A 56852-nucleotide genomic window follows, 5' to 3' on the forward strand; every position below is an offset into this window, starting at 1 on the left:
TCAGCGAATTCCCCGCCATCAGCCCGTGCTCCGCGCCTTCGGCGTGGCGCGCGAAAATCTCGGCATAGACCGGGGGCTTCTTGTCCGAGACGATCTCGACCGCGTCGAACAGATCGCCGAGGCCCGACTGCGCCAGCTTTCGCTCCTGATCAATCAGGTCGCCCTTCGTCACCAGCAGGATGCGGTAGTCGTCCGACAGCGCCTCGATCGTCTCGCGCGCGTGCGGCAGCAACTCGATCGGATGCGAGAGCATCTCGCGCCCGGCGGCGAGGATCTCCGACAGGATCGTGGCGGGCACGCGACCCTCGCTCACCTCGATGGCGGTTTCGATCATCGACAGGGTGAAGCCTTTGACGCCAAAGCCATAATGCGTGATGTTGCGACGTTCCGCCGCGATCAGCCGCTCGGCCAGATGATCGGGTTCGGCGTGCTCGCGCAGCAATTCGGTGAAGCGCCCCTGCGTGAGTTTGAAGAAACGCTCGTTGTGCCAAAGCGTGTCATCCGCATCGAAGCCAATCGCCGTCAGCTGCATCGTCCCGCCTTTCTCGCTGGAGGTGTTGAGGGACTTTTCATATGTCACGAAGACCCTATATTCCGCCAGAGCCCCTCAACGAATCCTGATGCCGGAGCGCCCTTGACCGAGCCTCTTTACATGATGTCCGACGACGACCAGGACGACAGCGATAACGATGCGTCCCTCGCGACCAAGACGCGGCCGAAGACGCAGCGCCCGCCGATGTACAAGGTGATGCTGCTCAACGACGATTACACGCCGATGGAATTCGTCGTGCATATCCTCGAGCGGTTCTTTGGGCTGAACCACGCACAGGCGTTCGAGATCATGCTGACCGTGCACAAGAAGGGTCTCGCTGTGGTCGGCGTGTTCTCTTTCGAGGTGGCCGAGACGAAGGTGGCGCAGGTGATGGATTTCGCGCGCCGCCACCAGCACCCGCTGCAATGCACGATGGAGAAGGAATAAACGCCGCCAAAGCGGTTCCTTGCAAATTCAGTCGCGCCCGCCTATCTGGCGGGCTCGTTTCTTTCAGAGGGTTCCCTGCATGAGCCATCCGCGACTTTCGCTCGCTCTCGAGATGCCCGAGGCGCTTCCGCCCGAGGGAGACATTGCGCTGTTTTCGCCCGTGGGCACGCTGGACCTTGGCGGCCTGCCGGTTGATCGCCTCGTCGCGATCCAGCCCGAGAAACCCGATCATGACGTTCTCGCACAGCGCGGCCTCCGCGTCTCGCCGACTGCCGAGGGCAGCTATGCCGCCGCGATCATCTTCGCGCCCCGCGCCAAGGCGGAGGCCCGCGCCCTGATCGCCGATGCGTGCCAGCGTGTGGCTCCTGGCGGGCCGATCTATGTCGACGGGGTGAAGACCGAAGGGATCGACTCGCTGCTCAAGGAATTGCGGGGACGGGTGGACCTGTCCGCGCCGATCGCGAAGGCCCATGGCAAGATCGCATGGTTCGCGGCAGACCCAGATCTGCTGAGCGACTGGGCGGCGCAGGATATCCATCCTGTCGAAGGTTTCGTGACCCGTCCGGGTGTATTTTCCGCGGATGCGGTGGACGAGGGTTCAGCGCTTCTGGCCGAATGCCTGCCCGAGACGCTGCCCGCGAAGGTAGCCGATCTCGGCGCTGGCTGGGGCTGGCTCTCGGCGCAGATCCTTGCACGTAAGGGCGTCGAGCGTCTCGATCTGGTGGAATCGGATGCGGTCGCGCTGGACTGCGCGAAACGCAACATTTCCGATCCGCGCGCACAGTTCCTTTGGGCGGATGCCACGCGGCATGCGCCGGAAGAGCGCTACACTGCCGTCGTGATGAATCCGCCCTTCCACGGGGCTGCACGCGGCGCAGATCCGGCGCTGGGGCTGGCCTTCATTCAGGCTGCGCGTGGTATGCTGTCGCTTTCGGGCACGCTCTGGATGGTGGCGAACCGCCATTTGCCCTATGCCGACGCGCTCGCCACCGCGTTCCACGAGATCGAAGAGATCACGCCGCCCAGCGGCCCCTCCACCCGTTTTCGTATCATCCGCGCAGCCAAGCCGATCCCGGCCGGAAAGACCCCGGGGAAATCTGCGGGCATGCGCGCCACAGCCGAGCCGAAACGTACCCTTGCCCCTCGCAAGCGGCGCTAAGCTCGCCTAACCTGCCTCAACATCCACAAGGAGACACCCAATGTCCCTTTCTGTTTCCGGCAAGACCGTCATCGTCACGGGCGCAGCCCACGGTATCGGTCAGGCCATCGCGCGCCATTTCGTCGATCGCGGCGCGCAGGTGATGTTCGCCGATATCGATGAAGAAAAGCTTGCTACCGAACTGGGCGACACCGCCAAGACCGAAGGGCCGGTGCGCTATTTCTCGGGCGACCTGTGCGAGAAGCTGGCGGTGAAAAACCTGCTCTCGGCCACGGTGGACGCGTTCGACCGGATCGACATCCTGGTGAATTGCGCACGCACCTTCGCGCCCTGCGACCCGCTCGAACCGTCGGTGGACGTGCTCGACTCGATGCTGTCGCAGAACATGAAATCGGCTTTGCGGGTCAGCCAGATGACCGCGAAGCGGATGATCAAGCAGGCCGAGGAAGAGGGTCGCACCGAGGGTGAGATCGGCTCGATCATCAATGTCTCGACGCTGGCCTCGAACCGCACCCAGCCCGAACTGATGGCCTATTCGATCGCCTGCGCTGCGCAAGATCAGGCGATCCGCTCGCTCGCCGTGGCTCTCGCGCCGAAGCGGATTAGGGTGAACGGTGTCAGCTTCGCCTCGGTTATGAGCCGTTCGCTGCAGGATGCGCTGAAGGAAAACGACGACTGGCGCGAGGCGATCTGCGAAGGCACGCCGCTGGGCCGGATCGCACCGCCGTCGGAACTGGCCGAGACGGTGCAGTATCTGGCGTCCTCGGGGGCGAGCTTCGTCACCGGGCAGATCATCAATGTCGACGGCGGACGCAGCCTTCTGGACCGCGTGCAGGTTCCGGCCTTTTAAGGGGTCAGGACCGCGCCGCGCGCCGGTCCATCGCCCAAAGCGCGCCCGCGCCTGCAACGCCCAGAAGCGCACCTGCCGCCGCGGCCAGCTCATAACCCGCAATAGCCGTGCCGATGGCAAAGATTGCCGCGGAGAATCCATCGCCTGCCAGCTTTTGCAGCGCCATCAGCGAGGCTCCTGCGCCGGGCCGGTTCGACAGCAGGTCCTGCAGATAGGCCATCGGTTGGGTCAGAACGACCGCGCCGCCGATCGCGCCGGGCAGGGCGAGAAACCAGACATAGGGCGTTGCAGCCAGCACCGGGATCAGTCCCAGATGGGTCGCGTAAAGCGCGGCTCCCGCCCAGATCATCGTCGTCCGCTCGATCCGTCCCAGAACAAGCGGCAGCGCCAGCATGAAGGGCACTTCCAGCCCCGCCATCAGGCCAGCATAGAGCGCGGTATCGGCGGCCCCACGGCCCGGCGTCGCCTCGAACACCAAGCCCATCACCACGAGATAGAGCATCACCGCCCCGTTGATCGTGCCAAGCGCCACGACGCGGGCAAGGATCGGCAGGTTCGCCATCTCGCGTAAGGATTGCCGGAAGCTCAGCCCCGATTTCGGGTCGGGCCAGCGCGTCGCCCCGTCACGCGGCCAGAAAAGGAAGGTCAGCGCGAGGATCGTGGCCCCGAGGGTCAGCGTCACCGGGTAGATCGAGGTCAGCTCCGCCCCCTGATCGAAGATCACCGACCAGATCGGCAGCACCACGACCCAGGGCAGCGCGAAAAGTGCCCGCAGGGTCGAGAGGATTGCGGGTCGGTCCTCTGCCGGATGGGTCGAGGCCGCCAGACGGGACAGCGCGAAAAGCTGCCCGAAGATCGACGCCGAGAGCGGCAGGATCAGCGCGTTGGCGATCACGAAGACCACCCAATTGTCGCCCGCCAGAACCAGCCCCGAGCCCGCGATCAGCATCGCCGAGGTGCCAAGCGCGATGGCCCGGCGGTTCGCGCGCTGATCGGCGAGGATGCCAAGTCCGACCGAGGCCGAGACCGACAGCACCGAGGCGACCATCAGCACTCCCGAATAGGCGCGATCCGACAGGCCGAACACCTTGATCGCCAGCGCCGAGACATAGGGCCCCATCGTCGCCGCATGGGCGCCGAACAGCACGAGCAGCACGGCGGCGAGGCGCAGGGCGGGATCGGACAGGACGAGGCGGATCGGGCGCAGCATGGCGCCGCTTTGCGCTTTCGGGCGACCAAGTGCAAGAGGGAGGCGTCAAGCCTTCCTCGTGGACCTACAAAGACTTAGCGAAAAGCCCGGCGGAAAACCGCTCTCGGGAGGGAACGGCGGTGCCGCAAAGCTCGTTCAGAAGACAGGGCGGAGAGGTTGTATATGTAAAAGGAAGTGTCATGCTCTCGCGTCATATCGCACTGAAGTTCGATAATGTGATCCGCAATATCTTCGTCCGCGCGGAGGTGCCGCCATCGCAGGTGTCGACACCGCGCCTCGGGCGGCTGGAGGATGCCGAAACTGCCTTGGAACAGGATTGCGCCCGCGTCGTGCTGGCGATGCCACGGGACGAGCGCGATGTGCTCTGTCTGACCTATGGCCTTAGCGGTCACGCCCCGATCCCGCCGCACCGGGCAGCCGATGTGCTGGACTGGACTCTGATCCAGACGATGACCGTCGGCGAGGGGGCGATCCTGCGGCTCCGCAACGCCAAATCCGCCCGCATCGCTTTCGAACCGCTGCTCGAGAACCTGCATCCGCGTCTTCTGGCGGCGGCCGACGAGATCTATGAAATGCGTCTCGCCGAGGTGCCGCGCAAGCGCCGCGACAAGGTGCTGAAAAACCTCTGGTGCGATATCAGCCCGCTGGAACGCCTCGCCTTGCGCGGCTTCGGCGATGGCGAAATCCCCGAGATGGAGCGGGCGCTCGAGCGCCGCGCGGCGGGTCAGCTTCTGTGTTAACTCGGTGCCGGGGCGCTCAGCGCCAGTCGAAGAAGCCTTCGCCCGCCTGAGACAGTAGATCGCGCGCGAGGTGTTCGCCCATCGCGGCGCCCTCGTCGATATTGCCCCAGCGTTCGCCCGCGAGCGCCTCGGAGCCGTCGGGACGTAGGATCTGACCGCGCAGCCAGAGCCGGTCGCCCTCGATCAGTGCGAGCCCGGCAATCGGTGTCTCGCAGGAGCCGTCCAGCGTCGCGAGGAATGCGCGTTCCGCCAGCAGGCGCTGCTCGGTCACCAGATCATGGATCGGGGCCAGAAGGGCCTCGGCGCGAGCATCGGCCATCCGGCGCTCGATCCCGATCGCGCCCTGTGCGACAGCCGGCAGCATCTCTTCGGGGGCGATGGGCCCGCGCGCCGAGTCCTCCATCCCCAGACGCCGCAGCCCCGCATAGGCGAGGAAGCTCGCAGCCGCGACACCGTCCGCCAGCTTCTTCAGCCGGGTCTGCACATTGCCGCGAAACTCGACCAGCTTCAGATCGGGTCGCACGTGGGCAAGCTGCGCCCGGCGACGCAGGCTGGAGGTGCCGACCGTCGCCCCTTCGGGCAGGGCCATGATCGAGTCGTATTCCAAGCTGACGAAGGCATCGCGCACGTCTTCGCGCGGCAGATAGCAATCGAGCACCAGACCCTCGGGCTGCTCGGTCGGCATGTCCTTCATCGAATGCACGGCGATATCGATGCGGCCATCGACCATCGCCTCTTCGATTTCCTTCGTGAACAGGCCCTTGTTGCCGATCTCCTTGAGCGGTTTGTCCGCCGCGATCATCGCCCGGTCGTCGCCCGTGGTCTTGATCACCACGACCTCGAAAGCGTCTTCGGGCAGGCCATGCGCGGCCATCAGCCGGTCACGGGTCTCATAGGCCTGCGCCAGCGCCAGCGGCGAGCCGCGGGTGCCGATCTTGAGCGGGGATTTCGCATCGGGCATCTGTGTCATGGCCCCGGAATATCCGCGACAGATGGACCTTGCAAGAAGCCCCGCGCTTGACATGACGCCACAGGTCGCGTCGAAGGGGGCAAAGAGGAGGCGCCAGAATGACCGACAAGACGATCCTGCGAGCTTTGAAAGGCGAAGTGCTGCCGACCCCTCCGGTCTGGATGATGCGGCAGGCGGGGCGCTACCTGCCGGAATATCGCGCGACGCGGGCGAAGGCGGGCGATTTCCTGTCGCTGTGCTACACCCCCGAACTGGCCGCCGAAGTGACGTTGCAGCCGATCCGCCGCTACGGCTTCGACGCGGCGATCCTGTTCGCCGACATCCTGCTCCTGCCGCAGGCTCTGGGCGCCGATTTGTGGTTCGTCACAGGCGAGGGCCCGCGACTCTCGACGATCACCGGGGCCGACGATTTCGCCAAGCTCAAGACCAAGGATGACATCCACGAGACGCTGAATCCGGTCTATGAGACGGTCTCGATCCTCTCGGAAGAACTGCCGAAAGAGACCACTCTGATCGGTTTCGCCGGCGCACCGTGGACCGTCGCGACCTACATGATCGCGGGGCGTGGCACGAAGGATCAGGGTCCGGCGCATGCGCTGAAGGCCGAAGACCGCGAGACCTTCGTGAAAATCATCGACCTGCTGACCGTCTCGACCATCGAATACCTTTCGAAACAAGTCGAGGCCGGGGCCGAGGTCGTCAAGATCTTCGACAGCTGGGCGGGCTCGCTCAAGGGTCAGGATTTCGAGGACTTCGCCGTCGAACCGGCGCGCAAGATCATCGCCGAGATGAAAGCGCGTTTCCCGGGTCTGCCGGTCATCGCCTTCCCGCGCGAGGCGGGCGAGGGCTATATCGGCTTCCATCAGAAGACCGGCGCCGATTGCGTCGCTCTCGACAATTCGGTGACACCGGAATGGGGTGCAGAGCATGTCCAGGTGTCGGGCTGCGTACAGGGCAACCTCGCATCCTCGCATATGGTCACCGGAGGTCAGGCGCTGATCGACGAGACCCGCCACGTGGTGCAGGCCTTCAGCAAGGGGCCGCATATCTTCAATCTCGGTCACGGGATCACTCCCGATGCCGATCCGGAGAACGTGGCGCTGATGGTCGAGACGATCCGCAACGGCTGACACGCGATTTCGACCGAGAGCGCGCGCGTCCGAGTATTCGGGCGCGCAACTATTTCTTCCTCTTGGCAAAAATATCCCGGGGTGAATTCGCGTAAGCGAAGAGGGGCAGCGCCCCTCTTTTCTTTCCGTTTGCGTGCCTGCGCGCGGGTGGGGCAGCGCCCCTCCACCTCGCGCCCATGAGGCCATCAGCCCTTCAATACCACTTCGCGACGGGCGGCAGGCTCATCAGGACCGCATCCGCATTGTGGCCGGTTTCCAACCCGAATTTCGTGCCCCGATCATAGACGAGGTTATATTCGGCATAGAGCCCGCGATGACGCAGCTGGGCTTCGCGGTCCTCTTCGGACCAGTCCTGCACGCGGCGTTTCTCGATCAGCGGCTGGAAGGCGGGCAGGAAGGCCGCGCCCACCGATTGGGTGAAGGCGAAATCGTCCTCCCACTCATCGGTGTTCAGATCGTCGTAGAAGATGCCGCCGACGCCACGCGCGCGGCCGCGATGGGGGATGAAGAAATACTCGTCCGCCCAGGCTTTGAAATGGTCGTAATAGGTCTTGTCATGAGCGTCGCAGGCGGCCTGCATCTCGGCGTGGAAATGCGCGGTGTCCTCGTCATACTCAAGACACGGATTGAGGTCCGCGCCGCCGCCGAACCACCACGCGCCGGGCGTCCAGAACATCCGGGTATTCATGTGCACGGCGGGGCAATGCGGGTTCTGCATATGCGCGACCAGCGAAATGCCTGCGGCCCAGAAACGCGGGTCTTCCTCCATCCCCGGCACGCCGCGCGCGGCCATCGCCTTTTGCGCGCGGGGGGCCAGTTCGCCCCACACGGTGGAGATGTTCACGCCGACCTTTTCGAAGACGCGACCGCCGCGCATCACGCTCATCTTGCCGCCGCCGTGGTCCTCGCCCGCGGGGCCCTTGCGCTCGGTCGGGGTGACTTCGAAGCGACCCGGCGCCTGCTCGGACAGCGGACCTTCGGTATGACTGTCCTCCAGCCCCTCGAACGCCGCCACGATCCGGTCGCGCAGGTCCGAGAACCATTGGCTCGCGCGGCCCTTGCGGGCGTCGAAATCCTCAACCGTGTCTGTCATGCGTCGGGCCTCCCAAATCTCTGGCGTGATCCTTAGCAGGCGTGGGCGGGTGCGGGAAGGGCGCGATTGATCGCGGGCGGAAGCGGGCGTAGGCTGAACGCGAAGGAGACCGCCCATGCGCCACGCCCTGATGCTGATCCCGCTCGTCCTGCTCGCCGCCTGCGGCACCCCGCAGGAGCGCTGTATCCGGCAATCCACGACCGAACTGCGCCGCGTCACCGATCTGGTCAGCGAGGTGCAGGGCAATCTCGCGCGCGGCTATGCGTGGCAGAGCTACGAGACCACGTCGAGCCGGTGGGAAATCTGTGGCTACGACACGATCACCAAGGGCGACAAGGTGATCCAGAAGCCGCGCATGTGCCTCGAGGATTACACGGTCACGCGCCAGCGACCGATCCCGATAGATCCGGTAATCGAAAAGCGCAAACTTGAGGCTCTGTTGAAGCGGCAGGCGGAACTGTCGAAGGCCGCCGAGGCGCAGATCGCAGCCTGCAAGGCGGCTTATCCCGAAGAGGAGAGCTGAGAGCTCAGCTCCCTGGCTTCACCTTCGCCAGAAGCTCCAGCACCTTCGGCCCCAGCGCCGCCACCACCTTTTTCACGCCGGCAGGCGAGGGGTGGATATTGTCGGGCTGCATCAGGTTGGTCTTCGCGCGCTCCTCGATCGAAGTCTCCGTGATCGGGGCGAGCAGGTTGGGCACCAGAACCGCATCGTATTTCTTCGCCAGGTCGGGATAGATCGCGTCGAAATCCTTCTGGTATTTCGGGCCGAAATTCCCCGGTGCGGGAAGGCCTGCCAGCAGTGCCGGAATGTCCTTCGCCTGCAGTTTCGCGAGGATGCCGTCGAGGTTCGCGCGCGCCTGTTCCGGGGGCAACCCCCGCAGCAGGTCGTTGCCGCCCAGAGCCACGATCACCGCATCGGGCTGCGGCGTCAGGAGCCAGTCGATCCGCGACAGCCCGCCCGCCGTCGTATCGCCGGAGACGCCGCCATTGATGACGCTGACATCCTGCCCGTGATCGCGCAGCCAGCCCTGCAGCTGCGGGACCAGCCCGTCGGTCGGATTATCGAGCCCGTAGCCTTGGGTCAGCGAGTCCCCGAGCGCGAGGATCGACACCTCCGCCATCGCGGGCACAGCGCTCAGAGCCAGCCCTGCGGCGATAAAACCGGCCGCGATCCGCTTGCGTATCCCCATGCGCGGCCCATATCCCTTTGAAGCAAAAGAAAGACGGCGCATGAGTGAAACGATCCTTGAGTTGAAAGACGCGCGGCTCGCGCTCGACGGCAATACCGGCCCGGTCGAGATCCTCAACGGGATCGACCTCAGCTTCGCGAAAGGGGAAAGCGTCGGGCTTACGGGGCCGTCTGGATCGGGCAAATCGTCGCTCCTCATGCTGATGGGTGGGCTGGAACGCGCCACCTCGGGGTCCGTCACCGCTTTGGGTCACGATCTCTCGAAGCTGTCCGAGGATGCGCTGGCGCGGTTTCGTCGGGGTAATATGGGGGTGGTTTTCCAAAGCTTCCACCTCATCCCGACGATGACGGCGCTGGAAAACGTCGCGATGCCGCTGGAAATCGCAGGCGTGGAGCGCCCGTTCGAGCGCGCCGCGGCAGAGCTGGAGGCCGTCGGGCTGGCGCATAGGCTCGACCATTATCCCAGCCAGATGTCGGGCGGCGAGCAGCAGCGCGTGGCGCTGGCCCGCGCGGTCGCGCCGCGACCTGCGATCCTGCTGGCGGATGAACCCACCGGCAATCTCGACAGCGCCACGGGCGAGACGATCATCGAGCTGCTTTTCGGCCTGCAGGAGAAACACGGCGCGACGTTGGTGCTGGTGACCCACGCGCCTGAACTGGCCTCGCGCTGCGACCGGATCGTGGAGCTGCGTGATGGAGAAGTCGTGGGCGATCACATTGCAACGGGCACCCCCGCATGAGCCTCGCGCTCTCCATCGCCCGGCGCGAGCTGCGCGGCGGCATTCGCGGCTTCTGGGTGATGTTGCTCTGCCTCATGCTGGGCGTTGCGGCGATCGCCTCGGTCGGTCTGGTGCGCTCCGCGATCGAGCGTGCGCTGTCGGATCAGGGCGCGGTGCTCTTGGGGGGCGACGCGCAATACGAATTCACCTATCGCCGCGCCAAGCCCGAGGAGCTGCAATGGATCACCGACCGCGCCACGGCGGTCTCGGAGGTGATCGACTTCCGCTCGATGCTGTCGACCGGCACCGATCCCGCCGACCGCGCTTTGACGCAGGTGAAAGCGGTGGACGGGGCCTATCCGCTGACCGGCAAGCTGCAGCTTGATCCGTCCGTTACGCCGGACGCGTTGACAGGGCAGGGCGGCGTGCCGGGGATTTTCCTCGATCCGATCCTCGCCGACCGTCTGGGCCTGAGCCCCGGTGACCGGGTGCAGCTTGGTGGGCAGGATTTCGTGATGATGGCGCGGATCGTGCGCGAGCCGGATTCGACCGGGACGGGGATGGGCCTCGGTCCGCATTCCATCGTCTCCCTGTCGGCCATCGAGAACACGCCGCTGCTGTCGCCCGGCTCGCTCTTCGAGACGGAATACCGCGCGACGCTACCGCCAGACACCGACCTCGCCACGCTGAAACAGCAGGCCGAGACCCGGTTCGACGGTGCAGGTATGCGCTGGTCCGACCGCCGCCGGGCCGCGCCGGGGGCGGAGCGTTTCGTGCAGCGGCTGGGTTCTTTCCTCGTGCTGGTCGGGCTTGCCGGGCTGGCCGTAGGCGGGGTCGGCATCTCCGCCACGGTCGCTGCGTGGATCGAACGCAAGGCGCCCACCATCGCGACCCTGCGCGCGCTCGGCGCGACCGGAGGCACGATCCGCGCGGCGTTTCTGCTGCAGCTCGCAGCCCTCGGCCTCGCGGGCATTCTCGCCGGGCTCGTCCTTGGCGCCGGTCTCGTACTCGGCGCATCCGGGCTGATCGAACGCTCGCTGCCGCTGCCGGTCGAGATCGGCCTCGATCCCGGCCCGCTGGGCGAGGCCGCGCTCTACGGCGCATTGGTCGCGATGCTGTTTGCGCTCTGGCCGCTCTCGCGCATGTCGAAGATGCGCGCGGCGACGCTTTACCGCGACACCGGCGCAGGCCGCCGCCTGCCGGGCTGGCCCACGCTTCTGCTGACGGGAGCGCTTCTGACGATCATCGTCACCGTCTCGGCGTGGTTCTCGGGCCTTTGGACCTTGACGCTGGCTAGCCTCGGCGGCATCGCCGTGGCGCTTCTGATCCTCACGCTCTCCGCCAGCCTGATCCGCTGGCTCGCGCGTCGCGCCCAGCACCGTGCCCGGGGCCGCCCCGTGCTGCGCGCAGCCCTTGCCGCTATCGGCGGGCCGCGCTCCGAAGCGCGCTCGGTCATCCTGTCGCTCGGCCTCGGCCTCTCGGTTCTGGCCGCCGTGGGACAAGTCGACAGCGGCTTGCGCGGTGCGATCGACCGCGATCTGCCGAAGGTCGCGCCGGCCTATTTCGTGATCGATATCCAGCCCGACCAGATCCAGCCCTTCACCGACCTGCTGGCTGACATGCCTGCAGTCACGAAGGTCGAGAGCGTGCCGATGTTGCGCGGCGTGATCACCAAGATCAACGGCGAGGATGCGCGCAAGACGCATGGCGAGCATTGGGTGCTGCGCGGCGATCGCGGCGTGACCTATGCCGAGACCCCGCGCGAGAAGATCACCGCGGGCGAGTGGTGGCCGAAGGACTATAACGGCCCGCCGCTGGCCAGCTTCTCGGCCAAGGAGGCGCAGGAGATCGGCCTGAAGCTCGGCGATACGATCACGGTGAACATCCTCGGGCGCGACATCACCGCGAAGGTGACCTCGTTCCGCGATGTGGATTTCTCGACCGGCGGGATCGGTTTCGTCCTCACGCTCGATCCCGCGGCGCTGCGCGGTGCGCCCCATACATGGCTCGCCACGATCTACGCGCCGCCAAGCGCTGAGGCGCAGGTGATGCGCGATCTGGCGGAACGCTTCCCCAATATCACCGCGATCCGCGTGCGCGATGCCTTGCAGCGCGTGACTGATGCGCTCTCGGCCATCGCGCGGGCGACCTCGCTGGCGGCGGGCGTGACGCTGCTTACCGGCTTCGTCGTGCTGATCGGCGCGGCGGCGGCAGGCGAGCGCGAGCGCGCCTGGGAGGCGGCGATGCTCAAGACGCTCGGCGCCACGCGCGGCGCGATCCTAGCGAGCTTCGCGCTGCGCTCTGCGCTGATGGGCGCGGCGGCGGGGCTGGTCGCGATCCTGTTCGGTGGGCTCGCGGGCTGGGCCGTGGTTCATCTGGTGATGGGCGCGGAGTTCCATTTCGCCCCGATGCCAGCGCTTCTGATCGTGGCGGGCGGTGTGATCGCGACGCTGCTCGCGGGTCTGGTCTTCGCTTTGCGCCCGCTTGCGGCCCGGCCTGCCGGGGTGTTGCGCGCGCCTGAGTGAGGGCAGCTTTGCGTGGAAAGGCCGGATGCCTCCGGCGGGGATATTTCGGCCAAGCCGAAGAGAGAGCGTTTTGCTTCGCCTTGGCGCAAATATCCCCCGCGGAGCGTCCCTCAGTTCGAGGACGCGCAGGTCGCGGGTCAGCGCAGACCGGTTTCCCGGAGCAGGCCGCGCCGCTTGGCCTCGTAATAATAGCCGCGCGAATACCATTTGACCGCGCGATCTTCAGAGCCGTCCGAGACCAGCCATGCGCCGCGCAGGTATTTCACGGCGTATTTCAGGTTCGTCGAAGGGTCGAGCAGGTCATGCGGCTTGCCGCGAAAGCCCATGCCGCGTGCGGTTTGCGGCAGGATCTGCATCAGCCCGTAATAGGGGCCGTTGCGGGCATCGGCGCGGTAACGGCTCTCGCGCTGGATGACTCGGTGGGTCAGGGTGCGCGGAACGCCGTAGTGGTCCGAGTAGCGGTTGATCAGGGCGCGGATTTCCGGTGTCTCGTTGCGATGGAGCGGTAGCGCATAGGCCGGTTTCGGCCTCGGCCGCGGCGAGCCGCCGCACGCTGCGAGGGCGCTCAGCGAGAGAAGGAAGAGGCGACGAGTCAGCATGCGGGCGCTCCAATCGAGGTCTTCCGCAGCTAAGCGCCCTCCTTGCCGCTTGGGAAGGGTGGAGTTCCGGCCTCGGCGCGCTCTTGCCGATCCACGCCCGGATCACCGCAGGGCGCGGCGCAGGCGCAGCGCGTTGGTGACCACGAAGACCGAGGAGAAGGCCATCGCGCCCGCCGCCAGCATCGGGGACAGGCCGGGTCCGCCGAAGGGCACGAGGATGCCCATCGCGACCGGGATCAGCGCGACGTTATAGGCGAATGCCCAGAACAGGTTCTGCCGGATATTGCGCATCACCGCGCGCGACAGTTCCAGCGCCATCGCGACGCCGTTCGGATCGCCGCGCATCAGCACGACCTCGGCTGCCTCGATGGCGACATCGGTGCCGGTGCCGATCGCGAGGCCCACATCGGCGGCCGCCAGCGCAGGGGCGTCATTGATGCCGTCGCCCACGAAGGCGACCGGTCCGATCTGGCGCAGGCTCTCGACCGCATCGCGCTTGCCGTCGGGCAGCACCTCGGCCTCGATCCGGTCTATGCCAAGATCGTGGCCCACGGCTTCCGCGGTGACGCGCGTGTCGCCGGTGACCATTGCCACCTGTTTGCCCGCCTTGTGCAGAGCGTCGATCGCTTCGCGCGCCTCTGTCTTGATCGGGTCCGACAGCGCCATCAGCGCGACTGGCCGGTCGTCGAGCGACATCCACACCGGGGTGCGGCCTTTCGCGGCCAGTGCCTTCGCACGTTCGGCATAGGGCGTGATATCGGCTCCGGCCTCTGCCATCGCGCCGGCATTGCCGATCCAGAGCTTCGCGCCTTCGGCCTGCGCGCGCAGCCCCTTGCCGGCCAGCGCCTTGACGCGTTTGACCGGGGCATGGGTAATGCCGCGCGCTTCGGCCTCGGCGAGGATCGCCCGGGCCAGCGGATGTTCCGAGCGCGCCTCGGCGCCTGCAGCGAGCGCGAGAATCTCCGCCTCGGGCAGGTCGGCGAGCGGCTCGAGATCGGTCAGGGCGGGGTGGCCTTCGGTCAGCGTCCCGGTCTTGTCGAAGCCCACGACCGCGACTTCCGAGAGGCGTTGCAGCGCGTCGCCACGGCGGAACAGCAGGCCCAGCTCGGCGCCGCGCCCGGTGCCCACGAGGATCGAGACCGGTGTCGCCAGCCCCATCGCGCAGGGGCAGGCGATGATCATCACCGAGATTGCGGCGACGAAGGCGTGCGAGAAACCCATCCCGGCGATCATCCAGATCGCGAAGGTCAGGAGCGACAGTGCCATCACCACGGGCACGAAGACGCGGGTGACTTTGTCGACCAGTGCTTGCACTGGCAGTTTCGCGCCCTGCGCAGCTTCGACCATCGCGATGATCCGCGACAGGACGGTGTCGCCGCCGGTTGCGGTGACGCGGTAGCTCAGCGCGGATTCGCCATTCACCGTTCCGCCGGTGATCGGATCGCCTTCGGATTTCGCGACGGGCACGGGCTCGCCCGTCAGCATGCTCTCGTCGATATGCCCCGCGCCTTCGGCGATTACCCCGTCGAGCGCGACTCGTTCGCCGGGGGCGAGCAGCAGAATGTCGCCGGGCACGAGTTCCTCGATCGGCCGTTCCTCCACCCCGTTTTCGGTCTGCACACGCGCGGTCTTGGGTTGCAAACCGATCAGCCGCGAGATCGCCTCGCCGGCCCGGCCCTTGGCGCGCGCCTCAAGCCAGCGACCCAGCAGGATCAGCGTGACGATGGTCGCCGCCGCCTCGAAATAGACGCCGCGCGCGGCCTCCGGCAGAACGCCGGGGGCAAGCGTGACGAGGGCGGAATAGACAAACGCGGCGAGCGAGCCCATCGCGACGAGCGAATTCATCTCGGGCGCGCCGCGCAGCAGGGCGGGGACGCCGATGCGCAGGAAGACGCGGCCTGGGAAGGCCAGCACCAGCGCGGTAAGGATCATCTGCACCCACCAGCTTGCTTCGATCCCGATCGTGCTGGCGATCAGGTGATGCATGCCGGGGATCATATGCGCGCCCATCGCGAGCACGAAGACCGGGGCGGTCAGCGCGAGCGCGGTCAGGAACTGCCGCCGGAGCTGGCGCGCCTCTTGTAACTGGCGTTCGGCGGCGCTGGGGCCACTGGCCATCTCCTCTTTCAGACGGCCCGGATAGCCGGCCTGATCGAGCGCAGTTTTGAGGCTCTCGAGGTCGGCGGGCCCGTCGAATTCGACATGGGCGCTGCGCGCCATCAGGTTGGCCGAGGCGTTTTGAACGCCGGGTTGTGCCATCAGCGCGCGTTCGACCCGACCGGTGCAGGCCCCGCAATGCATGGCGTCGATTATGAAAGTGGCTTCGCTCATGGGACGTTATCTGATCCCGCGCGGGGCTGCGGTCAAGCGTCGCTAGACATATGCAAGCAATTGAATTTGTCTTGAGGAGATGCTATATTCTGTCTCAACGTAACCTTTTCGTGGAGTACCCTCGAATGAACCTCGACCGTGCGATTTTTGCCTTTGCTGGCGTGATGATCCTGATCTCGCTGCTGCTGGCCGTTTATGTCTCGATGTATTGGCTCTGGTTTACTGCCTTCATCGGCGCGAACCTGCTGCAATCGGCCTTCACCGGTTTCTGCCCGGCTGCAATGATCTTCGGCAAGTTCGGTGTCAAATCGGGCTGCGCTTTCGGTAAGTAATCGACAAAGCGGCAACGATTGGCGCTGGTCTTTTCCGGACCCGAGACCAAATCTTGAGAGGATGGGGCGGCTTTGCTAGCCTCGCCCTTGGCTTTTCTTGAATGAAGCCACGGGATTTGCAGGAGTTTGAGATGGATCGCCGCGCCTTTCTTCTTTCGTTGGCCGCCTTGCCCTTCGCAAGCCTGCCCGCCTTTGCCGCAACCGAACCCGCGCAAAGCGTCGAGACCGGACCGGCCAAGCGCTGGCCGATCGGCTCGCAATATTACCCGACGAAAGTGGCGGTGAAGCCGGATCTGCCGGTGGGCTCGATCATCATCGTTTCCGACAAGTTCTTCCTCTATCACATCATCGCGCCGGGCGTTGCGATGCGATACGGCGTGGCGGTCGGCAAGGCGGAACTGACATTCCGCGGCAAGGCGACGGTAGCGCGCAAGGTCAAATGGCCGAGCTGGACCCCGACGCCAGAGATGATCGAGCGTAACCCGGCCTACAAGAAATACGCCGACGGCATGAAAGGTGGGCCGGAGAACCCGCTCGGCGCGCGGGCGATGTATCTCTATCAGAATGGGCATGACACGGCGATCCGCATCCACGGCACGACCGAGCCGCGGTCGATCGGGCATGCGGTCTCGAACGGCTGCATCCGGATGGTGAACGATCACGTCATCGAGCTGTTCAACAGCGTTCCCGTCGGCACGCAGGTTACTGTCTACTGATGAAACTTACCTCGATTGCCGAGGTCGCCGCGCTCGATTTCGACACGATCATCGATGTGCGCTCGCCTTCGGAATTCGCCGAGGATCATATCCCCGGCGCCATCAACCTGCCCGTGCTCGACGATGAGGAGCGCGCCCGCGTCGGCACGATCTACAAACAGGTCGCGCCCTTCGACGCGCGCAAGATCGGTGCGGCGCTGGTGGCACAGAACGCAGCCAAACATTTGCAGGGTCCGCTGGCCGACAAGGAAGGCGGCTGGCGTCCGCTGGTCTATTGCTGGCGCGGCGGACAGCGCTCGGGCTCTTTCGCGACGATCCTGAAGCAGGTCGGCTGGCGCGTGGAGCTGGTCGAGGGCGGCTACAAGGCGTTCCGGTCGCTGGTGGTGGAGGCTGGACAGGCGGCGATGCCCTGTCCGGTGGTCGTACTCGACGGCAATACCGGAACCGCGAAGACCGACATTCTGAAAGCGGCACGGGCACAGGGCGCGCAGGTGATCGATCTGGAGGGGCTGGCCAATCATCGCGGTTCTCTCTTCGGGGCGATGGAGGGCGGGCAGTCGAGCCAGAAGGATTTCGAGACCCGGCTGATCATGGAGATCGCGGCGCTCGACCCGGCGCGACCGGTGCTGCTGGAGGCGGAAAGCTCAAAGATTGGCGATCTCCAGCTGCCGAGCGGGATCTGGGCTGCGATCAAGGACGCGCCGCGTGTGCGGGTCAGGGCGCCGCTGGCGGAGCGCGCGGAGTATCTGGCGCGGGCCTATGCGGATATCACGGCGGATCCGGATCGGCTGCTTGGGGTGCTCGATCAGTTGCGGCCCTTCCAGCCCGCCGAGCGGGTCGCGGCATGGCAGGCACAGGCGCAGGCCGGTGAATATGCGGCGCTGGCGGGCGAATTGATGCGCGACCATTACGATCCGCGCTACGAGAAACACCGCGCGCGTCATGTGGAGCAGGAGCGGGTGATCGAGGCTGAGAGTCTCGCTCCGGAGGCGATCGAGGGGATAGCTGCGCAGGTGGTAAGAGAGGCGCAGGAGATGGCGGAGCGCTAAGGGGCGTGAGCCCTTGGCACGGGCGACCAGCCTGGGCCGCGCCCGACCCTCCCCCCGGGAGGGCACATTGGCAATGTCATCGCGAGTAGGCATGTCTTCCGGGCTTGCGAGATAAAGCGCCAAGCCATCTGCCGGTCAAAGCGCCCCCCAAGGGTCGGGCGCGTCCCGTCTCTCACCGCACCCGCAGGAACGCCGGGCCGTCCGCAATCGACCCGATCCGCGCGGCGCGGTAGCCTGCCGCTTCCAGCTTTGCCAACAACTCCGCCGTCTGCGCCTCCGGCACGCTCGCCAGCAAGCCACCCGAGGTCTGCGGATCGTGCAACAACTCCGTACGCGGCCCCGGCGGCGCGGTCATCCGGCCCGCGCAATTGGCGATGTTTTGCGGCAGGAGCGTCGAGTGTTCGCCCGCTTCCGCCAAAGCTTCGGCGCCCTCCAGCAGCGGGATCGCGTCAAGGTCCAGCTCGGCCGAGACAGCCGACGCCTCGCATAGTCCCAGCAGATGCCCTGCGAGACCAAACCCCGTTACATCCGTCATCGCAGAGGCCACGGGCGCGAGGATCGCGGAGGCGTCGGCGGAACTGCGGGCCATGCTCTCCAGCGCGCCTGCCACCACGTCGCCGGGAGCGTGCTTCGCCATCTCGGCGGCGAGGATCACGCCCGTTCCAAGCGCCTTGGTCAGGATCAGTGCCTCACCCGGACGCGCTCGGTCTTGGCCCAGCGGCCGCTCTGCCAGCCCGGTCACGGTGAAGCCGAGTGTCAGCTCCGCGCCCATCGAGGTATGCCCGCCGACGAGATCGCAGCCCGCTTGGCGGAACGCCTCCGACGCGGCACCCAGCATCTCGCGCAGGGCCCGCGCGCCCAGTTCCTCGGACTGGCGAGGCAGTGTGACCTGCGCCAAGGCCGCCTGCGGTGCCGCGCCCATCGCCCAGGCGTCGCTCATCGCATGCAGCGCGACGATCCGGCCCAGAAGCCACGGATCTTCGGTGAAGGCGCGGACGTGATCGGTGGTGAAGACCTGTGCTTGCGAGCCGCAGGACAGAACGGCGGCATCGTCGCCCGGACCGCTCAGCACATCCGCGCGTGCAGGTGCGGGCAAGTCAGATAGCGCCTCGCGCAGCGCCTGACCGCCCAGCTTCGCGCCGCAGCCGCCGCACATCGGTTTGCTGCCCAGCACCTCCGCGATTCCCTGCGCGTGCTCGCGTGGCAGGGGGGGTGTCGGCATCGCGGGCAGGTCATGGACCTTCGCCATGAACTTGCGGTCAATCCGGTTCTTCCAGTGCCAGAGCCACGCGCCGTTCAACGGCAGCCCCCATTTATCGGCCACCGCCAGCTTGCCGCCTGCGGAGATCAGTTTCAGATAATCGCGCTGCGGCTGGTAGGTCTTCATCTCTCCGCCCGAAGCGGCAGCGCGCAGGTTTGCGAACAGCGGCTTGGCCTCGCGCACCGCATAGACCCCTGCCTTGGGACGCGGCGCGTGGCTGAGATGGGCGATGTCGCCTGCGGCGAAGATCGCGGGGTCCGAGCTTTGCAGCGTCGGGCCGACCGTGACGAAACCGTCGGTCAGATCGAGTCCGGTTTCGGGTAGCCAGTCGGCGGGTTTCGTGGACCCCGTGCCGATGATGAAATCGGCCTCGGCTGTGCGGTCGCCTTCCAGAAGGAGCCGTCCTTTTTCCGCCCCGATCAGCGCCGCGTCGGTCTCGATCTTCACGCCGAGCCGTGCGCAGTGTTTCAGCATCGCATTCCGGGCGCCGGTGCCGAGCGCGCGCAACGCCTCGGGGGCGGCCTCATAGACCGTTACCTGGGCCTGTGGCAGACGGTGTGCACAGGCCATTGCAAGCTCCACCCCCGCCACGCCGCCGCCGACCACGGCGATCTTTGGCGACTCGGGCGGATTGGCGGCGAAGGCGTCCCAGGCATCGGCGAAAGCGTCGAGCGGTTTCGCGGGCACGACATGCTCGCGAAATCCCGGCAGCTGCGGCATCTCGGCCGTGATCCCGATGTCGATCGAAGCCACGTCGTAGGCGATGGGTGAACGCCCCGGCACCTCGATCAGTCGCCGGGCCCGATCGATTCCCGTCGCGCGCCCCAGAACCAGCCGCGCGCCAGCATGTCTTGCGAGCTTCACCAGATCGAGCTGCAACTCGTCGCGGGTATAATGCCCCGCCACATGGCCCGGCAGCATCCCCGAATAGGCGGCGGAAGGCGCGGGGTTGATCACTGTCAGCCGCACGCCCGGAAGCGGCTTCATCCCCCACATCCGCAGCACCAGCGCGTGGGTATGACCGCCCCCGATCAGAACGATATCGCGTGTCAGGGGCAGGGCAGGGGCGGCGTGCATGGTCTCTCCTTTTCTCCTCCTGCCTAGCCTTTGCGCACGGCTTCGCCAATTCCCAATATGCCGCAGCGAAATGGGGGCAATTTTCCCGCAAAACGTCCTTGACTGGACGATCCGCTTTGCCTAGTTAGCCCCCCAGTGGCTAGGTAGCTCAGCTGGTTAGAGCACACGACTCATAATCGTGGGGTCGGGGGTTCAAGTCCCCCCCTCGCCACCACTACTCCCCTCTTTCGGGAGAGATGCGAAAAGGGCGCCCCGCGGGGCGCCCTTTGCTTTTGTCTCTGGTTCAACCTTAGTTCGAGGCGGTGCGCAGAAGATCGGTGATCCGGCGCACGACGGCACGGCGGTTGGCTTCCGAGGGGCCTTCGGTCTGCACTTTCAGGTCCTGTTCGCCATAGCCCTGCACCACGAGGTTCTCGGCGGGCACGTCGAAATACTCGCTCAGTGCCAGCGCGACCGATTCCGCGCGACGGTCCGAGAGCGCAAGGTTGTAGGCGGCGCTGCCGACGGCGTCGGTATGGCCTTCCACGAGGAACAGCTCACGCGGGTTCTCGTCGATGCGCTGTTGGATCGCTTGTCCCAGAGCCGAGAGGGCCTGCGCTTGATCCGGCTGGATCGCTGCCGAACCAGTCTCGAAGTTGATGTTCTCGACCGTAATTGCGGGCGCGAGTTCGCGGACCGGGGTGATGTTGCGCACCTGCGAAAGCGTGAAAGTACGGTCGACGCCACTCTGGCGGGTCAGCGCTTCGCGCAGTGCCTGTTCGTTGCTGGAAGAGACCGTCGCGACGGGCTTGGGCTTGGGGAGCGCCGAGACATCTACAGGGTCTGCGCCCTGCGCGTCATTGACCAGCAGGTATTGCGTCCCGTCGGGCTGGACCAGCGTCCGCTTGAGGATTCGGCGCTGCGCGTCATAGACGGTGACGATCTGGCTGCCGTCCGGCTTGGTCACGATCGTGCGCGACGAGCCGTCCGCGTAGTCCTGCGTGCGAATCTTCGACCCGGGCTGACGCAGAAGCGCGTTATCGTCCTTCACCAACTGATAGGATCCGTCGGGCTGCTGCACCACGACGCGGTCGCCCGAATTCACGGCTACTTTCGAACCGTTGTTCAGGATCGCTCCCACGGCGAGCGCACCGAGACCGGAGAGCGCCGCGGTTTCGAGCGTGCTCAGGCCGTCCTTTTTCTTCTTCGTCGAATTGGTCTGGGCCGTGGCCTGCGCCTGTGCGTCGGGCTTGGCGTCGACCGTGGTCGAGAAGTCTTCCGAGGCGCTGCGCGCAGTGTCCTCGGTCACCGTTTCTTCGGTGGCATTGGTGGTGTCGGTGCTGTCGGCCGGTGCGTTGAGCGCCTCGTTCTGCACAGCCTCGCCCTGGATCGCGGCCTTGGTGTCTGTCAGCGCGTTCTCGAGCAGCTTCGTCGCCTCGGCGGTCGAGCTGTCCTGCGTGTTCGCCTGTTGATCCGTTTGCGCCTCGGCACTCGCGTCAGCACTCGCCGCATCGGTGGTATTCGCGTCGGCGTTCGTCGAATCGGCGGTCGTCGCCTCTTTCGGCTGGACCACCTTCGGCTCGACGTCGGAACCCGATCCGCCATTGCCCTCCTGCACGACCTGAGTGTCGGAGGTGGTATCGGTCGAGGTCTCGCCAGCGGGTTTCGCCTCGGGTTCAGCCGTCGCGGTGCTATCCGGCTGAGCCGCCGAGTTCTGCATGGCGTTTTCGGTGGTGTCGGTCACCGGGGCAGGGGCGTCCTGCGAGGTGGTGTCGGGGCTCATGGTGTCCGTCGTCTCGGCATTCGTCTGGCCGTCTGCAGTAGTCGAACCGTCAGCCGTGGCGTCGGTCGTACCGTCAGCCGTCGCGCCGGTCGAGCCATCGGTCGCGGCGGTCGCGGACCCGTCGGTCTTCGCGGTCGTATCGGCTGAAGTCGTGCCCTCGCCGTTCGCGGTCGCGGCACTGTCGGTCTCGGCGGGCGCCGCGGCCTCGGGCTGCGCATCGGTCGACGCGGTGGCGTCGGGCTCGGCAGACGTATCTGCATTCGTGGCCGTATCGGTATCGGTCGTCGCGGCAGCGGCCGCGTCGGCGTTGGCATCGGTGCCCGTGGTCCCGGATTGAGTGGTCACATCCGCGCCGCCTTCGACTGCGGCTTTCGCGCTGGCGTCGGGGGTGTCACTGCTCGCGGCCGGGTCCTGTTCGGAGGGCGGGGCGGCGCCTTCGATCGCCGCTTTCGCAGCCTGATCGGCTTCGCTGTCGGACATCGGCGCATCTGCATTCGCCGGATCGGTGCCTGCGGCGGCTTCGGCGGAGCCGTCGGCATTCGCCGCATTGGCCTCGCAATCGGCTTTCGCCTGCTCCATCGGGGTGCCGTCTGCGACTGCTTTCGCAACGCATTCCGCAGCGGCGGTGTTACTGTCCTGGGCAAGCGCACTGAACGGCAGGATCGCCGGGCTCAGCGCGGCAAGGCCGGCAACGAGCGCAGTGGTCGTCTTCAACGTCTTCATGTCGTCTCCCTTTCATACGGCATCTGGCCGTGTATCGGGGGACCAAACGTTTCACGGAGGCGTGTGTTCCGGCGCGTCACCACCATCGGCGTGAATCAGCGCGGGGCGAGCCCGCAGGCCCGCCCCGTGAATTGAAAACAGAAATGGTTGCCGACCCGGCTCAGTGAGTCTTCTTCACCGCCTTCAACTTGTCGATGCCGAGCATCTTCATCGCGGTCTTCTCGTAGAACGGCTCCGAGGTGCCCTTGCGCAGCTTGCGCAGGAAATATTTCTCGAACCCGATCTTGGCGAGATGGACCCATTTGCCCTGGCTCGACCAGTTGACGTTTCGCGGCGGAAGCTGAGGCTGGGCCACGAAGGCGATGCCACTGTCGCCGAAATCGGCCAGACAGATCGCGTTCCAGGTGCCGGTCTCGTCGGGTTCTTTGCCGCGCACGATATTGCCTAAGTTATGCGCGGTGGCGGTGACCATCGACTCGATCATGAAGCCGGTTTTCGGCACGCCGCAGGGTACCGGGGTCGGCCCCATGGGCGGGATCGCGATGCCGACGCCGATGCCGAAGACGTTCGGATATTTCGGGTTGCGCTGGTGCTTGTCGACGATGACGAAGCCGCGCGGATTGACGAGACCGTCCAGCCCCATGACCGCCGGGATGCCACGGAAGGGTGGCAGCATCATCGCGTATTTGAACGGCAATTCGTGGGCGGCCTTGATCGAGCCGTCATCGGCGATTTCCTCGACATGCATCACGCCGTCCTCGACCTTCTTCACACGGCTCGAGACCATCCACTTCATGTGCTTGTTGCGCATTTCGGATTCGAGAAGGCCCTTGGTGTCGCCCACGCCATCAAGACCGAGATGGCCGACATAGGGCTCGGAGGTGACGAAGGTGATCGGCACCTGATCGCGGATCTTCGCGCGCCGCAGCGCAGTGTCGAGGATGAAGGCGAATTCATAGGCCGGGCCGAAGCACGAGGCACCCTGCACCGCGCCCACGATGATCGGGCCGGGATTTTCGCAGAAGCGTTTGAAGGCGGTGCCGGCCTCCTCGGCGTGATCGATGTGACAGACCGAATGCGTGAAGCCGTCAGGGCCGAGCCCCTCGATCTCGTCGAAGGCCAGTTCCGGGCCGGTGGCGAGGACGATGTAATCGTAGGAAACCTCGCGGCCATCCTCCAGTTCGACCTTGTTGTCATCGGGATGCAGGCGCTTGGCCGCGACCGGGATGAACTTGATGTTCTTTTTCTTCATCGTCGGTTCGAGATCGACGGTGATGTCCTTGCGGTCGCGCCAACCGACGGCGACCCAAGGGTTCGAGGGCACGAAGTGATACTTCGGGTCCTTGGTGATGACGGTGATCTCGTCTTCCTTGCGGACCTGGTCACGCAATTCATAAGCCATGATGGCGCCGCCAAGACCCGCGCCAAGTACCACGATATGTGCCATTGCCTTCCTCCCACTCCCTAACGTCAACCGCTCTATCTACCGATAGATGCAAATTATTGAATGTGTCAAGTTGCTCGACACTTCGAATTTTGCGCCTGAATCCTGGGGGCGGCAACGATGACGGTCAATGAGAAGGGGGGTAGAGGCGGCGCGAGCATGAAAAAAAGGGCCGGCGCCTGGCCGACCCTTTCGTCTTTTCGTTCGTGCAATCGCTTACTTCGGCGGTTCCGCGGTAATGCCCTCGACATAGAAGGTCATCGAATGAAGCTGGTCGTCGGTCGCGACATCGCCTGCCTTGAGGAATTCGCTGCCGTCCTGCTTGTTGAGCGGACCCGCGAAGGGATGGACCTTGCCCGAGGCGATGTCGTCCTTGAGCTGCAGCGCCTCTTTCTTGACGTCGTCCGGCACCGCCGAGGAGATCTCGCCGATCTTCACCATGCCGCTGTCGATGCCGCCCCAGGTGGCTTCCGATTTCCAGGTGCCGTCCATGACGGCGCCAACGCGTTCGATGTAATAGGGCGCCCAGTTGTCGATGGTCGAGGAGACGCGCGGCATCGGCGCGAAGGACGACATGTCCGAGGCCTGACCGAAGGTGATGACGTTGCCCGCTTCCTGAGCTTTCGCCTGCGGCGCGGTCGAGTCGGTGTGCTGCAGCAGCACGTCCACCCCATCGGCGATCAGGGCTGCGGCCGCGTCGGCCTCTTTCGCCGGGTCGAACCACGAATAGGCCCAGACGACTTTCATTTCGACGTCCGGGTTCACCTTCTTCGCCGCGAGGTAGGCGGCGTTGATGCCCTGATAGACCTCCGGGATCGGGAAGGAGCCGATATAGCCGATCTTGTTGGTCTTGGTCATGCGACCGCCGATCGTGCCCTGAATGGCGCGACCTTGGTAGAACTTCGCGTCATAGGTCGCGAGGTTGTCGGCGAGTTTGTAGCCGGTGGCGTGCTCGAATTTCACGTCGGGGAATTTCTTGGCGACGTTCACGACCGCGTCCATGAAGCCGAAGGAGGTCGCGAAGATCAGCTTGTTGCCGTCCAGCGCAAGCTGGGTCAGCGCGCGCTCGGCATCGGGACCTTCCGGCACGTTCTCGATGAACGAGGTTTTCACCTTGTCGCCGTATTTCTCTTCGATCGCCTGACGACCCTGGTCGTGCTGGTAGGACCACCCCATGTCGCCGACGGGGCCGACATAGATGAAGCCGACTTTCAGCGGCTCGTCAGCGGCGAAAGCCGGGACGCCTGCGCCCGCGACAACGGCCGTGGCGGCGGTGGTTTTCAAAAAGGATCTGCGGTTCATCGCGTTACTCCAAGTTGGGTGGCGGGCCTCTTGATGGGGCCCTTCGAGATATGCCTCAGCTCGAGGCGTGGAAAGACTTGCCGAGGCTGGCAGGGGCGGCCTGCACGCCGTGGCGGTGGATGGCGGAGAGGATGACCAGCACCACGATGGTGATGACGTAGGGGGCCATCGACAGGATATGCACCGGGATCGCGTAGCCCGCGGCCTGCAGCTGCAATTGCAGCGCGGTGATGCCGCCGAATAGGTAAGCGCCGAGCAGCACGCGCCACGGCCGCCAGCTTGCGAAGACCACGATGGCGAGCGCGATCCAGCCCGCGCCGGCGGTCATGCCTTCGGTCCATTGCGGCACGCGCACGAGGCTGAGATAGGCACCGCCCAGACCGGCCAGCGCCCCGCCGAAGGCCAACGCGGCAAAGCGGACGGCGACGACGCGGTATCCCAACGCATGTGCTGCGTCATGACTTTCGCCCACCGCGCGCAGGATCAGCCCCATGCGGGTTGAGCGCAGCACGTACCAGACCACGGCGACGAGGATCAGCGAGAGATAAACGATCCAGTCATGCGAGAACAGGATGCGGCCCAGCACCGGAATATCCGAGAGCGGCCCGAAATCGATCTTCGGCGTCGCGGGCGGCCGCACGCCCTCATAGCCCTTTCCGATCAGCGCGCTCAGGCCAAGTCCGAACAGCGTCAGTGCAAGGCCGGTCGCGACCTGGTTCGACAGCAGCTTCTGCGTCAGAAAGGCGAAGAGCGTCGCCAGCAAAGCGCCGGCAATCGCCCCCATCAGGAAGCCCAGAACCGGGCTTCCGGTGGCGACGGCGGCAGCAAAGCCCGCGACCGCGCCCATGATCATCATCCCCTCGACGCCGAGGTTCAGCACGCCCGATTTCTCGGCCACCAATTCTCCGGTGGCCGCTAGCAAAACCGGGGTCGACGCGCCCATCAGAGTCGCCGTCAGGGTGATGATGTCGATGCCGCCCACGATCATAGCGTGCCTCCATGTCCCCAGAACAGAACCGGCCCCCAGGCCAGATAGCCCCCGACGAGGCCGATGACGAGCCCGGCCATCGAGGCGTAACGCTCGCGTCCGTGCAGGGTGGGGCGGCGGGGCTCTTCGCTGTCGGGGCGCGCGCCGATGCGGTAGATCACCGCCCGCGACGCGCCAACCGCCAGTTCGAAAACCACCATCATAACCACGCCGATCACGACGAAGGCCCAGAATGCCTGCGCCACGGCGAGCAGATAGTACAGGCCTAGCCCCATCACGACGCCGCCGAGAAAGATGACCGCCAGGCGCAGCGAGGGGAGTTTGCCCGTCATGCCGCGACCCTCCCGAAACGGATGCGGAAGTTGGTCAGCACATCGAAGGCCAGCAGGAAGAACAGCAGCATCCCTTGAAACACCTGGATCGCCGCCGAGGGCAGGCCGAGCATCAACTGCGCCATGTCGCCGCCGATATAGGTCAGCGCCATCAGCAGACCCGCCAGCAGGATGCCGATCGGGTGCAGGCGACCCAAGAAGGCCACGATGATTGCGGTGAAGCCATAGCCCACGTTGAAGCTGTCGGTGATCTGACCCGAGGGACCGGAGACTTCGAACATGCCCGCGAGGCCCGCGAAGGCGCCGCCCATGCCAAGCCCGAGGATCACCAGCCGCGCCGGCATCACGCCTGCGAAGCGGGCGGCGCGCGGGGCCTCGCCTGCGACGCGGATGCGGAAACCGGTGATGTGACGATGCATCAGCCCATAGGTAAAGATCACCGCGATCAGCGCCGCGACGACGCCCCAATGCATGCCTGTGCCCGCGATCAGCTCGTGGTTGAAGGCAGAGGGGTAGTCCTGCAGGTTGCGCGATCCGGGAAAGCCGAAGCCTTCGGGGTTCTTGAGCGGCCCGAAGGCCATGTAGGCCAGCAGGTTCTCGGCCACGTAGACCAGCATCAGCGAGACGAGAATTTCAGAGGTGCCGAACAACACTTTCAGCACCGCGGGGATCATTGCCCAGAGGAAGCCGCCAAGCGCGCCGAGCACGATCATCACCGGGAACAGCCAGTGGCTTTCGGCCGGGTACATCTTCAGCGCCAGCCACGCCGAGAACAGCGCGCCCATGATGTATTGCCCCTCCGCGCCAATGTTCCAGATGCCCGCGCGAAAGCCCACGGCGAGCCCGCAGGCGATCAGGATCAGCGGCCCGGCCTTGACCAGCAACTGGCCACGGAAATAGGCCGCGTTGCCGCCGAAAAGCGGGTCCCAGAAGATTACGCGGATCGCCTCGACCGGGTGCTTGCCGAGCATCGCGAACAGGATGCCGCCCGCGATCATGGTGGCGATCACGGCGAGGATCGGTGTGGCGTAGGACCAGAAGCGAGACGGGGTGGGGCGCCGGACGAGAGTGATCATACCGCAGCCTCCTGCATCCCGTGCGCGCCACCGAGCATCATGCCGATCTCTTCGATCGTCAGCCCCTGCGTCGGGCGCGAGGCGCTCAGGCGGCCTTCGTTCAGTGCCGAGAAGCGGTCGGAGATTTCCATAAGCTCATCGAGGTCCTGGCTGATCGCGATCACCGCAGCCCCTTTCGCGGCCAGATCGAGCAGCGCTTGCCGAATCGACGCTGCGGCGGCGGCGTCGACACCCCATGTCGGCTGGTTCACGACCAACACGGCGGGGTTTTGCAGCACTTCGCGGCCGATCACGTATTTCTGCAGGTTTCCGCCCGACAGCGCCCGGGCGGCCACATGCGCGCCGGGGGTGCGCACGTCGAAGGCTTGAATGATCTCGTCGGCGAAGGTCTTCGCCGCACCCTGATCTACGAAGCCGTTGCGGGTCAGCGGCTTGCGCATTGTCCCGGTGAGAATCGCATTCTCCGTCAGGCTCATCGCGGGAACGGCGGCATGGCCGAGCCTTTCCTCGGGGGCCGCCAGCATCCCCTTCGCGCGGCGTGGATTCGGCCCGAGGCCGGAGATATCTTCGCCCATCAGGCTGACGGTGCCGGGGGCGGAGGGCCGCTCTCCCGACAGGGTCGCCAGCAATTCTTCCTGACCGTTGCCTGCGACGCCGCCGATGCCAAGCACCTCGCCCGCGCGCAGCTCGAAGCTGAGATCCTTCAGCGACGGACCGAATTGCGACATCGGCGCCAGCGACAGCCCATCGACCTTCAGCACCACATCGCCCAGTTTGCGCTCGGCTCGGTCGGTCACTTTCAACTCCGCACCGACCATCAGCTCGGCCAGTTCGCGCGCGGTCTTTTCACTCGGGTTGCAGCTTGCCACCACCTTGCCGCCGCGCAGGATGGTCGCACCTTCGCAAAGCGTGCGGATTTCCTCGAGCTTGTGGCTGATATAGAGGATCGCGGTGCCCTCGGCGGAGAGCTTGCGCAGCGTGTGGAACAGGATTTCCACCTCCTGCGGCGTCAGAACCGAGGTCGGCTCGTCCATGATCAGAAGCTTCGGGTCCTGCAGCAGGCAGCGCACGATCTCGACGCGCTGACGCTCGCCCGCGGAGAGGTCTCCGACCAGACGGGCAGGGTCCAGCGGCAGGCCATAGGCGGTGGAAATCTCGCGGATACGCTTGGCGAGTTGGCGCATCGGCGGCGGGTTTTCCATGCCGAGCGCCACGTTCTCGGCGACGTTCAGCGCCTCGAAGAGCGAGAAATGCTGGAACACCATCGCGACGCCTGCGGCCCGCGCCGCGCGTGGATCGGCTGGCGCGAAGGGTTGGCCGGCGAAATGCATCGTGCCGGAATCGGGCTTCACGAGCCCGTAGATCATTTTCACCAGCGTCGATTTGCCGGCGCCGTTCTCGCCCAGCAGGGCGTGCACTTCGCCCGGACGCACCGAGAAGCCGACGCCATCGTTGGCCACGACCCCAGGATAGGCTTTTGTCAGCCCGTCGATCTTGAGCAGCTCCGTCACCCGGCGCGTTTCCCTTTCCCCGTCGCCACCTTCGCGGCGTTCAGCTCCTTCACTAGCCCGGTCGCGACCCCAAGAGCAATGGCTTGAGGATGCTTCCCCAAGGTCGGATCGCCTATCGGGCAGGCAATGCGTGAAATTTGTGCATCCGAATGACCGAGGGCGGCAAGACGTTTGCGGAAGCGGACCCATTTGCTGTCCGATCCGATCAGGCCGAGCCCGCCGACCCCGTGAGCGAGCAGCCGGTGGCAGAGTTCGAGGTCGAGCGCATGTGAATAGGTCAGCACGAAATGGCGCGCCTCGATCGGGGCTAGAGAGACAAGATCAGCCGGGTTCTCTGCGATCAGTGGCGTGACGCCCTCGGGGAGTGTCTCGGGAAACCTCTCGGACCCGCTATCGGCCCAGAAAAGTGCGAGGCCGGGCAGGGGGGCGAGCGCACCGATCAGCGCGCGCCCGACATGGCCCGCGCCCCAGATCCAGACCGGGGTGGCGGGTGGTGCGACCCGCTCGATGAGCCAGGTCTCCACCAGCAGCGGCGGTGCCTCGCCGCGATCCCGGGCGCGCGCCAGCGCGCGAGTGACGGCCAGCGGCTCGGGCGCGCCCGGCGTCAGCGGGCGCGCGTGCCAATCGCCTGTAATCTGCGCGACGGTGTTCCGGTCCATCCGCTCGTAGCCCAGCACCACGGCCCCGCCGCAACACTGGTTCATGGCCGGGCCGAGCGGGATTTTCTCGACCCCCGTCAGCCCGCCCCGCGCCTTTGCGATGGCGGAGAATTCCAGCGCGCCGCCGCCGATCGTGCCTTCGACGTGATCCGCCCAGACCAGCATCTCCGCCCCGTCTTCGCGCGGGGTGGAGCCTTGGGCGCGCGCGACCACCACGCGGGTGAACGGTCCGCGTTCCGCCGCGCGGGCGAGGGCTGCGGGATCCAGGCTCATGCGTCGCCCCTTGCCCGGTGCACGGCAGCGAGAACCGCCTCGGGCGTCGCGGGCGCCTGCAGATCGGGCCAGTGCGGGCCGCAGGATTTGCAGGCGTCCTGCAGCGCGAGGAAGGCCGAGATCGCCAGCATGAAGGGCGGCTCGCCGACCGCCTTGGAGCGATAGATCGTGTCCTCGCGGTTCGGTGCGTCCCAGAGCGCCACGTTGAACACACGCGGGCGGTCCGAGCAGGCGGGGATCTTGTAGGTCGAAGGCGCATGGGTGCGCAGTCGGCCTTTATCGTCCCAGACCAGTTCCTCGGTCGTCAGCCAGCCCGCGCCCTGAACGTAGCCGCCTTCGATTTGGCCGATGTCGATAGCCGGGTTCAGCGAGGCGCCCGCATCATGCAGGATGTCGGTGCGCAAGATGCGGTTCTCGCCGGTCAGCGTGTCGATCACGACCTCGGTCACCGCCGCGCCATAGGCGAAGTAGAAGAACGGGCGGCCCTGCCCCTTGATCCGGTCCCAGCTGATCTTCGGCGTGGCATAGAAGCCGGTCGAGGAGAGCGACACCCGCGCCTCATGGGCCAGCTTCACCAGCTTCGCGAAGGGCAGGGCATGCTCGCCCGCGCGCACCTCGCCATTGGCGAAGCTCACGTCTTCGATGGCTGCGCCGGAGCTTTCGGCCATGAACGCGGCGAGCCGCGCCTTGATCGTCTCGCAGGCGGCCTTCACCGCCATGCCGTTCAGGTCGGCCCCCGAAGAGGCCGCCGTAGCGGAGGTATTGGGCACCTTGTCGGTGGCGGTCGCGGTGATGCGCACCTCCTCGTCCGTCACGCCAAAGACCGAGGCCGCGACCTGACAGACCTTGCGGTGCAGGCCCTGACCCATCTCGGTGCCGCCGTGGTTCAACTGTATCGAGCCGTCGGCATAGACATGCACCAGCGCGCCCGCCTGGTTCAGCTGGGTCAGCGTGAAGGAGATGCCGAACTTCACCGGCGTCAGCGAGATGCCGCGTTTCAGCGTCGTGTTGGCGGCGTTCCATTCGGCCACGCGGGCTTTGCGGGCCGCGAACTCGGCGGATTGCTCCAAGCGCTCGGTGATTTCGGGCAGGATGAAATCCTCGACCGGCTGTCCGTAATGCGTGCTCTGCCCGCCCGCTGGGTCGTAGTAGTTGCGCTTGCGCAGATCGAGCGGGTCGATCCCCATCACATGCGCGAGGTGATCGAGCGCGGCTTCCGTTCCGATCATGCCCTGCGGGCCGCCGAAGCCCCGGAAGGCCGTCGCGCTTTGGGTGTTGGTGCGCAGCCGGTGGCTCTCGATCTTCACATTCGGCAGGTAATAGGAACTGTCCGTGTGCAGCATCGCGCGATCGCAGACCGGCAGGCTCAGGTCGGGCGACCAGCCGCAGCGGGCGAGATGGGTGAACTCGGCCGCGACGATCTTGCCCTCGGCATCCGCGCCGAGCCGATACTTGATCCGGAAATCATGGCGCTTACCGGTGATGACCATGTCGTCATCGCGGTCGTAGCGCATCTTGCAGGGCCGCCCGGTGGCCCGCGCGACGACGGCGCAGGCGATGGCGAGCGCGTTGCCCTGGCTCTCCTTGCCGCCGAAACCGCCGCCCATCCGGCGCATCTCCACGCGGACGTCATGCATCGCGCAGCCAAGCGCGTCGGCCACCTTGTGCTGGATTTCCGACGGGTGCTGCGAGGAACAGCGGATCACCATCCCCTGATCGTCGGGCAGCGCGAGGGCGGCCTGACCTTCAAGGTAGAAATGCTCCTGCCCGCCCATGTCGAAGCTGCCTTCGACGATATGTTCTGCCTGCGCGAAGCCCGCGCCGGTATCGCCGCGCGCCCAGGTGACCGGGCCGCCTTCGAAATGGCTGTTGGCCTCGAGCGCCTGTTCGACGGTCAGGATCGCCGGGCGCGGCTTGTAGTCGACATTCGCGAGCCGCGCCGCTTTGCGCGCGGCATGGTGGCTGGTCGCGGCGACCACGAAGACCGGCTGACCGACATAATGCACGACACCTTCGGCCAGAACCGGTTCGGGTTCGGGCGCGGGCGAGGCGTTATTGGCGAACGGCATGTCTTCGGCGGTGAGCACTGCGACGACGCCCGGAGCGCTGCGCACCGCGCTCAGATCGAGCGAGGCGATCTCGGCATGGGCCTCGGTCGAGAGGCCGAAGGCGAGGTGCAGCGTGTTGCCGGGGCAGGGGATGTCATCGACGTAGCGCGCCGCTCCGGTGACGTGCAACTGGGCGGAATCGTGGGGTTTCTTGGTGCCGACGCTCATGGTTGCACCTCCAGAATGGAGAGGGCGCCTTGGGCGTTGCGCACATAGCGGATCAACATCGCCTTGGCGGCCTCCATCCGGTAGGCATCCGAGGCGCGCATGTCGGTGAGCGGCGTGAAGTCCTGCTCCAGCGCGGGCAGGGCGGCCGTGACCGCCTCCTCGGTGAAGGGCTGGCCCTCAAGCGCCGCTTCCAATTCCGTTGCGCGTTTCGGGATACCCGCCATGCCGCCAAAGGCGATGCGCGCGGACCGGATCGTGTCGCCCTCGCGCGAGATATTCAGCGCGCCGCAGACGGCGGAGATGTCCTGATCGAACCGCTTCGAGAGTTTGTAGCAGGCGAGATCGGGCGCGGATTTCGGGAAGCTGACGCTTTCGACGAATTCGCCGGGCGCGCGGTCCTGTTTGCCATAGTCGAGGAAAAAACTCTCCAGCGGGATCGTGCGGCGCGTGTCACCCTTGCGCAGCGTCAGCTCCGCGCCCATCGCGATCAGGACGGGCGGGCTGTCACCGATGGGCGAGCCGTTCGCGATATTGCCACCGATCGTCGCCGCCTGACGCACCTGTTCGGAGGCGAAACGGCGGAGCAATTCGGCAAAGCTCGGGAGCGTGTCGCGGATCGTCTCGCGCAACGTCGAGAGCGTGATGCCCGCGCCGACGACATAGCGGTCGTGGGTTTCCTCGATGTTCCGGAGGTCTTTGCAGTTGTTCAGGAAAGCGACTTCTTTCAGGTCTCGCAGCTGTTTGGTGACCCAGAGACCCACATCAGTCGCGCCCGCGATCAGCGTGGCGTCCGGATGAGCGAGATACCACTCCGCCAGCGCATCCGCGCTTGCGGGAAGGAAGACATGATCGGCCATAAGCGCGACGTCTGTCAGATCGGGCGGCGTGTCGTGCATCCACGCGGGCACGGGCGCGTCCTGAGCCGCCTCGGCGGCGCGGATGATCGGTGCGTAGCCGGTGCAGCGGCAAAGGTTGCCCGCCAGCAGATCGTCGTGATCGCGGCGTCCATTGAGATGACCCGCCGCCATCGAGGCGATGAAGCCCGGCGTGCAGAAACCGCATTGCGAGCCGTGATGGTCGACCATTGCCTGCTGAACTGGGTGCAATTCGCCCTTCGGCCCCGCGACGCCTTCGACGGTGCGCAGCGCGCGCCCGTGCAGATGGGGCATCATCATCAGGCAGGCATTGAGCGGTTTGGCCCCGTTGGCGTCGGTCACGATGACCGAACAGGCCCCGCAATCGCCCTCGTTGCAACCCTCCTTGGTGCCGGTCAGGCCTTCGGCGCGCAGCCAGTCGAGCACAGATTGCGTCGGATCGGTAATCGCCACCGTCCGGGTTTCTCCATTGAGAAGAAACGTGATCTCCATAAGAAAAATCCGCCGCCTTACCAGTCGTCCCTGCGGTCCCCCTCGATGCGGCGTAGAACGGGACCTGCCCAGCAAAGCCGATGCGGACGGGCTTTGGCAAGGGATTCTCGATCATGCGCTGCTCGAATCTTGATCCGACGATCAAGATTTGGGCGTCGAGCGACGCCGAACGGTCGAACGCGAAGCGTCTGGAGGACGCGGCGAGAGGCTGGCGCGGGGCGACACGACCGGCTAAATCTGGTGGCATGACCAGCCCCCGATTCATTCATCTGCGCGTCCATACCGAGTATTCCCTGCTCGAAGGCGCCGTGCCCGCAAAGAAACTCGTGAAGATGTGCGAGACGGCGGGGATGCCCGCCGTCGCCGTGACCGACACGAACAACATGTTCGCGGCGCTCGAGTTTTCCGTGACCGCGACGGGGGCGGGGCTGCAGCCGATCGTCGGTTGTCAGGTATCGCTCGAATTCGATCCCGCCAAGCCGGGCGAGCGTCCGCGCCTGCCTGCACCGATCGTTCTGCTGGCCCAGACCGAGCGCGGCTACGAGAACCTGATGAAGCTGAACTCGTGCCTCTATCTCGACAAGCACGGGGCGCAGATTCAGGTCACTCTGGAGGAGCTGGAGCGCCATTCCGAGGGGCTGATCTGTCTCTCTGGCGGTCCCGACGGTCCGGTTGGACGGCTGATCCGGAACGGCGCGAAGGACCGCGCCAAGGCGCTTCTGCAACAGCTCGCCGGCATCTACCCGAACCGCCTCTATGTCGAATTACAGCGCCACCCGGGCGAGGGCGGCACGCTGACCGAGGCCGAAGTGGCGACCGAGCGGCCGTTCGTCGAATGGGCCTACGAGCTGGGTCTGCCGCTGGTCGCGACCAACGACGTCTATTTCCCGAAGCCCGAGATTTACGAGGCCCATGACGCGATGATCTGTATCGCGGAGGGCGCCTATGTCGATCAGATCGAGCCGCGCCGCCGTCTGACCCCGCAGCATTATTTCAAGTCCGAAGGCGAGATGGTCGCGCTCTTCGCCGATCTGCCCGAAGCGGTGGAGAACACAGTCGAGATCGCGAAACGCTGCGCCTTCTCGACCTACAAGCGGGCACCGATCCTGCCGAAATTCGCCGATGACGAGGTCGAGGAACTGCGGCGTCAGGCGTGGGACGGGTTGCGCAACCGCCTCGACGTGATCCCGCATGCAGCGCCGGTCGAGGATTACGAGGCGCGGCTGAAATTCGAACTCGACATCATCGAGCAGATGGGCTTCCCGGGCTACTTCCTGATCGTTGCCGACTTCATCAAATGGGCCAAGGATCACGACATTCCGGTCGGGCCGGGGCGCGGCTCGGGTGCAGGTTCGCTGGTCGCCTACGCTCTTACCATCACCGACCTTGATCCGCTGCGCTATTCGCTGCTGTTCGAACGCTTCCTCAACCCGGAACGCGTTTCGATGCCGGACTTCGATATCGACTTCTGCATGGATCGCCGCGAGGAGGTGATCCAATACGTGCAGAAGAAATACGGGCGCGAGAAGGTGGGCCAGATCATCACCTTCGGTGCGCTGCTGTCGAAGGCCGCCGTGCGCGACGTGGGGCGCGTGTTGCAGATGTCCTACGGCCAGGTCGACAAGCTGTCGAAGCTGATCCCGGTCGAAGGCGTGAAGCCCGTCAGTATCGAGAAGGCGCTGGCCGACGAGCCGCGTCTGCGCGAGGCGGCCCGCAACGAAGAGGTCGTGGCGCGGCTTCTCGATTACGCGAAGGCGATCGAAGGCCTGCTGCGCAACGCCTCGACCCACGCGGCGGGCGTCGTGATCGGCGACCGTCCGATCGACGAGCTGGTGCCGCTCTATCAGGATCCGCGCTCGGACATGCCCGCGACCCAGTTCAACATGAAATGGGTCGAGCAGGCGGGTCTGGTGAAGTTCGACTTCCTCGGCCTGAAGACACTGACGGTGATCCGCTCGGCGATGGAACTGATTTTCAAATCCGGCCGGCCGCTGCATGTCGATGCCGCCGGCAACCAGCTTTACGAGCCCGCCGAGGGCGCGGAAAACCACATCAACGCGATCCCGCTGGATGATCCGAAGACCTACAAGCTTTACGCGGACGCGAAGACGGTCGCGGTGTTCCAGGTGGAATCGGAGGGCATGAAATCGGCGCTGCGCCAGATGAAGCCTACCTGTATCGAGGACATCGTGGCGCTGGTGGCGCTCTATCGCCCTGGTCCGATGGAGAACATCCCGGTCTATTGCGAGGTGAAGAACGGTCTGCGGGAGATCACTTCGGTGCATCCGACCATCGACCATATCCTCGAAGAGACGCAGGGCATCATCGTCTATCAGGAGCAGGTGATGCAGATCGCGCAGGTCATGGCGGGTTACTCGCTTGGCGGCGCGGACCTTCTCCGTCGCGCGATGGGTAAGAAGATCAAGGAGGCGATGGACGCCGAGCGTCCGAAATTCGAGGCAGGCGCGGCCAAGAACGGGGTCGACAAGAAGAAGGCCTCCGAGGTGTTCGACCTTCTGGAGAAATTCGCCAACTACGGCTTCAACAAATCCCACGCAGCGGCTTATGCGGTGGTGTCCTATTACACCGGCTGGCTGAAGGCGAACCACGCGGTCGAGTTCATGGGCGGCGTGATGAACTGCGATATTCATCTGACCGACAAGCTCGCGATCTATGCCGACGAGGTGCAGAAGAAGCTGGGGATCGAGATCATTCCGCCTTGCGTGAACCGTTCGCTCTCGACCTTCGACGTGGTCGATCAGAAGCTGGTCTACGCGCTGGGCGCGCTGAAGAATGTGGGCGTGGACGCGATGCAGATGATCGTGACCGCGCGCGGCGACGAGCCGTTCAAGGATCTGTTCGATTTCGCGCGGCGTGTCGACATGAAGCGCGTCGGTAAACGCCCGCTCGAGATGCTGGCGCGGGCCGGGGCTTTCGATCTGCTCGATCCGAACCGCAAGCGCGTCTTCGAGTCGCTGGAATCGCTGATGGCGTGGTCGGGCGCGGTGATCGAGGCGCGCGAGTCGGCGCAGGTGTCGCTGTTCGGCGAGGCGGGCGACGATCTGCCGCCGCCGCGTCTGGCCGATACCGACGACTGGCTGCCGGGCGAGCGTCTGGCCGAGGAACACAAAGCCATCGGCTTCTACCTCTCGGGCCACCCGATCGAGGATTACCTGCCCGCGCTCAAGCGCAAGAAGGTGCTGAGCTGGGAAGAGGTGCAGCAAAAGGCCGTGGGCGGTCCCTTCGTCACCAAGATCGCGGGCGAGGTCGCCTCGGTGCGCGAGAAGAAATCCGCCAAGGGCAACCGTTTCGCCTTCGTCGCGCTGTCGGATGCCTCGGGCCCCTACGAGGTGGCTTTCTGGTCGGAGGCGCTGGAAGCCTGCCGCGACGTGCTGGAAACCGGTAACCTTCTGGTGCTGACCGTGAAGGTCGAGGTGGATGGCGAGTCGGTGCGCATGGTCGCCAACGCGGCGCAGACCGTGGACAAGGCGACGGCGGATGCGGGCTCCTCCGGGCTGCTGGTGCATATCGACGACAATGATGCGGTCGCCTCGGTGGCGAGCCTCGTCGAGCGGGTCGCCCGCGAAGGGAAGGTCCATTCGCGCGGGCCAATCAGCTTCATGGTCTATGACAACGAGCGCGGCTGCCGCTACCAGATCACCGCGATGCCCGAGGCGCCGGTCAATGCGCAGGTGAAAGGAGCGCTGCGCAGCCTGCGCGGGGTCAGCGAGGTCGAAGAGGTCTGAGCCTCACAGGCTGCGCGCCACCCATGCCAGCCGCAGCGTGATCGCGGCGGCCAGGGCGGTGGCGAACTCGCCCCAGCGCAACAGTGCCACGCCGCGCAGCAGATCGGGCTCGTTGATCCCGTCGCGCACCGCACCGGAGATCATGCCCATCTCCAGCCACGCGGCCGCACCCAGCAGCCCTGTTGCGAGGAAACTCAACGAAACCAGAAACATCGTCTGCCGATGGGCGCGCGTCTGCCAGATCAGCGCGCTCATCAGCGGCACGGCGAAGAAGACCTGCATCGCGAGGATGCCGCTTCCCTGCCACAGCTCGAACCGATCGATCGTCGAACGGAGGTCGATGCCCGGGGGCCAGACCAGCAAAGCGGTGTAGATGAGCGCCTGCGCGCTCACGAAAACACCGTTTAGCCCCCAGAGCGCCGCGTCCATTACCAGTGCGGTGGTTTCTGATCGGCCAGAGGGATAGAGCCGCCGCTGTCATATTCGCGCTCGGCCTCGCGCTCCATCAGCAGGCCCAGATGCCGCTCAAGCCGTTCGATCTGACGGGCCTGCGCGACGATGACATCGGACAACTCGTCCACCGTTTGCGTCAGATAGGCGATCTGTTCTTCCGCCCGTTCGAGCCGTTCCTGCATCTGCCGTTCCTATTGCTTGCCGGGGCCTGCCCCTTGGGCTACACCCTCGCGCGAGATAAGATCAGGTGCAAGCCGATGGCGAAACAGAAAAAGCAGCCCCGTCCCAAGGCCGAGACCCCGAAGGGCTTCCGCGACTATTTCGGCACGGAGGTGACCGAGCGCGCCGATATGCTGGCGAAAATCGCAGAGGTCTATCGCACGCATGGCTTCGAGGCGCTGGAAACCTCGGCCATCGAGACGGTCGAGGCACTGGGCAAATACCTCCCCGATGTGGACCGCCCGAATGCGGGGGTCTTCGCGTGGCAGGAGGAAGACGACGGCAAGTGGCTGGCGCTGCGCTACGATATGACGGCGCCGCTGGCCCGCGTCGCCGCGCAATACCGCAACGATCTGCCGACACCCTATCGTCGCTTCACGATGGGCCCCGTCTGGCGCAACGAAAAGCCCGGCCCGGGCCGGTTCCGCCAGTTCTATCAATGCGATGCCGATACCGTGGGTGCGCCGTCCGTGGCCGCCGATGCAGAGATTTGCGGGATGCTTTCGGATGCGCTGGAAGCCGTCGGCATTCCGCGCGGCGATTACGTCGTGCGGGTGAACAACCGCAAGGTTCTGAACGGCGTGATGGAAGTCGCGGGCGTTCTGGACCCGGCCGATCCGACCAAGTTCGAAGAAGAGCGCGGCATCGTTCTGCGGGCCATCGACAAGTTCGACAAGTTCGGCGAGGAGGGCGTGCGCCTTCTGATGGGCGAGGGGCGTCTGGACGACTCCGGCGACTTCACCAAGGGCGCGGGGCTGTCCGAAGCACAGGCCGATACGGTCATGGGCTTCATGGAGGCCAAGCGCGAAGACAACGCCACCACCGTCGCGCGGCTGCGCGAGCTGGTCGAAGGCTCTGCGCTGGGTGCGGAAGGCGTGGATGAACTGGAGCAGATCGCGTCGCTTCTCGACGCGCAGGGCTACGGCCCCGACCGCATCGTGATCGATCCGTCGGTCGTGCGGGGGCTGGGCTATTATACCGGCCCGGTTTTCGAAGCCGAACTGACCTTCGAGATCACCGACGAAAAGGGCCGACCGCGGCAATTCGGCTCGGTCGCAGGTGGCGGGCGCTATGACGACCTCGTCAAGCGCTTCACCGGTCAGGTCGTTCCTGCCACCGGCGTCTCGATCGGCGTCGACCGCCTTCTGGCCGCGCTCCGCGCCAAGGGCCGCATCGGCGGCTCTGCTCAGGGCCCGGTCGTCGTGACCGTGATGGATCGCGACCGGATGGCAGAATACATGGCGCTGGCGTCGACGCTGCGCGGGGCAGGGCTGCGCGCCGAGGTCTATCTGGGCAACCCGAAGAACTTCGGCAACCAGTTGAAATATGCCGATAAACGCGAAAGCCCGGTGGCGATCATCCAAGGCTCGGACGAGGCCGAACGCGGCGTCGTCCAGATCAAGGATCTGATCCTCGGCGCGAAGATCGCGCAGGACGCGACGGTTGAAGAATGGAAATCCCAACCGGCGCAATTCGAGGTTCCGACCGGAGAAATGGTCGCAAAAGTGCAAGAAATCCTTGCGCGCTACGAGGCCGAGTGATGGCGGACAAGGCGCAAGCACGGGCACAGGCAGGCCGTCTGCTGGAGCAATTCGTCAAAGCGGGTGCGGTCGAGGTCACGCCCGATATCCTGCAGCCCGCCGAGGCGCTTCTCGACCTTTATGGCGAGGATATCCGCGCCCGCGCCTATGTCACCGCCGACCCGCTGCGCGGCGAGATGATGCTGCGCCCGGATTTCACCGTGCCGGTCGTGCAGGAGCACATGGCCAATGGCGCCGAGCCTGCGCGCTACGCCTATGCGGGCGAGGTGTTCCGCCGTCAGGATCATCGCGGCGCCGCGCGCGCCAATGAGTATTTTCAGGCCGGGTTCGAAATCTTCGACCGCGCCGACCCCGATGCCGCAGATGCAGAAGTCTTCGCGCTGTTCTCGGATATGCTCGCGAAGCTGAACCTGTCCGCCACGATCGGGGATATGGGCCTGCTACGCGCCGCCGTCGACGGGCTGGACACGATGCCCGAGCGCAAGGCCGCGCTCGCCCGCCATATCTGGCGCCCCAAGCGGTTCCAGCATCTGCTCGCGCGTTATTCGGGTCAGGTCGAGGTGCCCAAAGCCCGCGCCGATCTGCTGAGCGGCCAACGCTCCGGCGCGCCTTGGATCGGGCTGCGCTCGCGCGAAGAGATGGAGGCGCGGATCGCCACGCTCGCCGCCGATGCCGCTGCTGCGCCGATTCCGACCGACGCGGTCGCCGCGATGGGCAAGCTCGCCGAGCTGCGCTGCGCCGCCGATCAGGCGCCTGCCGCGCTGCGCGCTCTCGGCATCCAAGCGATCGAACCCGCCATCGCGCGGCTCGAAAAACGGCTCGACGCGCTTGCCACCCGCGGCATCGACCTCGCTGCGATCAATTTCGACGCGAGCCACGGTCGCTCGACCATGGAATACTACGACGGCTTCGTCTTTACCTTCACCGCCGCCGATCCGGCACTGCCGCCGGTCGCCTCCGGAGGACGCTACGACGCGCTGACCCGGCAATTGGGGCAGGGGCGCGAAATCCCCGCCGTGGGCGGCGTGATCCGTGCAGGGTTGATGGCCGATCTGGAGGCGCAAGCATGATCAAACTCGGCGTGCCCTCCAAAGGGCGTCTGATGGAGAAGACCTTCGACTGGTTCGCGGAGCGCGGCATCACGCTAAAGCGCACCGGGTCCGAGCGTGAATATGCCGGCGCGGTCGAAGGGGCGGACGGCGTGCAACTCGTGCTCCTGTCGGCCGGAGAGATTCCGCGCGAACTGGCGGCGGGGCGTATCCATCTGGGCGTCACCGGCTCCGATCTCGTGCGCGAGAAGCTCGCCGATTGGGAAAGCCAGGTCGCCGATCTCGCGCCGATGGGCTTCGGCCATGCCGATCTGATCATTGCGGTGCCGGACTGCTGGTCGGACGTGGACAGCCTCGAAGACCTCGACGCCGCCGCCCACCGCTTCCGCGCCACCCACGGCTTCCGCCTGCGGATCGCCACCAAATATCACCGGCTGGTGCGTGAATTCCTGACCCGCGAAGGCGTAGCCGACTGGCAGCTTGTCGACAGCCAAGGCGCGACCGAGGGGACCATCGCGAACCTCACTGCCGAGGCCGTGGCCGACATCACCTCCAGCGGGGAGACGCTGCGCGCGAACCACCTGAAGATCCTCTCAGACGGGTTGATCCACCAGTCTCAGGCGACGCTGTTCGCATCGCGCGCCGCCGACTGGTCTGGCAAGGAAACCCGCCTCGCGGATCTCGCGAAGCAGATTGGTCTCGACGCTCCCACGCTCTGATCTTCTTCTTGGCGTAAATATACCGGGGGATGAGGCGGGATCAGCAAGGACGCCCTGTCGAACGTCCGAAGCGCACGCGAAGGGCACGAGAGCGGTGCAGCGCCCCCTGCGCTCAATAGCCGCGCGAGCGATCCACGAGATAGAGGAACGGCTCGCCCGCCTCGCCCCTCCGGATATTTTCGGCAATCACCTCGGAGGCGGTCTCGGCCCGGCTCTCGGCGGCGATATGGGGCGTCACCGTCACCTGCGGATGCGCCCAATAGGGGTGCTCGGGGGGCAGAGGCTCGACGCGGAACACATCGAGCGTCGCGTGGCCGATCTGGCCGCGATCCAGCGCCGCTAGCAGCGCGTCATCGTCGATCAGCGTCCCGCGGCCCGGATTGACGAGCCGCGCGCCTTTCGGCATCTGCGCCAGCGTGTCCGCGTTCAGAAGGTTGCTGGTTTCGGGCGTGTCGGGCAGGATCGAGACGAGAATCTCGGCGCGCGACAGCGCCTCCGCTAGCCCATCGTCGCCGCTCAGGCAGGTTATCCCGGGGATGTCCTTCCGCGTCCGGCTCCAGCCCGTGACGGCAAAGCCCAGCCCCGCCAGCGCTTCGGCGCAGGCTTTGCCCAACGCTCCCAAACCCAGCATCACCACCGAGCGGTCGCGCGCCAAGGGCGGCACGCCGTCGTCATGACGCCAGACGCCGTCCTGCTGGGCCAGTGTCGCGTCAATTCCGAGGTGATAGCGCAGCACATGGCCGGTCACGTACTCGACCATGCCGCGCTCCAGCCCCGCATCCACCATCCGACACAGCGGCTGGGTCAGGGTGTCGTTGCCCACGACACGCTCCACCCCGGCCCAGAGATTCAGTACGGCTTTCGCGCCGGTATAGGCGGTGAAATCCTGCACCGGGCCTTGCGGTGAATAGACGACATAGTCGATCTGAGCCGGGTCGCTCTCGCCGGGCTGCACGATCTGCGCCTCGACGCCGGTCGCGGCGATCGCCTCGGTCAGCGGGGTTTCGTAACGGCCCCAGTTCTCGGGCTTGTCGGCGAAAAGGACGCGGATCATCTTTGCCTCGGTCTATGGATATGGGCGCTTTGCACCAACCCGAAGGCGGCAAGCAGGATCATCATCGCGGTGCCGCCGTAACTCACCAGTGGCAGGGGCACACCCACGACGGGCATCAGCCCCATCACCATCGCCATGTTGATCGCGAAGAAGAAGAAAAACGTTCCCGCGACCCCGAAACTGAGGAGTGAGGCGAAGCGGTCCTTCGTTGCCATCGCGGTATAGAGGGCGAAGCCGATGATCCCGGTGTAAAGCATCAGCAAGCCGAAGGCGCCGACGAAGCCGAACTCCTCGGCGAGCGTGGTGAAGATGAAGTCGGTGTGCTTCTCCGGCAGGAAGTTCAGCCGCGATTGCGTGCCCTGCATGAAGCCGCGCCCCGACCAGCCACCCGAGCCGAGCGCGATCTGCGCCTGCATGATGTTGTAGCCCGCGCCAAGCGGGTCCGAGCCAGGATCGAGGAAGGTGTCGATGCGCTTGTATTGGTAGTCGTGCAGCAGCTGGTATTCCGTGCCCCGGCTTTCCATCACGCCGAAGACCAGCCCGACGACCAGCGCGATCACGGTGCCGAAATACCAAAACGACACCCCGGCCGCGAACATCACGAAAGCGCCGCCAAGCACCAGCATGACGGCGGTGCCGAGGTCGGGCTGGGCCAGCACGAGGAAGGTGGGCGCGAGAATGATCACCGCCGGGATGAAGACCCAGAGCGGGCGCGAGACCTTCTCGACAGGCAGCCAATCGTAATAGGCGGCGAGGAGCATCACGAGGGTGATCTTCATCAACTCGGAAGGCTGGATGCGCAGCGGGCCGATCTCCAGCCAGCGCTGTGCGCCCATACCGATTGCGCCGAAGAATTCCACCGCAACCAGCAGCAGAAGCGCCACGAAATAGGCCAAGGCCGAGACGTTGCGCCAGAACCATACTGGAACGAAGGCCACGGTGAACATCGCGATCATGCCGAGCGCGAAACGCTTCATCTGCGGTTCGGCCCAGGTGTGGATATTGCCACCCGCAACTGAGTAGAGCATCAGGAAGCCGGCGCAGGCGACCGCCGTCAGCAGGATCACCAGCGGCCAGTTCAGGTAGAAGATCTTGCGCCAGCCGACCGGGACGGTCTTGAGGTTGCTCTCGAGATAACTCATGCGCGCGATCGCTCCTGCGGCTTCTGCACGGTGTCGGGATCGACGAGATCGAGCGTTTCGTTCAGCTCCTTGGCCTTCGCGCGGGCGAAGGACGGATAGGCATCGTCCGGGGGCAGGCCGCCCGCCAGCGCGAACAGCAACACGTCGCGCGCGATCGGGGCTGCTGCCGTCGAACCGCCCGAGCCGTGTTCCACCACGACCGAGACGGCGTAGCGCGGATTGTCGACGGGGGCGAAGGCCACGAAGAGTGCGTGGTCGCGACGGTTCCACGGCAATTGGTCGTTGCGGATCACGCCACGGGCGCGCTCGGCCTTGGTGATGTTGCGGACCTGAGAGGTGCCGGTCTTGCCCGCCATCTTCCATTCCTTCATCGCGATGCGCGACCCGCGCGCGGTGCCGTGCGAGGAGTTCACCACTGCGGTCATGCCTTTGCGCACGCTGTCGAGATAGGCTTTTTCCACGCCGAGATCGTCGGTGACGCGGATCGGTTGCTCCACCCCGTCACGGGCGCGGATCAGGCGCGGCTCTACCTTCCGACCCGAGGCGATGCGCGCCGCCATGATCGCGAGATGCATCGGCGAGGCCAGAACATAGCCCTGACCGATCGCCGCGTTCGCGGTGTCGCCGATCAGCCAGTCCTTGCCGTAGCGCTCCTGCTTCCATTCCTTGGTCGGGGCCACGCCCTCTTTCACCGCGGACATCGGCAGGTCGGGCCGGACGCCCACGCCCAGGCGCTTGGCCATGTCGCTCATCTTGTCGATGCCGACGCGCTGCGAAAGCTCGTAGTAATAGACGTCGCAGGACTGCTCCATGCTCTTGGTCATGTTCACATGGCCGTGGCCGGCGCCCTTCCAGCAGTGGAAGCGGCGGCCCGCGATCTCGACATAGCCGGGGCACCAGATGGTTTCCTCCGGCGTCACCAGCCCTGCCTCGAGCGCGGCAAGTGCGGTGACCATCTTGTAGGTCGAGCCCGGAGGGTAGAGACCCTGGACGGTCTTGTCGGCGAGCGGCCGATGGTCGTCCTGCGTGAGGCGCTGGTAATCTGCGACGGAGATGCCGCGCACGAAGAGGTTGGGATCGAAGCTGGGCGCGGAGGCGCAGGCCAGCACGTCGCCATTGGTCACATCCATCACCACGGTCGCGGCGGATTCGTTCTCCAACCGCTGCAGCGCGTAGTTCTGCAGTCGATAGTCGAGCGTCAGTTGCAGATTCTCGCCCGGCTTGCCGGGCTCGCGCGAGAGTTCGCGCATCTCGCGCCCGGCGGAGTTCACCTCGACCCGGCGCTGGCCCGCCTGACCGCGCAGAACGCTTTCCTCTTTCGACTCGATGCCGGTCTTGCCGAGCTGGAATTTCGGGATCAGCAGCAGCGGATCGGGGTCTTCCATCTTGCTCAGATCGTAATCCGAGACCGGGCCGACATAGCCGATCACATGGCCAAAATCCTCGCGGCGCGGATAGAGGCGCGACAGGCCGACATCGGGGCTCACACCGGGCAGCGAGGGGCCGTTCACCGCGACGCGCGAGAACTCGTCCCATGTCAGGCGGTCGGCCACCGTGACCGGCGTCGTCGGCGGGCGGCGGCGGATATCGTGCAGGATGTCTTTCGTATCGCCATCGGTAATCGGGATCAGACGGCGCAGCGCAGCGAGCGTCGCATCGACGTCGTCTGTATCCTCGCGCGTGATCGTGACGCGGTAATTCTGCTCATTACCGGCCAGAAGCACACCGTTGCGGTCGAAGATCAGCCCGCGCGCGGGCGGGATCAGCCGGATTTTCACCGAGTTGCCCTCGGCCAGCAGCCGGTATTGCTTGGCGTCTTCGAGCTGCATCTTGCGCATCCGCGCCGCCAGCACGGCCACGACCGCCGCCTGCGCGCCGCCCAAGAGCAAGCCGCGTCGCGTGATGCGGCGGGTGCTGACTTCGGTCTCTTTCGGGGATCGTCTCATTCTGGGCCCCCTCACATTCGATGTCCGTAGGCGTCGACTTCGCCCGGCGCCGCGCGGCGCAGGCCGAAGGCCACGCGCGACACCAGCACAACCACCGGATAGGCGGCCAGCGTCACCAGCATCTGGAACAGCTCCAGCCCGAGGCTTGGCTGATCGACCATCGTGACAAGCAGGACGATGCGCTTCACCGACACCATAGCGAGCAGCACGCCCGCGACCAACGCCCATTCCAGCGCGAAGGGCAGATCGCGCAGGCTTTGTTCGCGGCGGCGCAGGAATTCGGTCGCGCCGAGGACGATCAGCGTCCAAAGTCCGATGGGCCGCCAGAACATGATGTCTTCAAGCAGAAAAACCAGAACGATCAGCAGGGCCGGGGCGTATTCGGGACGCCGCAGCACCCAGGCCAGCGTCAGCGCCAAGGTCAGGTCGGGGCCCGGCAGGCCGCCCGGCGAATGGTCGACCGGCATCAGGCGCACGAAGATCAGTACGAGGCCGATCACGACGAAAAGCGTGCGGTAGCTGACGCGGCGGCGGGTGATGGGGTCGATCATTGGCTGCCCCCGTTTCCGCCCTCCGACCCACCATCGGGTTCGAGTGCGCCCGCGGCGGCCTCGGCGCGCGCCTTCTCGGCCGCTTCCTGTTCGATGACTTTCGGGTCGGGCGCGATCAGCCCGCCCGCGTTCTCGATCCGCTCGGCCGGGTGCGAGCGCAACACGCGCAGGAAATCGAGCCGTTCGTAATCGGCGGCGAGGCGCACGCGCAGCCGCTTGTCGCGGCCCTGGAAGACCTGACCGACCAGCAGCCCCGCCGGGAAGACCCCGCCATCGCCCGAGGAGATCACGCGGTCGCCCGGGCGCACGCGGTCGGGATGTTCGAGGAAATCCACGAACGGGTAAGGGGAGTTGTCGCCCGCAAGGATCGCGTTCTGCCCCGAGGCCGGGATCGTAACCGGGATGCGGCTCGAGGCGTCGGTCAGCAGCAGCACCCGCGAGGTCGAGGAGCCCACGCCCGAGATTCGCCCCACGAGGCCCAGCCCATCCATCGTGGCCCAGCCATCAACAATGCCGTCGCGCTTGCCGACATTCAGCAGCACCGATTTCCGGAACGGCGAGCCGCTATCGGCCAGCACACGCCCCGACACAGAGGTGAGTTTCGGGTCGAGCCGCACCTTGTTCTGGGCAAGCAGCTTGGCGTTCTGCTGCTCCAGCTGAACGGCGGCTTCCTTCCACGCCTTCATCTGTTGCAGCTCGCGGCGCAACTCCTGGTTCTGCTCGTAGATGCGGGAATAGGACTGGAAGCCCTCGACCATGTCGGTGAGCTTGGTGACCGGGGCCATCACCCAATCGAAGCTGGGCACGAAGCGATCCACGAGGGCAGAGCGGAACCGCTCCATCCGCGGGCTGTCGATGCGCCAGACCAGGAAGAGAGCCAGTAGCACGACGACAAGAACCGCAACGCCCAGTCGGCGCAGCGGTCCGATATAGTCCTGATCGTCGCGATTTCTGGCCAAATCCGTCTCCGGTCAGATCACTGGCCGGGCGTGGTGCAATCCCGGGCCCGGCTCAGCTGTCGTAGTCAATGACGTGGCGAAGCTGCTTTTCATATTCAAGCGCCTTGCCGGTGCCGAGCGCAACACAGTTGAGCGACTGATCGGCGATCGAAATCGAAAGGCCGGTCTGCTCGCGCAGCGCCAGATCCAGTTCGCCCAGAAGCGCACCGCCCCCCGTCAGCATCACGCCACGGTCGACGATGTCGGCGGCGAGGTCCGGCGGGGTGGTTTCGAGCGCCTGCATCACCGCGTCGCAAATCGACTGGACCGGCTCGGACAGCGCCTCGGCGACCTGGGCCTGCGTGATCTCGGTTTCCTTCGGCACGCCGTTCAACAAGTCGCGGCCGCGCACGTGAAGGCTCATGCCGCGCCCGTCATCGGGCATCCGCGCGGTACCGATCGTGGTCTTGATCCGCTCGGCGGTGGATTCGCCCACAAGAAGGTTCTGGTTGCGGCGCAGGTAGGAGATGATCGCCTCGTCCATCCGGTCGCCGCCCACGCGCACCGAGCGCGCATAGACGATGTCGCCCAGCGAAAGGACCGCGACCTCGGTCGTGCCGCCGCCGATATCGACCACCATCGAACCCGTGGGGTCGGTGATCGGCATGCCCGCACCGATGGCGGCCGCAATCGGCTCTGCAATCAGGCCGGCGCGGCGCGCACCTGCCGAGAGAACCGACTGACGGATCGCGCGCTTCTCCACCGGGGTCGCGCCATGCGGAACGCAGACGATGATCTTCGGCTTCGAGAAGGTCGAGCGCTTGTGCACCTTGCGAATGAAATGCTTGATCATTTCCTCGGCGCTGTCGAAATCCGCGATGACGCCGTCGCGCATCGGGCGGATCGCCTCGATAGAGCCGGGGGTCCGGCCGAGCATCAGCTTGGCGTCTTCACCGACCGCCAGCACCTGCTTCTTGCCGTCCTTGACGTGATAGGCGACCACCGAGGGCTCGTTCAGCACGATCCCTTTGCCTTTGACATAGACCAGCGTGTTCGCCGTCCCGAGGTCGATCGCCATGTCCGAGGAGAAGATCCCACCAACCATATTACGCCTGTCCCATCCCAAATTTCTTAGAAATACCGCGACTCGCGCCAAGCCACGGCCCGCGCCTCGTATAGTCAAAGCGGCCCTTACGGGGAAGCGGATTTGCGCCGTAGGCGAAGCCCCCTTGCGGTTATCCGCTGAGGCAAGGCCAAGCGATTGACCTTTTTCAACATTTCGGGCGGATTTCCCCGCGGAAATGCGCTTGAAATTGCAGATATGCGATGCGTCACGAAATCGTGCTGAAAACGGGAAAATCGCGCCGGGTCGACATGAAAACGGGCAGCCGTTCTCGGGCTGCCCGAAAGCTGTGCAACTGGCGGTGGGCTCAGAGCTTGTAGTTCACCGTTTTCACGTCCGCGTCGGGCGCGGTTTTCTGGCTGCGGAAGCGCAGGCGGTTGAGTGCGCCGACATAGGCCTTCACGCTCGCGAGGATCGTGTCGGTGTCCGACGCGGCCCCGGTGCCGATCCGCCCATCTTCCTCGAGGCGCACCGAAACGGTCGCCTGCGCGTCGGTGCCTTCGGTGACCGCGTGCACCTGATAGAGCTTCAGCTTCGCGTGCGTCGGATAGATTTCCTTGACGCAGTTGAAGACCGCGTCGACCGGGCCGTCGCCCTGGCACTTGCTGGATTTTTCCTCACCATCGACGAGCATCTTCAGCTCGGCTTCCTGACCGTCCGAGCCACAGACCACGCGCAGCCATTTGACCTGCAGGTAGTCGTCGGCGGTGTTCGCGGCGCTGTCGGTCATCAGCGCGATCAGGTCCTCGTCGTAGATTTCCTTCTTGCGGTCGGCCAGCGCCTTGAAGCGGACGAAGACGTCCTTGAGCTGGTTATCGCCCAGCTCGTAGCCGAGATCCTTGAGCTTGGCGCGCAGCGCGGCGCGGCCCGAATGCTTGCCCATCGCGATATTCGCCTCGTTGAGGCCGATATCGGCGGGCTTCATGATCTCGAAGGTTTCGACATTCTTCAGCACGCCATCCTGGTGGATGCCGCTTTCGTGCAGGAAGGCGTTCTTGCCGACGATCGCCTTGTTGAATTGCACCGGGAAGCCCGACACCTGCGCCACGCGGCGCGAGATGTTCATGATCTTCGTCGTGTCTATATGGGTCTGGTAGGGCATGATGTCCTGACGAACCTTCATCGCCATCACCACCTCTTCGAGCGCGGTGTTGCCCGCGCGCTCACCCAGACCGTTTATCGTGCATTCGATCTGGCGCGCGCCTGCATCGACCGCGGCCAGCGCGTTCGCCGTCGCCATGCCCAGATCGTTGTGGCAGTGCGTCGCGAAGATGATCTCGTCGGCGCCCGGCACCCGCTCGAGCAGCATCCGGATCAGGTCGGCGGATTCGACCGGCGCGGTATAGCCCACCGTGTCGGGGATGTTGATCGTGGTGGCGCCCGCCTTGATCGCGATTTCGACGACGCGGCAGAGATAGTCATGCTCGGTCCGGGTGGCATCCATCGGCGACCACTGCACGTTGTCGCACAGGTTGCGCGCGTGGCTGACGGTCTCGTGGATCACGTCGGCCATCTCGTCCATCGTCAGGTTCGGGATCGCGCGGTGCAGCGGCGAAGTGCCGATGAAAGTGTGGATGCGCGGCGACTTCGCGTGCTGCACGGCTTCCCAACAGCGGTCGATATCGGGCAGCCTCGCGCGGGCGAGCCCGCAAATGGTCGAGAACTTGGCGCGTTTCGCAATATCGCTGACGGCTTCGAAATCGCCCTCGGAGGCGATCGGGAAGCCGGCCTCGATGATATCCACGCCCATTTCGTCGAGCAGATCGGCGATCTCGAGCTTCTCGTCATGGGTCATCGTCGCACCCGGCGATTGCTCGCCGTCACGCAGGGTCGTGTCGAAAATCAGAACGCGGTTTTTGTCGATCATGGTCTGGGCCATCTGCTAGTCTCTTTCGTCTTGGCTCTTAGCGTTACTTGGGCCCGAAGGCCAGCATTGCGCGGTGGCTTTCGGGAGTTGTCCGGGCGCTGGCTACCCCTGAGCGTTCGCGCCCGAAGGCACGCTCAGAGGCTGCTAAGAAGAAGGAGACCACGGGGCATCGCGCCTTGGGCGAGCGCCCCGGCTGCGGTGAGTTGAATATGCTTAACCCGTGTCATGAGGGGCACTATAGGCGCCAAGTGATAAATGAAAAGCAAAAAAGGAACCGCTGGAGGTGGGGCCGCGTAGCCTTTGGGCGCATATAACGGAGGCGACAGTGGCAGGTCAGGCAATCGTGATCGGAGATACGGGCGGGATCGGCGCGGCGATCCAGGCGGAGCTGGAGGCGCGCGGCTTCGCGGTGACGGGGCTGTCGCGGTCGCGCGACGCGTTCGATGTCACGGATGAACGCGCGGTCGAGGCGGGGCTGCGCGGGATCGACGAGCCGGTCGATCTGATCTTCGTGGCCTCGGGCGCGCTCGGTACGCCGGAAAAGGCCTTGTCGCATCTGACCCCCGAGGAATTGCAGAGCCAGTTCGCCGTGAACGCGATGGGTCCGGCGCTGGTCTTGAAACATGCAGCCCGCCTTCTGCCCCGGGACAAGCCCGCACGGTTCGCGGCGCTCTCGGCGCGGGTCGGCTCGATCGGCGATAACGGTTTGGGCGGTTGGTATAGCTATCGGACCTCGAAAGCGGCCCTGAACCAGCTGCTGCATGGCGCGGCGATCGAGCTGGGGCGCTCTCACAAGCAGCTCGTGATCGCGGCGCTGCATCCGGGCACGGTAGACACCCCCTTTACCGCCGATTACCCGCGCGACAAGCTCGCCCCCGAAGACGCCGCGCGCCGGTTGCTGGATGTGTTGGGCGCGCTGACGCCCGCGCAATCGGGCGGCTTTTACGACTACGCAGGCAAGGAGATTCCATGGTAACCCGAAACGCCATCGTCACCGGCGCCGCGCGCGGCATCGGTCGCGCCATCACCGAGGCGCTGCTGGATCGCGGCTGGCAGGTCGCGGCGCTCGATCTGGATATCGGCCCGCTGGAGGCGCGCGAAGGCCTGCAAGCGATCCGTTGCGATCTGGGGAGCGAAGACGATGTTCGGTCTGCGGTCGCGGAGGCCGGGTTCGAGACGCTCGATCTCCTGGTGAACAATGGTGGGCCGGCCGATCCCGAATGCGGACCGTTGGAGGAGCTGACGCTGGAGGCGTGGCACAAGTGGATCGACCCGCATCTGACCGGGACGTTCCTGATGGCGCGCGAGGCTTTGCCCGCCTTGCGCAAAGGGCAGGGGGCAGTGGTCAACATGGCCTCGACGCGCGCGCTGCAATCCGAGCCCGATACCTTCGCCTATGCGGCGGCGAAGGGCGGCGTCACGTCGCTGACCCATGCGATGGCGGTGAGCCTTGGGCCGGAGGTGCGGGTCAACGCGATTGCCCCCGGCTGGATCAATTCGAGCGGCGAGGCCTTGGGCGAAGCGGATCACGCGCAGCATCCCGTGGGCCGTGTGGGTGAGCCGAGTGACATTGCCGAGGCCGTGCTCTACCTCGCTGACGCGGGCTTTGTGACGGGGCAGGTGCTGGTCGTCGATGGCGGCATGACCCGGAAGATGATCTATGACTAAGCTGATCGCGGTGCTGGGCGATCAGCTGAGCCATGACGGCGCGGCTTTGCGCTGCGGCGACAAGAGCGCGGACGTGGTCGTGATGGCCGAGGTGCGCGAGGAAGCGACCTATACCGGCCATCACAAGCAGAAGCTGGCGCTGACCTTCGCCGCGATGCGCCGCTTCGCCGACGAGTTGGAGCGCGACGGCTGGCAGGTCCGCTACACCAAGCTGACCGATGACGACAACGCGGGCTCGTTGGTTGGCGAATTCGCGCGCCGCGCCGAAGAAGAGGGGGCCGACGAGGTCATCACACTCGCCCCCGGCGAATGGCGCTTGCGTCAGGCCTTCGAGAGCGCGCCGATCAAGATCCGGCAACTGCCCGACGATCGCTTTATCTGCTCTGAAAAGCGCTTCGCCGACTGGGCCGAGGGGCGCAAGGAGCTCCGGATGGAGTGGTTCTACCGCGAGATGCGTCGCGAAACGGGGCTCTTGATGGAAGGTGACGACCCGGCGGGCGGCGAATGGAATTTTGACAAGGAGAACCGCAAGCCCGCCCAGCCCGACCTGTTCCGCGAGCCCGCGCCGACCTTCCGCAAGGATGCGCTCGTGCAGGAGGTGCTCGAGATGGTCGAGGCGGAATTTCCCGATAATTTCGGATCGCTCGACGAATTCAACTGGCCGGTCAGCCGCGCGCAGGCCGAACGCGCGCTGGAGCATCTCATCGCCCACAATCTGCACGATTTCGGGACCTATCAGGACGCGATGTTGGCCGGGGACCGGCTGCTGCATCACTCGATCCTGTCGTCGAGCATCAATCTCGGTCTGCTTTCGCCGCTGGAGGTCTGCAAGGCCGCGGAAGAGGCGTACAAGGCGGGGGACGCGCCGATCAATTCGGTGGAAGGGTTCATCCGGCAGATTCTCGGTTGGCGGGAATACATGCGCGGCATTTATTTCCTCGAAGGGCCGGATTACACCTCGCGCAACGCGCTGCACCACAAACGTGATCTACCGTGGTTCTACTGGTCGGGCGAGACGGAGATGGTCTGCATGAAGGCCGCGATCGGGCAGACCCGCGATCTGGCCTATGCGCATCATATCCAGCGGCTGATGGTCACGGGCAATTTCGCGCTGCTGGCAGGCATCGACCCGCGCCAAGTGCAGGACTGGTATCTCGCCGTCTATATCGACGCCTATGAATGGGTGGAGGCGCCGAACACGGCGGGGATGAGCCAGTTCGCCGATGGCGGAGTGGTGGCCTCGAAACCTTACATTTCCTCGGGCGCCTATATCGACAAGATGTCCGATTACTGCGACGGCTGCGCCTATGACGTGAAGGCGAAGGACGGGGAAAAAGCTTGCCCGTTCAACAGCCTTTACTGGCATTTCCTCGACCGGCATCGCGACCGGTTCGAGGGCAATCCGCGCATGGGGCTGGTCTATCGCAACTGGGACAAGCAGAAGACAGAGACCCGTGAGGCCAAGCTGAAGACGGCGGAGGCGCTGCTGGAGAAGCTCGACAGGGGCGAGGCCTTGTAGGGCGCTCGGCCCGGTCTCGCGTCCGGATCAGTTTGCAGACGGAGCGGATTGCGCGTCCGGTTCGTTCGCCGGGGCTGGTGGAGTCTCGGTACTGGCATCGGGCGTCGCCTGCGTCGCAGGCGCGCTGGTATCCTGGAGCTTGTCATTCGACCACTCGCCGCTCGCGACGTTCCCGGAGGCGTAGGTCATCGTGCCTTGCCCCTCGCGCTTGCCATTCGCGAAGCTGCCCTCGTAGGTGTCGCCATTGGCATAGGTTGCGCGGCCTTGCCCGTCGATCGCACCGTTGCGCCACTGGCCCTCGTAAGTGAACCCGTCCGGCATGGTCAGCTTGCCGGTTCCGTCGCGCTGGCCGTTCTTGAAACCGCCCTCGTAGGTCGTGCCGTCGGCATAGCGCGCGACGCCCTGACCCTCGCGCTGCCCGTTCACCCAATCGCCCTCGTAGCTGTAGCCGTCCGGGTAGGTCATCTTGCCCTTCCCGTCATTGCGCGCGTTCTTGAACTCGCCCTCGTAGACGAGCCCGTTCGCGTAGCGCGCCGTGCCGGTGCCCTGTATGACGCCATGCGCCCAGCCGCCCTCGTAGCTGGAGCCGTCGGGATAGGTGATCTTGCCCTGACCGTCGGGCAGGTCGTTCTTGAAGCTGCCCTCGTAGACCGAGCCGTCGGGGTATTTCACCTTGCCCTGACCTTCGATCCGGCCTTCCTTCCACTGGCCCGTGTATACGTAGCCGTCCTTGCCGTGGAAGGTGCCGGTGCCGTGGCGCTTGTCGAGGAGGAACTCGCCTTCGTAAGTGTCGCCATTGGCATAGGTGACCTTGCCGGTCCCGTGACGCTTGCCGTTGACCATCTGGCCTTCATAGACGTCGCCATTGGGTTGGGTGAGCGTGCCGCGGCCGTTCATCTGGCCGGCCTTCCACTCGCCGACATAGGTCAGCCCGTCCGCCATTGTGAGCGTGCCGGTGCCGTCGCGCTGGCCATGCGCCATCTGGCCCTCGTAGGTAGAGCCGTCGGGATAGGTGATCTTGCCCATGCCTTGCTTGACGCCGCCTAGCCAGTCGCCCTCGTAGCGATAGCCGTTCGCGCTCTCGAGCGTGCCCTTGCCGTCATGCATCGCGTTGCGGAACTGGCCCTTATAGACCGAGCCGTTGGCGTAATGCGCGGTGCCGGTGCCGGTGATCTGACCGTTGAGCCAGTCGCCCTCGTAGGTGCCGCCATCGGCGAAGGTGATCTTGCCCTTGCCGTTGGGTTTGCCGTGGTCGAACTGGCCCTCGTAGACCGAGCCGTTGGGGAAGCGCGCGCGGCCCTCGCCCTTGATCTCGCCCATCACCCATTGGCCTTCGTATTCGTAGCCCGAGGGGAGCTTGTAGCTGCCGTAGCCGTCCTGCTTGCCATCGGTGAAGGTGCCCTTGTAGAGGCCGCCGTCGTCGTATTGCTTGGTGATGACCTCTTGCGCCGGCGCGATCTGCGCGGCGCATCCGATCAGAACTGCCAATGTCGCGATGCGAAGCTGCGCGCCTGCCATGGTGCCCCCTGATGGTGCTGCCTGTGCCCCGGTCTCGCGAGCGCGTGGATTCGCGCTCTGCCGGGCTTGGGGAAAGGTTAATTGCGCGGGGGTAGCCTGACAAGCGGGCAGGGCGGTCGTGTCGGGGCCGCGTAAGGGAAGGGGCGGCGAATGCAGGGCAGCCATCCCCTTTTCACCCCATCGTTTTCTGCTAAATGAGGGGGCGATAACAGCCCCGAGGACGCTTATGGCCGATCGTTTCCGCCTCACCATGGCCCAGCTCAACCCCACCGTGGGCGCGCTGGAGGCCAATGCCGAGAAGGCCTTCGCCGCATGGCAGGAGGGCAAGCGCGCAGGCGCCGACATGGTCGTGCTACCCGAGATGTTCCTGACCGGCTACCAGACGCAGGACCTGATCGCGAAGCCCGCCTTCGTGCGCGACGCGGTCGCCGCGATGGAGGCGCTGGGCGCGCGGATTTCCGATGGCCCAGCGCTGGGCATCGGCGGGCCCTACTGGACGGAGCAGGGGCAGTATAACGCCTACTGGGTCTGGAAAGACGGCGCGCTGGTCGCGCGGATGCTCAAGCACGATCTGCCGCATCACGGGATTTTCGACGAGTATCGCATCTACGATACCGGCCAGATCTCCGGGCCCTACGCGATCAACGGCGTGCGCATCGGGACGCCGATCTGCGAGGATGCGTGGCATCCGGATGTGGCCGAGACGCTGGCCGAGACCGGGGCCGAGATCCTGATCGTGCCGAACGGTTCACCCTATCACCGCAACAAACTCGACGTACGGATGACCCACATGGTCGCGCGCGTGGTCGAGACCGGGCTGCCGCTCGCCTATCTCAACTCGGTCGGTGGGCAGGACGATCAGGTCTTCGACGGGGCGAGCTTCGTGCTGAACCGTCACGGCCAGTTGGCCGCGCAATTCGCGCCTTTCGACGAGATCATCGACCATGTCGATTTCGAGCGTGACGGTGAGGGCTGGGCCTGCGTTGCGGGCCGGGACGATCCGCAGCCCTCGGAATGGGAGCAGGACTACCGCGCCATGGTCGAAAGCCTCGGTGATTACCTGCGCAAGTCGGGCTTCTCCAAGGTCGTTCTCGGCCTGTCGGGCGGGATCGACTCCGCGCTGGTCGCGACAATCGCAGCGGACGCGCTGGGGCCGGAGGCCGTGCATTGCGTGATGCTGCCCTCGGAATACACCTCGCAGGGATCGCTCGATCACGCGGCCGATCTAGCGACGCGGCAGGGGATGCGCCTCGACACGGTGCGGATCGACGGGGCGCGCGATGCGGTCTCGGATGCGCTTGCCCATCTGATGGAGGGCACTCAGCCCGACGTGACCGAGGAAAACATCCAGTCGCGCCTGCGCGGTGTGATGCTGATGGCGCTGTCGAACAAGTTCGGCGAGATGCTTCTGACCACCGGCAACAAGTCCGAGATGGCCGTGGGCTATGCGACGATCTACGGCGACATGGCGGGCGGCTACAATCCGATCAAGGATCTCTACAAGACCCGCGTCTTCGAGACCTGCCGTTGGCGCAACGCCAATCACCGCGACTGGATGAAGGGCCCCGGGGGCGAGGTGATCCCGCGCGCGATCATCGACAAGCCGCCCTCCGCGGAACTACGCCCCGACCAGAAGGACGAGGACAGCCTGCCGCCCTATCCGGTACTCGATGGTATTCTCGAAGGACTGGTGGAGGGCGACGCATCGGTCGCCGATCTCGTTGCCGAAGGCTACGATCGCGACACCGTCAAGAAGGTCGAGCATCTGCTCTATATCTCGGAATGGAAGCGTCACCAGTCCGCGCCTGGCACGCGTCTCTCGAGCAAGGCCTTCTGGCTGGATCGCCGCTACCCGATCGTCAATCGCTGGCGCGACCACCACTGAGGGCCACGGTCGCGCAGCGCCTCAGTGATCGTCAAGCCACGTCAGGCGGGCGACGCGCGGCCGGGTTACGATGAAATTGTCGAACGAGATCGCGTCGTGGAAGCCCACGAAATGCTTGCTCGGGTCTTTGCCGATCGATGCGAGATAGGCCTTGTAGGCCTCGGACAGCTTGAACGGCAGGTCGTAGGCGTAGGAGGTCTCCACGATCAACGCCTGATCGCCCGCGGCGAGGATCGGAATGCGATCCGCTTCCAGGTCGAGCGCCTCCTGCG

The 56852-nt window shown here is 65.5% G+C and carries 48 protein-coding genes and 1 tRNA gene (2 of these 49 only partly in view); 20 read left to right on the forward strand and 29 right to left on the reverse strand.

Features of this window, described 5'->3' with window-relative positions:
• Window positions 1-532, reverse strand: partial view of an HAD family hydrolase gene (locus B6V73_RS15495; RefSeq protein ID WP_088725683.1) — the 5' portion only. 167 nt of this gene lie to the left of the window's left edge; 532 of the gene's 699 nt are visible here — the first part of the coding sequence; its start codon is at window positions 530-532; its stop codon lies beyond the left edge, outside the window.
• Window positions 533-652: 120 nt separating this feature from the next.
• Between B6V73_RS15495 and clpS the strand changes: the two genes are divergently transcribed.
• The 3 genes from clpS (at window position 653) to B6V73_RS15510 (ending at window position 2988) form a co-directional block, all read left to right on the forward strand.
• The gene (gene clpS / locus B6V73_RS15500) at window positions 653-979 is read left to right on the forward strand and encodes an ATP-dependent Clp protease adapter ClpS (protein WP_088722630.1); all 327 of its coding nucleotides are present in this window, start codon (window positions 653-655) and stop codon (window positions 977-979) included.
• A gap of 79 nt (window positions 980-1058) precedes the next feature.
• Entirely contained in the window at window positions 1059-2138 is a 1080-nt protein-coding gene (locus tag B6V73_RS15505) for a class I SAM-dependent methyltransferase (protein WP_088725684.1), read from the forward strand.
• Between the two features lie 40 nt (window positions 2139-2178).
• Window positions 2179-2988 (forward strand): SDR family oxidoreductase, encoded by an 810-nt coding sequence (locus B6V73_RS15510; RefSeq protein ID WP_088725685.1) that lies wholly within the window; start codon window positions 2179-2181, stop codon window positions 2986-2988.
• A 4-nt stretch (window positions 2989-2992) separates the two neighbouring features.
• On the opposite strand, the gene B6V73_RS15515 is transcribed toward B6V73_RS15510, so the two are convergent.
• A complete protein-coding gene (locus tag B6V73_RS15515) occupies window positions 2993-4198 on the reverse strand; it encodes a hypothetical protein (protein WP_075774167.1) in 1206 nt (401 codons plus the stop codon).
• A 179-nt stretch (window positions 4199-4377) separates the two neighbouring features.
• Here B6V73_RS15515 and B6V73_RS15520 point away from each other — a divergent pair, with 179 nt between their 5' ends.
• Window positions 4378-4938, forward strand: a complete 561-nt coding sequence (locus B6V73_RS15520) for a hypothetical protein (RefSeq protein WP_075774168.1) — start codon at window positions 4378-4380, stop codon at window positions 4936-4938.
• A 16-nt stretch (window positions 4939-4954) separates the two neighbouring features.
• On the opposite strand, the gene hemC is transcribed toward B6V73_RS15520, so the two are convergent.
• Window positions 4955-5908: a hydroxymethylbilane synthase gene (gene hemC, locus B6V73_RS15525; RefSeq protein WP_075774169.1), complete on the reverse strand. Its 954-nt coding sequence runs from the start codon at window positions 5906-5908 to the stop codon at window positions 4955-4957.
• A gap of 98 nt (window positions 5909-6006) precedes the next feature.
• Here hemC and hemE point away from each other — a divergent pair, with 98 nt between their 5' ends.
• The gene (hemE, locus tag B6V73_RS15530) at window positions 6007-7038 is read left to right on the forward strand and encodes a uroporphyrinogen decarboxylase (RefSeq protein WP_088719669.1); all 1032 of its coding nucleotides are present in this window, start codon (window positions 6007-6009) and stop codon (window positions 7036-7038) included.
• A 193-nt stretch (window positions 7039-7231) separates the two neighbouring features.
• Here hemE and hemF read toward each other — a convergent pair whose 3' ends face one another.
• A complete protein-coding gene (hemF, locus tag B6V73_RS15535; RefSeq protein WP_088719670.1) occupies window positions 7232-8131 on the reverse strand; it encodes an oxygen-dependent coproporphyrinogen oxidase in 900 nt (299 codons plus the stop codon).
• A gap of 115 nt (window positions 8132-8246) precedes the next feature.
• On the opposite strand from hemF, the gene B6V73_RS15540 reads away from it, so the two are divergent.
• Entirely contained in the window at window positions 8247-8654 is a 408-nt protein-coding gene (locus B6V73_RS15540; protein WP_088719671.1) for a hypothetical protein, read from the forward strand.
• Window positions 8655-8658: 4 nt separating this feature from the next.
• On the opposite strand, the gene B6V73_RS15545 is transcribed toward B6V73_RS15540, so the two are convergent.
• Entirely contained in the window at window positions 8659-9321 is a 663-nt protein-coding gene (locus tag B6V73_RS15545) for an arylesterase (protein WP_075774173.1), read from the reverse strand.
• Window positions 9322-9361: 40 nt separating this feature from the next.
• Between B6V73_RS15545 and B6V73_RS15550 the strand changes: the two genes are divergently transcribed.
• Window positions 9362-10060, forward strand: a complete 699-nt coding sequence (locus B6V73_RS15550; RefSeq protein ID WP_088725686.1) for an ABC transporter ATP-binding protein — start codon at window positions 9362-9364, stop codon at window positions 10058-10060.
• Window positions 10057-12564 carry an FtsX-like permease family protein gene (locus B6V73_RS15555; protein WP_088725687.1) on the forward strand — a complete coding sequence of 836 codons (2508 nt, stop codon included), beginning with the start codon at window positions 10057-10059 and terminating at the stop codon, window positions 12562-12564. The genes B6V73_RS15550 and B6V73_RS15555 overlap by 4 nt, the downstream gene beginning before the upstream one ends.
• A 137-nt stretch (window positions 12565-12701) precedes the next feature.
• Here B6V73_RS15555 and B6V73_RS15560 read toward each other — a convergent pair whose 3' ends face one another.
• Entirely contained in the window at window positions 12702-13163 is a 462-nt protein-coding gene (locus B6V73_RS15560; RefSeq protein ID WP_088725688.1) for a lytic transglycosylase domain-containing protein, read from the reverse strand.
• 102 nt (window positions 13164-13265) lie between these two features.
• The gene (locus B6V73_RS15565) at window positions 13266-15494 is read right to left on the reverse strand and encodes a heavy metal translocating P-type ATPase (RefSeq protein WP_088725689.1); all 2229 of its coding nucleotides are present in this window, start codon (window positions 15492-15494) and stop codon (window positions 13266-13268) included.
• A 125-nt stretch (window positions 15495-15619) separates the two neighbouring features.
• Here B6V73_RS15565 and B6V73_RS15570 point away from each other — a divergent pair, with 125 nt between their 5' ends.
• From B6V73_RS15570 to mnmH, 3 genes are all read left to right on the forward strand, one after another.
• Window positions 15620-15826, forward strand: a complete 207-nt coding sequence (locus B6V73_RS15570; RefSeq protein ID WP_075774178.1) for a DUF2892 domain-containing protein — start codon at window positions 15620-15622, stop codon at window positions 15824-15826.
• A gap of 131 nt (window positions 15827-15957) precedes the next feature.
• The gene (locus tag B6V73_RS15575) at window positions 15958-16542 is read left to right on the forward strand and encodes a L,D-transpeptidase (protein WP_075774179.1); all 585 of its coding nucleotides are present in this window, start codon (window positions 15958-15960) and stop codon (window positions 16540-16542) included.
• Window positions 16542-17591, forward strand: a complete 1050-nt coding sequence (gene mnmH / locus B6V73_RS15580) for a tRNA 2-selenouridine(34) synthase MnmH (protein WP_088722410.1) — start codon at window positions 16542-16544, stop codon at window positions 17589-17591. The genes B6V73_RS15575 and mnmH overlap by 1 nt, the downstream gene beginning before the upstream one ends.
• 172 nt (window positions 17592-17763) lie before the next feature.
• Here the strand turns inward: mnmH and selD are convergent, their stop codons facing one another.
• The gene (gene selD, locus B6V73_RS15585; protein ID WP_088725690.1) at window positions 17764-19929 is read right to left on the reverse strand and encodes a selenide, water dikinase SelD; all 2166 of its coding nucleotides are present in this window, start codon (window positions 19927-19929) and stop codon (window positions 17764-17766) included.
• Between the two features lie 137 nt (window positions 19930-20066).
• Here selD and B6V73_RS15590 point away from each other — a divergent pair.
• Window positions 20067-20143 (forward strand) — tRNA-Met (locus B6V73_RS15590).
• Between the two features lie 75 nt (window positions 20144-20218).
• On the opposite strand, the gene B6V73_RS15595 is transcribed toward B6V73_RS15590, so the two are convergent.
• The 10 genes from B6V73_RS15595 to xdhA form a co-directional block, all read right to left on the reverse strand.
• Complete coding sequence (locus tag B6V73_RS15595) at window positions 20219-22414, reverse strand: OmpA family protein (RefSeq protein ID WP_088725691.1); 2196 nt, start codon at window positions 22412-22414, stop codon at window positions 20219-20221.
• Between the two features lie 160 nt (window positions 22415-22574).
• Window positions 22575-23861, reverse strand: coding sequence for an FAD/NAD(P)-binding oxidoreductase (locus B6V73_RS15600; RefSeq protein WP_088725692.1), 1287 nt, complete (start codon window positions 23859-23861; stop codon window positions 22575-22577).
• Window positions 23862-24074: 213 nt separating this feature from the next.
• Window positions 24075-25160 (reverse strand): BMP family ABC transporter substrate-binding protein, encoded by a 1086-nt coding sequence (locus B6V73_RS15605; protein ID WP_075774184.1) that lies wholly within the window; start codon window positions 25158-25160, stop codon window positions 24075-24077.
• Between the two features lie 55 nt (window positions 25161-25215).
• A complete protein-coding gene (locus tag B6V73_RS15610; protein ID WP_088719679.1) occupies window positions 25216-26148 on the reverse strand; it encodes an ABC transporter permease in 933 nt (310 codons plus the stop codon).
• Window positions 26145-26480: a hypothetical protein gene (locus B6V73_RS15615; RefSeq protein ID WP_075774186.1), complete on the reverse strand. Its 336-nt coding sequence runs from the start codon at window positions 26478-26480 to the stop codon at window positions 26145-26147. The genes B6V73_RS15610 and B6V73_RS15615 overlap by 4 nt, the downstream gene beginning before the upstream one ends.
• Window positions 26477-27556, reverse strand: a complete 1080-nt coding sequence (locus tag B6V73_RS15620; protein WP_075774187.1) for an ABC transporter permease — start codon at window positions 27554-27556, stop codon at window positions 26477-26479. Before B6V73_RS15620 ends, B6V73_RS15615 begins: the two co-directional genes overlap by 4 nt.
• A complete protein-coding gene (locus tag B6V73_RS15625; protein ID WP_075774188.1) occupies window positions 27553-29067 on the reverse strand; it encodes an ABC transporter ATP-binding protein in 1515 nt (504 codons plus the stop codon). Before B6V73_RS15625 ends, B6V73_RS15620 begins: the two co-directional genes overlap by 4 nt.
• Entirely contained in the window at window positions 29064-29999 is a 936-nt protein-coding gene (gene xdhC, locus B6V73_RS15630) for a xanthine dehydrogenase accessory protein XdhC (RefSeq protein WP_088725693.1), read from the reverse strand. The genes B6V73_RS15625 and xdhC overlap by 4 nt, the downstream gene beginning before the upstream one ends.
• Window positions 29996-32275 carry a xanthine dehydrogenase molybdopterin binding subunit gene (xdhB, locus tag B6V73_RS15635; protein ID WP_088725694.1) on the reverse strand — a complete coding sequence of 760 codons (2280 nt, stop codon included), beginning with the start codon at window positions 32273-32275 and terminating at the stop codon, window positions 29996-29998. The genes xdhC and xdhB overlap by 4 nt, the downstream gene beginning before the upstream one ends.
• Entirely contained in the window at window positions 32272-33642 is a 1371-nt protein-coding gene (gene xdhA, locus B6V73_RS15640; RefSeq protein WP_088725695.1) for a xanthine dehydrogenase small subunit, read from the reverse strand. The genes xdhB and xdhA overlap by 4 nt, the downstream gene beginning before the upstream one ends.
• A 245-nt stretch (window positions 33643-33887) precedes the next feature.
• On the opposite strand from xdhA, the gene dnaE reads away from it, so the two are divergent.
• Window positions 33888-37388, forward strand: coding sequence for a DNA polymerase III subunit alpha (gene dnaE, locus B6V73_RS15645; RefSeq protein ID WP_088725748.1), 3501 nt, complete (start codon window positions 33888-33890; stop codon window positions 37386-37388).
• Window positions 37389-37391: 3 nt separating this feature from the next.
• Here dnaE and B6V73_RS15650 read toward each other — a convergent pair whose 3' ends face one another.
• Both B6V73_RS15650 and B6V73_RS15655 read right to left on the reverse strand, forming a co-directional pair.
• A complete protein-coding gene (locus B6V73_RS15650) occupies window positions 37392-37817 on the reverse strand; it encodes a hypothetical protein (RefSeq protein WP_075774192.1) in 426 nt (141 codons plus the stop codon).
• Window positions 37817-38023, reverse strand: a complete 207-nt coding sequence (locus B6V73_RS15655) for a SlyX family protein (protein WP_075774193.1) — start codon at window positions 38021-38023, stop codon at window positions 37817-37819. Before B6V73_RS15655 ends, B6V73_RS15650 begins: the two co-directional genes overlap by 1 nt.
• Before the next feature lie 75 nt (window positions 38024-38098).
• Between B6V73_RS15655 and hisS the strand changes: the two genes are divergently transcribed.
• Genes hisS through hisG form a run of 3 tightly spaced genes read left to right on the forward strand, consistent with a single transcriptional unit; the run spans window position 38099 to window position 41369 of the window.
• Window positions 38099-39601, forward strand: coding sequence for a histidine--tRNA ligase (hisS, locus tag B6V73_RS15660; RefSeq protein ID WP_088725696.1), 1503 nt, complete (start codon window positions 38099-38101; stop codon window positions 39599-39601).
• Complete coding sequence (locus tag B6V73_RS15665; protein WP_088725697.1) at window positions 39601-40671, forward strand: ATP phosphoribosyltransferase regulatory subunit; 1071 nt, start codon at window positions 39601-39603, stop codon at window positions 40669-40671. Before hisS ends, B6V73_RS15665 begins: the two co-directional genes overlap by 1 nt.
• Window positions 40668-41369 carry an ATP phosphoribosyltransferase gene (gene hisG, locus B6V73_RS15670; RefSeq protein ID WP_088725698.1) on the forward strand — a complete coding sequence of 234 codons (702 nt, stop codon included), beginning with the start codon at window positions 40668-40670 and terminating at the stop codon, window positions 41367-41369. Before B6V73_RS15665 ends, hisG begins: the two co-directional genes overlap by 4 nt.
• Before the next feature lie 112 nt (window positions 41370-41481).
• On the opposite strand, the gene B6V73_RS15675 is transcribed toward hisG, so the two are convergent.
• From B6V73_RS15675 to B6V73_RS15705, 7 genes are all read right to left on the reverse strand, one after another.
• Window positions 41482-42423 carry a glyoxylate/hydroxypyruvate reductase A gene (locus tag B6V73_RS15675; protein ID WP_088725699.1) on the reverse strand — a complete coding sequence of 314 codons (942 nt, stop codon included), beginning with the start codon at window positions 42421-42423 and terminating at the stop codon, window positions 41482-41484.
• Window positions 42420-43565, reverse strand: coding sequence for a rod shape-determining protein RodA (gene rodA / locus B6V73_RS15680; protein WP_088719687.1), 1146 nt, complete (start codon window positions 43563-43565; stop codon window positions 42420-42422). Before rodA ends, B6V73_RS15675 begins: the two co-directional genes overlap by 4 nt.
• The gene (gene mrdA / locus B6V73_RS15685; protein WP_088725700.1) at window positions 43562-45511 is read right to left on the reverse strand and encodes a penicillin-binding protein 2; all 1950 of its coding nucleotides are present in this window, start codon (window positions 45509-45511) and stop codon (window positions 43562-43564) included. The genes rodA and mrdA overlap by 4 nt, the downstream gene beginning before the upstream one ends.
• 11 nt (window positions 45512-45522) lie before the next feature.
• On the reverse strand, window positions 45523-46062 hold the full coding sequence (locus B6V73_RS15690; RefSeq protein ID WP_075774200.1) for a hypothetical protein: 540 nt from the start codon (window positions 46060-46062) through the stop codon (window positions 45523-45525).
• The gene (gene mreC / locus B6V73_RS15695) at window positions 46059-47021 is read right to left on the reverse strand and encodes a rod shape-determining protein MreC (protein ID WP_075774201.1); all 963 of its coding nucleotides are present in this window, start codon (window positions 47019-47021) and stop codon (window positions 46059-46061) included. The genes B6V73_RS15690 and mreC overlap by 4 nt, the downstream gene beginning before the upstream one ends.
• A 52-nt stretch (window positions 47022-47073) precedes the next feature.
• Window positions 47074-48105 carry a rod shape-determining protein gene (locus tag B6V73_RS15700; RefSeq protein ID WP_038064670.1) on the reverse strand — a complete coding sequence of 344 codons (1032 nt, stop codon included), beginning with the start codon at window positions 48103-48105 and terminating at the stop codon, window positions 47074-47076.
• A gap of 325 nt (window positions 48106-48430) precedes the next feature.
• Window positions 48431-49990 (reverse strand): 2-isopropylmalate synthase, encoded by a 1560-nt coding sequence (locus B6V73_RS15705; RefSeq protein WP_088725749.1) that lies wholly within the window; start codon window positions 49988-49990, stop codon window positions 48431-48433.
• A gap of 325 nt (window positions 49991-50315) precedes the next feature.
• On the opposite strand from B6V73_RS15705, the gene B6V73_RS15710 reads away from it, so the two are divergent.
• The 3 genes from B6V73_RS15710 to B6V73_RS15720 are packed head-to-tail and all read left to right on the forward strand — an operon-like array spanning window position 50316 to window position 53177.
• Window positions 50316-50966, forward strand: coding sequence for an SDR family NAD(P)-dependent oxidoreductase (locus B6V73_RS15710; protein ID WP_088719688.1), 651 nt, complete (start codon window positions 50316-50318; stop codon window positions 50964-50966).
• Window positions 50960-51658, forward strand: coding sequence for an SDR family oxidoreductase (locus tag B6V73_RS15715; RefSeq protein WP_088725701.1), 699 nt, complete (start codon window positions 50960-50962; stop codon window positions 51656-51658). The genes B6V73_RS15710 and B6V73_RS15715 overlap by 7 nt, the downstream gene beginning before the upstream one ends.
• Window positions 51651-53177 (forward strand): cryptochrome/photolyase family protein, encoded by a 1527-nt coding sequence (locus B6V73_RS15720; RefSeq protein WP_088725702.1) that lies wholly within the window; start codon window positions 51651-51653, stop codon window positions 53175-53177. The genes B6V73_RS15715 and B6V73_RS15720 overlap by 8 nt, the downstream gene beginning before the upstream one ends.
• Before the next feature lie 27 nt (window positions 53178-53204).
• On the opposite strand, the gene B6V73_RS15725 is transcribed toward B6V73_RS15720, so the two are convergent.
• Window positions 53205-54695: a 2-isopropylmalate synthase gene (locus tag B6V73_RS15725; RefSeq protein WP_088725703.1), complete on the reverse strand. Its 1491-nt coding sequence runs from the start codon at window positions 54693-54695 to the stop codon at window positions 53205-53207.
• 226 nt (window positions 54696-54921) lie between these two features.
• Between B6V73_RS15725 and B6V73_RS15730 the strand changes: the two genes are divergently transcribed.
• Window positions 54922-56580, forward strand: a complete 1659-nt coding sequence (locus tag B6V73_RS15730) for an NAD+ synthase (RefSeq protein WP_088725704.1) — start codon at window positions 54922-54924, stop codon at window positions 56578-56580.
• Window positions 56581-56601: 21 nt separating this feature from the next.
• Here B6V73_RS15730 and B6V73_RS15735 read toward each other — a convergent pair whose 3' ends face one another.
• Window positions 56602-56852 carry the 3' portion of a hypothetical protein gene (locus tag B6V73_RS15735; RefSeq protein WP_088722425.1) on the reverse strand. It continues 421 nt past the right edge of the window, so the window shows 251 of its 672 coding nt (coding positions 422-672); its start codon lies beyond the right edge, outside the window; the stop codon is at window positions 56602-56604.

Source organism: Thioclava sp. JM3 (assembly GCF_002213185.1).
Lineage (GTDB): Bacteria > Pseudomonadota > Alphaproteobacteria > Rhodobacterales > Rhodobacteraceae > Thioclava > Thioclava nitratireducens.

Excerpts from the sequence above, each read along its gene's own strand:
- B6V73_RS15605 (WP_075774184.1), bottom strand. The coding sequence starts at position 25,160 with ATGAACCGCAGATCCTTTTTGAAAACCACCGCCGCCACGGCCGTTGTC.
- B6V73_RS15565 (WP_088725689.1), bottom strand. The coding sequence starts at position 15,494 with ATGAGCGAAGCCACTTTCATAATCGACGCCATGCATTGCGGGGCCTGC.
- B6V73_RS15675 (WP_088725699.1), bottom strand. The coding sequence starts at position 42,423 with ATGATCCGCGTCCTTTTCGCCGACAAGCCCGAGAACTGGGGCCGTTAC.
- hemF (WP_088719670.1), bottom strand. The coding sequence starts at position 8,131 with ATGACAGACACGGTTGAGGATTTCGACGCCCGCAAGGGCCGCGCGAGC.
- B6V73_RS15665 (WP_088725697.1), top strand. The coding sequence starts at position 39,601 with ATGGCGGACAAGGCGCAAGCACGGGCACAGGCAGGCCGTCTGCTGGAG.
- mnmH (WP_088722410.1), top strand. The coding sequence starts at position 16,542 with ATGAAACTTACCTCGATTGCCGAGGTCGCCGCGCTCGATTTCGACACG.
- B6V73_RS15600 (WP_088725692.1), bottom strand. The coding sequence starts at position 23,861 with ATGGCACATATCGTGGTACTTGGCGCGGGTCTTGGCGGCGCCATCATG.
- xdhB (WP_088725694.1), bottom strand. The coding sequence starts at position 32,275 with ATGAGCGTCGGCACCAAGAAACCCCACGATTCCGCCCAGTTGCACGTC.
- B6V73_RS15655 (WP_075774193.1), bottom strand. The coding sequence starts at position 38,023 with ATGCAGGAACGGCTCGAACGGGCGGAAGAACAGATCGCCTATCTGACG.
- B6V73_RS15575 (WP_075774179.1), top strand. The coding sequence starts at position 15,958 with ATGGATCGCCGCGCCTTTCTTCTTTCGTTGGCCGCCTTGCCCTTCGCA.
- B6V73_RS15515 (WP_075774167.1), bottom strand. The coding sequence starts at position 4,198 with ATGCTGCGCCCGATCCGCCTCGTCCTGTCCGATCCCGCCCTGCGCCTC.
- hemC (WP_075774169.1), bottom strand. The coding sequence starts at position 5,908 with ATGACACAGATGCCCGATGCGAAATCCCCGCTCAAGATCGGCACCCGC.
- B6V73_RS15560 (WP_088725688.1), bottom strand. The coding sequence starts at position 13,163 with ATGCTGACTCGTCGCCTCTTCCTTCTCTCGCTGAGCGCCCTCGCAGCG.
- B6V73_RS15650 (WP_075774192.1), bottom strand. The coding sequence starts at position 37,817 with ATGGACGCGGCGCTCTGGGGGCTAAACGGTGTTTTCGTGAGCGCGCAG.
- B6V73_RS15545 (WP_075774173.1), bottom strand. The coding sequence starts at position 9,321 with ATGGGGATACGCAAGCGGATCGCGGCCGGTTTTATCGCCGCAGGGCTG.
- B6V73_RS15615 (WP_075774186.1), bottom strand. The coding sequence starts at position 26,480 with ATGACGGGCAAACTCCCCTCGCTGCGCCTGGCGGTCATCTTTCTCGGC.
- B6V73_RS15720 (WP_088725702.1), top strand. The coding sequence starts at position 51,651 with ATGACTAAGCTGATCGCGGTGCTGGGCGATCAGCTGAGCCATGACGGC.
- B6V73_RS15700 (WP_038064670.1), bottom strand. The coding sequence starts at position 48,105 with ATGGTTGGTGGGATCTTCTCCTCGGACATGGCGATCGACCTCGGGACG.
- xdhA (WP_088725695.1), bottom strand. The coding sequence starts at position 33,642 with ATGGAGATCACGTTTCTTCTCAATGGAGAAACCCGGACGGTGGCGATT.
- B6V73_RS15505 (WP_088725684.1), top strand. The coding sequence starts at position 1,059 with ATGAGCCATCCGCGACTTTCGCTCGCTCTCGAGATGCCCGAGGCGCTT.
- B6V73_RS15540 (WP_088719671.1), top strand. The coding sequence starts at position 8,247 with ATGCGCCACGCCCTGATGCTGATCCCGCTCGTCCTGCTCGCCGCCTGC.
- B6V73_RS15725 (WP_088725703.1), bottom strand. The coding sequence starts at position 54,695 with ATGGCAGGCGCGCAGCTTCGCATCGCGACATTGGCAGTTCTGATCGGA.
- B6V73_RS15620 (WP_075774187.1), bottom strand. The coding sequence starts at position 27,556 with ATGATCACTCTCGTCCGGCGCCCCACCCCGTCTCGCTTCTGGTCCTAC.
- hisS (WP_088725696.1), top strand. The coding sequence starts at position 38,099 with ATGGCGAAACAGAAAAAGCAGCCCCGTCCCAAGGCCGAGACCCCGAAG.
- selD (WP_088725690.1), bottom strand. The coding sequence starts at position 19,929 with ATGCACGCCGCCCCTGCCCTGCCCCTGACACGCGATATCGTTCTGATC.
- B6V73_RS15550 (WP_088725686.1), top strand. The coding sequence starts at position 9,362 with ATGAGTGAAACGATCCTTGAGTTGAAAGACGCGCGGCTCGCGCTCGAC.
- B6V73_RS15555 (WP_088725687.1), top strand. The coding sequence starts at position 10,057 with ATGAGCCTCGCGCTCTCCATCGCCCGGCGCGAGCTGCGCGGCGGCATT.
- hisG (WP_088725698.1), top strand. The coding sequence starts at position 40,668 with ATGATCAAACTCGGCGTGCCCTCCAAAGGGCGTCTGATGGAGAAGACC.
- xdhC (WP_088725693.1), bottom strand. The coding sequence starts at position 29,999 with ATGAGCCTGGATCCCGCAGCCCTCGCCCGCGCGGCGGAACGCGGACCG.
- mrdA (WP_088725700.1), bottom strand. The coding sequence starts at position 45,511 with ATGAGACGATCCCCGAAAGAGACCGAAGTCAGCACCCGCCGCATCACG.
- hemE (WP_088719669.1), top strand. The coding sequence starts at position 6,007 with ATGACCGACAAGACGATCCTGCGAGCTTTGAAAGGCGAAGTGCTGCCG.
- B6V73_RS15570 (WP_075774178.1), top strand. The coding sequence starts at position 15,620 with ATGAACCTCGACCGTGCGATTTTTGCCTTTGCTGGCGTGATGATCCTG.
- B6V73_RS15510 (WP_088725685.1), top strand. The coding sequence starts at position 2,179 with ATGTCCCTTTCTGTTTCCGGCAAGACCGTCATCGTCACGGGCGCAGCC.
- B6V73_RS15705 (WP_088725749.1), bottom strand. The coding sequence starts at position 49,990 with ATGATCGACAAAAACCGCGTTCTGATTTTCGACACGACCCTGCGTGAC.
- clpS (WP_088722630.1), top strand. The coding sequence starts at position 653 with ATGATGTCCGACGACGACCAGGACGACAGCGATAACGATGCGTCCCTC.
- rodA (WP_088719687.1), bottom strand. The coding sequence starts at position 43,565 with ATGAGTTATCTCGAGAGCAACCTCAAGACCGTCCCGGTCGGCTGGCGC.
- B6V73_RS15520 (WP_075774168.1), top strand. The coding sequence starts at position 4,378 with ATGCTCTCGCGTCATATCGCACTGAAGTTCGATAATGTGATCCGCAAT.
- B6V73_RS15610 (WP_088719679.1), bottom strand. The coding sequence starts at position 26,148 with ATGATCGTGGGCGGCATCGACATCATCACCCTGACGGCGACTCTGATG.
- B6V73_RS15730 (WP_088725704.1), top strand. The coding sequence starts at position 54,922 with ATGGCCGATCGTTTCCGCCTCACCATGGCCCAGCTCAACCCCACCGTG.
- B6V73_RS15690 (WP_075774200.1), bottom strand. The coding sequence starts at position 46,062 with ATGATCGACCCCATCACCCGCCGCCGCGTCAGCTACCGCACGCTTTTC.
- B6V73_RS15595 (WP_088725691.1), bottom strand. The coding sequence starts at position 22,414 with ATGAAGACGTTGAAGACGACCACTGCGCTCGTTGCCGGCCTTGCCGCG.
- dnaE (WP_088725748.1), top strand. The coding sequence starts at position 33,888 with ATGACCAGCCCCCGATTCATTCATCTGCGCGTCCATACCGAGTATTCC.
- B6V73_RS15715 (WP_088725701.1), top strand. The coding sequence starts at position 50,960 with ATGGTAACCCGAAACGCCATCGTCACCGGCGCCGCGCGCGGCATCGGT.